The organism is Syntrophobacterales bacterium, assembly GCA_019429105.1.
GTDB lineage: Bacteria > Desulfobacterota > Syntrophia > Syntrophales > UBA5619 > DYTH01.
This window is the reverse complement of record JAHYJE010000012.1, coordinates 1-57,671: the sequence shown is the minus strand read 5'-3', so window position 1 is coordinate 57,671 and position 57,671 is coordinate 1. Positions and strand designations below refer to the sequence as shown.

Sequence of the window (57,671 nt, the reverse complement as noted above, 5' to 3'; positions counted from 1 at the left end):
TCGATTTCCTCTACGCTGAATCCCCCTTCCGGGCCGATTGCAAGCATGATCTTCTTTATGGGGATGCTGGAGTCATTACTGGAGATTAATCGTTGTTTTGTAAAAACATCGCAAAGAGAAACCTCTGTCTCCTCTTCCCAGGGGATTAATCTCAATCCGCCCGGCGGAAGAGTCGCAAGCATGTTGTTAAACGTCATAATATCAGTTATTTCAGGAATGTCGGCCCGACCCGATTGGCGACAGGCCTCGACGGCTATCTTGCGCCACCGCTCCAGCTTATGAACGCTAATCTTCTCATTAGGGTCATTAATTTTTGCCCGTCGTGAAGATTTAGACGAACCAGGGCGCGGTATGGAGCGGGCGGATAGGAAAGGGATAATCCGATTTGCCCCCAATTCCGTTGCATGGCGGATTATTCCCTCGATTTTTTCGGCTTTGGGGATCGCCTGACACAGGGTTACCACGATATCAGAAACGGGAAGCTCCCGCTTTTCCAGTATCTCCAATTCAGCGCCTTCTTCAGTGTAACTTTTGATGACGGTTTCGTACTCGGCGCCAGCTCCATTGAAAACAGTCAAACGACTGCCTTCCTTCATTCTCAAGACAGAGCCGAGATAGTGCGCTTGATCGGCGGCAGTCCGGCAAACGTCTCCCCGCTGGAGCAAGATGGGAAGATAGAGGCGGGTGGCGGTCATGCGTGAGGATTTCCCTTCCTCAGCGCAAAACACAGCCATTCCTTCTCCGTGAGGAGTTGATGAACGGGGAAGGCGGCAGTGGGGAAATGCTCCTCTATGTCCTTTTTGTCCTGTTCGATAATTCCCGAAATAACCAGATATCCATTCTGCTTAAGCAGGCGCTGCAGGTGCGGGCGGAGCTTGATCAGCGTCTTTGCCGTTATGTTGGCGACGATCAGTTCAAATGTTTCGTCAAGGGCAGCGATCTCGCAGTGCCTTACCTCGACATGCCTTTCCATATTATTGATCATTACGTTTTCGATGGCGATTTCTACGGCCTTTTTGTCGGTGTCCACGCACAGAACATTCGCTTCCTTAAGTTTTGCGGCGGCGATGCCGAGGATGCCCGTTCCCGTTCCGACGTCGAGAACCCGCCATTTATCGATCGCTCTTTCGTGCAGCAGGATATTTTCGAGCGCCTCGAGACACATCCGCGTGGAGGGGTGCTGCCCGGTTCCGAAGGCCATTCCCGGGTCTATATCGATGACGACATCCTTGCCCGCCGGCAAATATCTCTCCCATGTCGGTTTGATGACGATAGTTTTGGTTACTCTAAGCGGTTTGAAGTATTTTTTCCATGCTTCGCCCCAATCCGGATCATGGATGGTTGCTGTTTTCATTGTCGGTTTTTCCAGCTCCGGGAAAATCTCGGCCAGACTGTCCATGTAAGTCTGTAAAGACGCAATACGTTGCTTAAGACGAATATCGCAGGGCAAAAACACCTTCAGTATCTCGGGGGTAGCTGATTCAGGCAAGCCGTTTTGGGGTTGCGCCGCGTATTCCTGAAACGCCCCTTCAGCGCCAATTTCCGCAACGAAGTTGTTCAGGGCATCGATCATTTCCAGCGGCGAGTAAATCTCTATTTTCAGCCAGTCCGCCTTGTCAGCCGGCGAGCTTTCATGTTTTTCAGGCATTACGTTTGTACCCCTTTCGTATAACTCAATTTAAAATCAAATCAGCGGCTGTTGACGGTTTTGTAAAATGCTGTCAACGCCGAACCCAGGCGCATCTATAACTTTTTGATAAATATATTTCAAGTTTATTGAATTTTGACAATATTTATGATAGTCCCGCTGCGTACTTGGAGTTGGCTGAAAAAAAGTTTCTTGCCGCAGGAGATGATTCAGAACTTTGTGCGCGAACTATTTGAATCGGTTTTTATATTCAGAAGCTCTGATTAATATCCGTGCCGGACGCGGGAAGGAAAAGGCGGGCTCAAACGCAGACTGAGCGGAGTAGAGATGGAGGTAGAAGATAGATGACAGAAACAGTGCTTTTCAAGGCGGCTCTGGCCGCATATGTGGCCTCTGCCTTCGTTTATGGGGGGTCTCTTCTGAAAAGAAGGGTTCTGACCGCGCGCTTCGGCGCGGGCCTGATGCTTGTCGCCCTGGGCATCCATACCTTTTATTATCTTTTTCGCTGGATTGGGGAGGCAGACATCCCCTCGGTTGATGTTTACGATACCCTCTCCTTTTTTGCCTGGGCAATGGCGGCTTCTTATCTGGCAATGCAGTTGAGAACCAAAACCCGCGTGCTGGGGGCATTTGTCGCGCCGGTCATCTCGGTCCTCATGATCGTTGCTTCCATCGATCTGGGGGGAAGCGTCGTCGGTTCGTCAGCCCTGAAAGGAACGCTGGTGATCATCCATGTGATGCTCTCGGTAGCCGGCGAGGCCCTGTTCGCAGTTGCGACGCTTGCAGGCATTATGTATCTGATCCAGGATCGCCTCCTCAGAAAGAAACGGGACAGAAGCCTGATTCATCTTTTTCCCTCACTCCACGATCTCGATCGGATCAATTATATTTGCCTCTTCTGGGGTTTTTCGCTGCTGACCCTGGGAATTCTGGCCGGTTCCTTCTGGGCGCGCATTGCCTGGGGAAGTCACTGGCAGTGGGACCCCAAACAGGTGTGGACGCTTCTTGCCTGGGGATTTTACGCCTTTTTGCTTCATCAGAGGCTGGCCATCGGCTGGCAGGGACGCAAGGCTGCCCGCTGGTCGCTTATGGCGTTTTTCGCTTTGTTATTAATGTTCGTTCTGGAAAGTTTTCTTTTCCGTTCGGCGCATACCTTTATGTGAACCTATGAAACTTATCCTTGTCGGCATGAATTATAAAACAGCGCCCGTCGAGCTTCGCGAGCGCCTCCAGAACTACTGCTCGGATCAGGACGTCGCCCTCCCTGATTTGATGATGAACCCCGAGATAAAAGAGGCGATCTGCCTTGCAACCTGCAACCGGATTGAGGTGATCGCCCGTCTCGGCGATACGGCGCGGGGCGAGGATTTTCTGAAGAATTTCATGTGCACACAGGGAAATTTCGATATCAATGAAACGGAAAAATATCTTTACATTTACAGGGATATCGATGCAGTGCTGCACCTCTTTAGGGTTGCATCCAGCCTTGATTCAATGGTTATGGGGGAGCCGCAGATCCTTGGGCAGATAAAGGATGCCTATCGGATGGCCGTTGATCGCCATGCCACCGGCGTTCTGCTGAACCGCCTTACCCACCATGCCTTTCAGGTGGCAAAGAGGGTGAGAAGCGAGACGGAAATTGCCGGCAATGCCGTTTCGGTAAGTTATGCCGCCGTGGAACTGGCGAAAAAGATATTCGGCAGCCTCAAGGGAAAGGCGGCGCTCCTGATAGGCGCAGGCGAGATGTCGGAACTTGCCGCCCGCCATCTGATTCGTCAGGGCGCCGGCAACCTCTTCATCGCCAATAGAACTATCGCGAGGGCGCAGCAAATGGCGGAGGAATTTCATGGCGCCGCCGTCTCTTTTGATGAATTTCCCTCGTTTCTGCCGGAGGTTGATATCGTTATCGCTTCAACCGGCGCCCCGGGCTATATCCTCACCGCCCCGATGGTTGCCGCTGCCTTGAAGAAGCATAAACATAAGCAGCATATGCTGTTTTTGATAGATATCGCCGTTCCGAGGGACATAGAGCCCGAAGTAGGAGAACTTGATAACGTTTATTTGTACAATATAGACCATCTTCAGGATGTCGTTGATGCGAACAGGGCAATGCGCCGGGGAGAAGCCCTGCGGGCTGAGGAACTCATTGCCGAAGAGGTGGCGGGATTTGAAAAATGGTTCAATTCGCTGGCCGCCGTGCCGGCGATCGTGAGACTGCGTGAAAAGACGGACAGTATCGTGCAGGGAGAGCTGGCCCGATTTTCTGCGTGGCTGGGAGGACTTAAGGAAGAGGACCGCGCCCATGTCGAATGGCTGGTATCCTCGGTTGTAAACAAGATACTCCACGACCCGATAACCGTCTTGAAGGAGGAAAGCAGCGAGGGGGACGAGCTGCCCGATATGGCGGCTATTCGCCGACTTTTCAAGCTTTGACGCTTGAGCCAATTGCAAAACTATTTGTCATTCCCGAAAGCGGAGCTTAATGTACACAATGCTTCTATCGGGAATACGGTTTTTCAAGCAGTTAGAACCAGATTCCCGCTTAAAATCATTGCGGGAATGACAGAATGTGAGAGTTTTGCAATTTCCTCGCTTGTTTAAATTTATCTAACTTTGCAGCTTAAGGCTCAGGAGGTTGTTATTTTAAATAAATTCATCATTGGAACGAGAGGCAGCGCCTTGGCGCTTACCCAGTCGGGGATGATCGCCGACCTCATCCGGGGGAGGCATCCTGGCCTTGAGGTCGAGCTGCGGATAATTCGAACCAAGGGGGACATCATGCAGAACGTCGCCCTGTCCGTGATTGGCGGCAAGGGGGTCTTTATCAAGGAGATCGAAGAGGCCCTGCTCAGGAACGATGTCGATCTGGCCGTCCACAGTATGAAGGACGTCCCGGCAGAACTCCCGGACAAACTGGAAATTGCCGTAACGCCTCTGAGGGAGGATCCCCGCGACGTTCTGATCTCGAAAGGCGGCCGCAAGCTTGCAGAAATGCCTCCGGGTGCGAAAATAGGGACCGGTTCGCTCAGGCGCGAGCTGCAATTGAAAAACCGTTTCCCCGGTTTTGAGATTGTGCCGATGCGGGGCAACCTCGATACGAGAATAAGGAAGCTGGACACGGAAAATTTGAGCGGCGTTATCCTTGCCGCGGCGGGGATCGCGAGGATGGGATGGAGTTCCCGCGTTTCTCAATTTATTCCTGTGGATATGTTGCTGCCGGCCGTAGGGCAGGGGGTGCTGGGGTTGGAAACGAGACGGGGCGATGACCGCAGCCTGAATATTATTGAATTTTTGAATGATCCCGTCACTTTTGTAGAAGCAGGAGCGGAACGGGCATTTCTGGAGCGACTCGGCGGCGGTTGCCAGCTTCCTATTGCCGGATTCGCGAAAAAAAACGGGGGAAAGATAGTCATTGAGGGCATGGTGGGGAGTCTCGACGGGAAGGTCGTGATCCGCGAGCGCGCCGAGGGGGAAGCCGGCGATTACCGAAAGCTCGGCAGAGGCTTGGCGGAAACCATCCTGCTGCGGGGAGGGGACGTGCTGCTTGCTGAAATTAATCAGGAAAACTTATCTTGAACTGATGCCCGGCTCATTTATCCGGGCAAAATACGGGGAATACGATGAACGGGATTGAGACAAAACCCCTGTCTGGCAGAGGGGTCGTTATCACCAGGCCGGAGAAGCAGTCGGGAGAGCTGACGAGGTTGCTTTCAGCCCGGGGGGCGAGGGTGATAAATTTTCCGGTCATCCAAATAGCGCCGCCCGCAGACTGGTCTATGCTGGATAGGGCGCTCGAGAAGCTGGAATCTTATCGCTGGATTATTTTTACCAGCGCCAACGGGGTGGCTTTTTTCTTTGGGCGTCTGAGAGAGCAGGGGAAAGACATCCGGGCGCTCCAGGGCGTAAAGATTGCCGCTATCGGCCCGGCAACGGCAGCGGCAATCGAGGCATGGGGAATAAAAGTCGATCTGATGCCGGATGAATTCGTTTCGGAGGGGGTGGTTAAGGCCTTTGCCGGGCGTGATTTGCAGGGATGCAGTGTTCTGCTGCCCCGCGCTCAGGAAGCGCGCGATGTTATCCCCGCAGGACTTGCCAGGCTGGGCGCAACCGTCGAGGTGGCAACTGTGTATCGAACGATTGGCACGGACAGGGATCCATCTGAACTGATTCGCCTTTTTGAGGATGGTGAGATTTCCGTCCTTATCTTTACCAGTGGTTCTACCGTCGTCAATTTTATGAAGATCATGGGAGGGAATTTCCATCTTCCGTCCCAGGTCAAGGTGGCGACTATTGGCCCGGTAACGGAGGCGGCGGCGGAAAAGGCGGGGTTACCCGTCCATATCCGTCAAAAGCGCGCCACTATCCCGGAGCTGGTTGACGCACTTACCGCCGCCTTTGCAGGTTGAGAGGCAAAATTATTCGACCATACTGAGCCAATTGCAAAACTATTTGTCATTCCCGAAAGCGGAGCTTAATGTACACAATGCTTCTATCGGGAATACGGTTTTTCAAGCAGTTAGAACCAGATTATGAACATTAAACTTCGTTTTCCCGCTTAAAATCATTGCGGGAATGACAGAATGTGAGAGTTTTGCAATTGCCTCTACTTATTTATTTTAATAGGAGAATATGAATGCAAGAAGCCTTGCCTCAGATAATTTTTATCGCGGCGCTTGTGTTTAATTTCATTACTTCAATGATTGACAGCAACCGCAATTCCCTGGCAAGTTTCATTGCTACGGTTATTTTGCTGGCTCTAACTTATTGGGGAGGATTTTATGCGCCGCTCATTGATTTGCTGACTGCCCATCCTTAGAGCCGCACGCAGATAAATAATTCTTGACAAAAGAAACAGACTGTTGCTATAGGCATGGCAACATTACATGGAGAGTATGATGTTAAACATAACGGCAGCAACCATTATTATCAGCATAATTATTATCGGGGAGGTCCCGGCTGGATAGTGGTTTGTTGTTTTGCATTTAAACCGTTGCCAGCCGAAAAGGTTGGCAACGGTTTTTTTTTGTGCGCCGGGCAGGGCGCGTCAAATTGGGAAAATCCTCAAAAACTGGAGGTCGGAAGTGAAGGTATCAGGAGCGCAAATTCTGTTCAAGGCATTAGAAATGGAGAAGGTTGAAGTAATCTTTGGCTATCCGGGGGGAGCGGTTATCGGCATCTATGACGAATTGTATCGCCAAAAGGTACGGCATATTCTGGTCAGGCACGAACAAGGCGCCATTCACGCCGCCGACGGTTACGCGCGGGCTTCAGGAAAGGTCGGCGTCTGTCTGGTGACTTCCGGTCCCGGCGCCACCAATACGGTTACCGGAATCGCCAACGCGCATAGCGATTCCATCCCTGTCGTTATCCTGACGGGGCAGGTGCCAACTCCCCTGATCGGCAGCGATGCTTTTCAAGAGGTTGATATAATGGGGATTACTCGCCCCTGCACCAAACACAACTTTCTTGTGCGCAATGTCGCCGAACTGGGAAAGGTTGTGCGGGAGGCGTTTCATATTGCCCGTTCGGGCAGACCTGGCCCCGTGCTGGTTGATCTTCCCAAGGATGTCATGCAGGCGGAAATGGAAGAAGCGGATGTCTGTTTTCAGAGCGGCTACCAGTATGCCGAAGAGATGCCCGCCGCCTCTGCAATAGACAAGGCCGCGGCAATGGTCGCCGCCGCTCGGAATCCCCTTGTCTTTGCCGGGGGCGGGGTTTCACTGGGCAAGGCGTCCGGCGAGTTGCGGGAATTGGCAAGAATGATTGGCGCTCCGGTTACTTCGACACTGATGGGGTTGGGCGCGTTTCCCGCATCAGATCCGCTTTGGCTGGGAATGGCGGGAATGCACGGAACCTATGCGGCAAATATGGCTTTTACCAATTGCGATCTTGTGATCGGGGTTGGCGTGCGTTTTGATGACCGGGTAACTTCCAAGGTCGAAGCCTTTGCGCCCCGCGCCCAGATCATTCACATTGATATTGATCCCGTTTCCATCGATAAAATTGTCAGGACGAATCTCTCTATCGTTGCCGACGCAAAACAGGCGCTTTCTGTCCTTGTTGCCAGATTGAAAGAAAGAAATGATCTCCAGCCCGGCGCCATCAAGGATTGGCAGGAACAGGTTATGACCTGGAAAAGAGAACATCCGCTGGGTTACAAGAGCAATGGCGATGTCATCAAACCGCAGTTTGTTGTGGAAAAACTCTACGAGTTATCCCAAGGCAAAGCCGTCATCGCCACGGAAGTGGGGCAGAATCAGATGTGGGCGGCGCAGTTTTTTCAGTACAACGAGCCGAACTGCTTCCTTACCTCGGGGGGATTGGGAACGATGGGCTTCGGCTTCCCTGCCGCCATCGGTGCGCAGGTGGCGTGCCCGGACAAACTGGTGATCGATGTCGCCGGCGACGGCAGTATCCAGATGAATATCCAGGAGCTGGGCACGGCTGTGCAGAATAAACTGCCGGTTAAGATAGCGATTCTTAACAATAGTTTCCTGGGTATGGTTCGTCAGTGGCAGGAGAAGTTCTATCAGAAGCGCTATTCCCAGACTATCCTCGATGACAATCCCGATTTCTTGAAAATTGCCGAGGCCTATGGCGCCAAGGGGCTGCGGGCGCGGACAGTGGCAGAAGTTGAAGAGGTGATCAAGGAGGCCTTTGCCACGGAAGGGGTAGTGGTTATGGATTTTATCGTTGACAGGGAAGAGGGCGTTTATCCGATGGTAAAACCGGGGGCGCCGCTTAACGAAATAGATTTTGGCCCGATGGCGACAAAAGGAGCGGCAGTTGCCGAAAATGGGGATGACCCGTTTACCCGTTCATTTAATTAGAGAAAGGATGTTAAAGCCATGGAAGTGCGAGAAAACGTAATATCTATTCTGGTCAACAACAAACCCGATGTCCTGGCACGGATATCGGGCACGCTCAGCGGCAGAGGGTTCAACATTGAAAGCATCTCCGCCAATGTTACGATGGACCCTGCGAGGACAAGAATCATCATCACCACAATCGGGGACAACGCGACGCTCACAAGGATACTCAAACAGATTGCCCGGCTGGTTGACATCATCGAGGTAGCCGATTTGACGGGACGCAAAGCCGTCCGGCGCGAGCTGTTTCTGGTCAGGCTGAACTGGTCGAAAGAGGGAGAGAGAAAAAAGCTTGAAGCGCTCGCGCAGGAAAAAAACTGGAAAATTCTCAGCGCTGACGAGCAAAGATGCGTACTGGAAATTACCGGGGAAAACGGGGTTCTGCTGAAAGAGATAATGGCGCTCAAACAATTCGGGATGGAAGATTTTTCCCGGACAGGCGTGGTGGCGATTGAAGATGGAGAGTAAGGAATACATTGGGATTGCAATCCGTCTTGATAGCTGATAAGTTCGGTCCGGTTTTAGGGATACGATGCGCTTGGCTTTCTTACCGATGAAAAGATAACGAAGCAGAAGGGGCGATGCAATTCTTTAATGAAGGGAGAATTACGATGCAATTTCCGGAATATCGGCCGCGCCGGCTTAGAAAAAACGACACTCTCCGACGGATGGTGCGCGAGACGCGCCTGTCGGTAGATAATCTCATCTACCCGCTTTTTGTTGTCCCCGGGAAAAGGGTGAAAAAACCGATCCCGTCGATGCCGGGGAATTTCCAGATGTCGGTGGACAACATCGTCAAGGAGGCGACAAGGCTCAAAGAGCTGGGGATTCCCGCGGTGATTCTTTTCGGGATCCCCGATAAAAAAGACGACATTGCCTCGCAGGCGCTGATCGAGGGCGGCGTGGTCCAGATGGCCAGCCGGGAAATCAAGGCAAAGGTGCCGGATATCATTGTTATAACCGACGTCTGCGTTTGCGAATACACGAGCCACGGCCATTGCGGCATCATCGAAAAAGGGGAAGTGCACAACGACATGACGCTGGAAGTGCTCTCCGAAATGGCCGTTTCCCATGCCAAGGCCGGGGCCGACATGGTTGCCCCGTCGGCGATGATGGACGGGCAGGTGGGCGCGATCCGGGAGGGTCTTGATGAAGCAGGTTTTGAGTCCATCCCGATTATGGGTTATTCGGCCAAATTCGCCTCCTGTTTTTACGGTCCGTTTCGGGAGGCGGCAGAAAGCGCCCCCGCCTTCGGGGATCGCCGGGGCTACCAGATGGACCCGGCAAACGGGGACGAGGCGATTCGCGAAATCACCCTCGATGTAGAGGAAGGCGCAGACATAATTATGGTCAAGCCGGCTCTGCCGTATCTCGATCTGATCCGCCGGGCGAAGGAAGAGTTCGACCTTCCCCTTGCCGCCTATAACGTCAGCGGCGAGTTTGCGATGATCAAGGCCGCGGCCAGTATGGGGTGGCTCGATGGCGAGCGGGCGATGATGGAATCCCTGACAGCGATCAAACGGGCCGGGGCGGATATGATAATCACCTATTTTGCCCCCGAGGCGGCTGAATTTTTGCGGAACCGCACGAACGGCATTTGAAGCAAGCGACTGAGCGACCGATTATCTGCCAGGCTGCATGAGCCTTATATTACGGGAAATATTGATGGGAGCATGCCCTGAAAACCGCTTAACAATAGAAGATGTATTGTTTATGATGCTTTCCATTTGCGCTCTTCAAACTGCGCATTATACAACAGTGTCAACCTTTGGAGCACAATGATATGACAACGAAAAATGATTCCTCGCTGATTCTGCCCAATACCTTGAGGATGGTTGCCTGGGAGATCACCCGCAGTTGCAACCTTTCCTGCAAACACTGCCGCGCTTCGGCAATGCAGGGTCCTTACCCCGGAGAACTAAGCACCGAAAAAGCGATGCAGGTGCTTGACGAGATTGCCGCCGTCGGCAAACCGGTCATTATCCTTACCGGCGGAGAGCCGCTTTTGCGCAAAGATGTGTATGAGCTTGCCGCTTATGGAGATTCGCTGGGGTTGCGGATGGTGCTTGCGACCAACGGCACGCTGATGAGCGATGAAATTGTTCACAAATTGATCGCTTCCGGGATAAAACGGGTAAGCGTCAGCATCGATGGCCCCGATCCGGAAAGTCACGACAAATTCCGGGGTGTTCCGGGGGCGTTTGCCGGGACGATGCAGGGCATTGCGGCAATGAAACGGGCCGGACTGGAGTTCCAGATCAATACGACGATTACGAAGGGCAACCTCTCCCAGATTCAAAGCCTGCATGATCTTGCCCATAGCGTCGGCGCAGTGGCCCACCATATCTTTCTGCTTGTGCCGACGGGACGGGGCAAGGAGATGGCCGATCAGGAGATCAAGCCCTTGCAATATGAAGAGACGCTGGACTGGTTTTTCGATACGGGCCTGACCTGCAGCATGCAATTGAAGGCGACCTGCGCCCCGCATTACTACCGGATCTTCCACCAGAGGCAAAAGGAGCTCAAAAACGCCACCGGGGAAATGGCCACGCAGCGCACTAAAGACGTCCGGACGCTGCACTCGATGACCCGCGGCTGCATGGGGGGAAGTTCCTTCTGTTTTATTTCCCATACCGGTCAGGTTCAGCCGTGCGGATACCTCGAGCTGGACTGCGGTCAGTTAAAGGAGAACAGCTTCATCGATATCTGGGGGAAATCACTCATTTTCAATGATTTGCGTGATTTGGGTCGCTACAAAGGCAAATGCGGTCGCTGTGAATTTTTGAAGGTATGTGGCGGTTGTCGGGCGCGCGCCTACGAGGAGACCGGCGATTATCTCGCCGCCGAGCCATATTGCATCTACGAGCCCAAGCGGGGTTGAACGCCGCTGAGTTTTCCGAAGCTTACAGGTTAAAACATTTAATTATGCTATCAACGAAACTATCCGCAACCACGCGGTTTCCGGGGGGTCTTGCTGTTCATAAAATGGTGGAAACAGAAAAACAAAAAACCCGTCCCCGCTTTGTCATCGTGGACGGCAGCAATTACCTTTTTCGCGCCTTCTACGCAATCCGTGAACTCTCCAATTCCAAGGGTTTTCCGACCAACGCAATTTACGGCTTTACCAACATGCTGATGAAGCTGCTCCGGGAGCTCGATCCGGACTACATCGCGATCGCCTTCGACGTCAAGGGGCCGACTTTTCGCCATGAAGTCTATGAAGGGTACAAAGCAACCAGGCGGGCTACTCCGGACGCCCTGATCCCGCAGATTCCCGTTGTCAAGGATGTCATCCGCTCTTTTTCCATCCCGATCATCGAAAAGCAGGGACTGGAGGCCGATGACATAATCGGTACCGTTGCCGTGTTTGCGGCAGGGCAGGGGATGGAGGTGATTATCGCCTCCGGCGACAAGGATATGATGCAGCTTGTTTCACCAGACATTGTCATGTTCGATGCGATGAAGAATAAAACCTACGACATTGCGGCGGTAAAGGAGCGTTTCGGCGTCGAACCTGCGCAGGTTGCAGATGTTCTGGGGGTGATGGGAGATACATCCGACAACATCCCCGGGGTTCCCGGCATCGGGCCGAAGGGCGCAGCGCGGCTGATCGAGCAGTTTGGCAGTGTTGCGGAGATCATTGCCGCCCCGGAACGCATTCATAATGAAAAAACGCGAAAGGCGATGCTGCAATACGCCGCTCAGGCGACTATGAGTCGCGATCTGGCGCTGATCAGGACCGACGCAAAATTCGACTTCGATATCGCCCAGTGCCGCCGCAACGAGCCTGATCGCGACCGGCTGATGAATTACTTCCGGGAGTTCGAGTTCTCATCGCTTTTGAATGAACTTAAACTTCACGAGGGGAAAAAGGTTGTAAAATACATAGTTTGCGATAGTCGTGAGGGTATCTCCGCTCTTACGGAGATGCTGGGCGAGGTTAAAGAATTTTCCGTTGAGCTTTTGCTTTCTTCAGTGGAGGCGATGAGGGCCTCTGTGATGGGGATGGCCGTTTCTTCCGGGAGGGGGGAAGGGTTCTACATTCCTTTAGCCAGCGATGAGGGAGCTCCTTTGCCTTTTGCTGACGATGTTTTTTCCGGACTGGCCCCTTTTTTTGCCGATCCTTCTCTCCTCAAGCATGGCCATGACCTGAAAACGGCGCTTATTGTGCTGGCCCGCTCCGGTGTTTTTATGGAAGGTCTCGGCTGTGACACGATGGTTGCCTCTTATCTGGTGAATCAGGCACGGCACGGATTCGAACTTGCCGACGTAGTCTTTGAAAATCTTGGCAGTCAGGTTCCCTCGCAAAAAGATCTTTTGGGGAGCGGCGCGAAGGCTGCTTCGTTTTCCTCCGTTCCGGTGGAAAAGGCGGCGGCCTATGCGGTAGAACGCGCGGATGTTTTATTGCCGCTTGTTGAAGACCTGTATGTAAAGCTTGACTACATGGGGATGAAGGGGCTCCTGGAGGACGTGGAGATGCCGCTTGTCCGTGTTCTTTCAGCAATGGAGAGCCGCGGGGTTCTTCTTGACTTAAGCCTGTTGCGAGAGATGTCGGGCGAAATAGCGCAACTGCTCCAGCTTTCGGAGGAGAAAATCCATGCCCTGGCCGGGGAGGCTTTCAACATCAACTCTCCCAAGCAGTTGCAGTATATCCTTTTCGACAAACTGGGGCTTCCCCACGGCCGCAAGACCAAGGAGGGGTACTCCACCGATGTCGATGTGCTTAGCTATCTGGCCCTCAGTCACGAGCTGCCCGCGGAGATAATCTCCTACCGCGGGATGATGAAGCTCAAATCAACCTATATCGATGCGCTGCCCGCGCTTGTGAACCCCCGAACGGGGAGGGTGCATACGACCTACAACCAGACGGCGACGGCGACAGGAAGGCTCTCCAGCAGCAACCCCAATCTGCAAAACATTCCAATCCGAACCACGGAAGGGAAAAGAATCAGGCAGGCCTTCATTGCCCCGCCCGGATGGGAGATCGTCTCGGCCGACTACTCGCAGATCGAGTTGCGGGTACTTGCCCATCTCTCCGGCGATGCGACGCTGCAAGACGCCTTTGCCTCCGGCGAGGACATTCACAGCCGCACCGCGGCCGACATTTTCGGGGTCTTTCCGGAAATGGTCAGCCCCGACATGCGCCGGCAGGCGAAGGTGATCAACTTCGGGGTGCTCTACGGGATGAGCGCCTTTGGGCTTGCCAAGGAACTGGGCGTGTCTCAGAAACTGGCCCAGGCCTACATAGACAGCTATTTTCAGAGATACAGCGGGGTTCGCTCGTATCTTGACGGCATCCTGGACGGGGCGATGCGCGATGGCTATGTGACGACGCTTCTTCAGAGAAGGCGCTATCTGCCGGAGATTGCCAGTCCCCATGCCCAGATTCGCCAATTTGCCGAGCGGACGGCGATCAACGCGCCGATTCAGGGAACCGCGGCGGACCTGATCAAGATTGCGATGGTGAAAATCCACCAGCGCCTTCAGGAAGAAAAATTCTCTGCGGTGATGATCATGCAGGTGCACGACGAGCTGGTCTTCGAGGCGCCTGTTGCCGAACGCGAAGCGCTGGCGGAGCTGGTGCGCAAGGAGATGGAAGGCGCGCTGGAACTGTCCGTGCCCTTGAAGGTGGAGATCGCCGCCGGGAAAAACTGGGACGAGGCGCATACCTAATTATTTCAATAATAATCGCCTGGTTTGATGTTATCCCCATATTTCGCCTGGGCTGCCGCGATCTTCTTTTTTGCTTCCTCCCAGTAGGTGAAAATATCCGCCGGCGTGCCGGGGTCGATTTTCTTGAAGAACGCCGCGGTGCGATTCAGTTTCTCGATCCAGCAGGCGCAGCGGAAGGTGAAAAGATAAATGTAGTCATTTTCCGAGAAATCCTCATTCAGGAGGTCCCGGAAGAGCTTCTGCAGATCCTTGTAACGGGGAATTTTTCCGGTCGGGGTATCCCAGGCCTCGTATTCCCCGTGGATTCGCCCCTCGGCCCAGTGGAGCCAAACCTTTTTGGCAAGCTTGCTGGTTACGAATTTTCCGTTCGGGTCTCTCATGAAATAGTTGGTGCTGAAAATTCGCGGTTGCTGTTTGATGCCTTCGATAAAATTGATGTTATTGGTTGTGTATTCGCCGACTGGGTAGGAGACGAAATCCAGATTGGCCATAGGCGATGGGGAACGAACGCCTTCCTTGCCGAGCGTGGCGCTGGTCGTTTCCGACTCCAGAGTGCAGGCCTTCAACAGAATGCCGTCTTTCCAGGAGGGCGATTCTTCAACCGGCACGGTTGTGTCGCTGTCTCTGCCGCCGTAGAGAATGCCCTGCACCCTTACCCCTTCCTTGTTTTCGAACCCCTCCTTATCGAAATTTTGCAGATAGTCGAGGCGGATCGTGTAGCGGCCGTTGGAATGGGCCAGCGGGATCTCGTTGCCCTTGGCATCCTTGTTCCCCTTCTTCCAGGAACCGCTGTGATTGCTGCCGCTGTCCGGAGTTTCCATCCCGCAGCCCAGCCAGTAGGGTTTATTGTCGGGGCCGATCAGGATATTGGAAAAGATGGTTTCCTGGTCTTTCATCAGGTTGGCGAAGATGACCGGGTCGTCGCTGACGTTTACATCCTGGATGATGCCGAAGATCCCCTGTTCCATGTTGACGCCGCGGAATTCGCCATTGATATTGCGGAAATAGGCAATGTCGTCGCCGACGATCTTTTCGCCGGGGATCATCGCGGTCGAGGTCTTGCCGCACGCGGAGGGGTAAGCGCCGGCAAAGTACGTCTTGCGGCCCTTATCGCCATTGAGGACCGACATCAGAAACATGTGTTCGCAGAGCCAGCCTTCTTTCCCGGATTTATTGATCGCCAGTCTCATCGAGTGTTTCTTGAGACCAACCGAATTTCCGGCGTACTGATTGTTCAGGGAATAGACGATATTGTTCTGGGTATCCATGTAGATGCGTCTATTATCGACATTGACCGTGCAGCCCCGCTCGTCGAGCTGCCCCGCGGAGTGGACAAAACCGAAGAAATCGTTCTTATCCGCTTCTTTCATATGGAAAAAATGGTTGTAACCGGGGCGGTAGAGGATGGTTTCGGAATGGGCCACGTAAAAAGAATCGGTTATCTGGATGCAGGGGACGCTGAAGACGCTCTCCGCCGGCCCCTCGCAGAAGAACTGAACAAGCGCGTCCTTGCCAGCCATGATATTTTTCGAGATTTCCATGATCTCTTTGTAGCCTTCGTCGAAGGAAAGCGAGTTTAGAGCCTTCATCCGCTCCATGTTTTCGGGGCGTACAAGGTAGCGGGTGTTTACCTTGTCGCGTCCCTGATCGTTGTAGCCATCCCAATGGATTGTCTGGTTTTTCAGGTAGATGTTTTTTTCTTCTCCCTTCTTTATCGAAGTTTCGCGGATAAAAATCCTGTCTGCCTCGCTGTCGTCGCAGACGTAAAGGGACTTAGGATTGCAGTGTTCCGCAAATTCCCCTATGAAAGCCAATGCTTTGTCGTTGTTTAGGGCTTTTAGCTTTCCGAAGCTTTTTTCGCTCATAATATTTCTCAACAAATCTTCATACTTTGACATGTCCGCTCCTTTTTATTTAATTTATTGCCGTCTTTACTGCTCCAGGAGAGCAAAAATGGGACCGCCTATTTGCCGTCGCCAAACAGTTTTTTTCGTATTGAGGATGGATCACTGGCGGCACTCTAATATTTTTTGACAATCTGTCAAGTTTTTTCAGTGCTGTCGTAATTTAGTTAAAAATAACGAGGCGGTACAAGGCATTCACCCGTCAGGACGCTGTTTTTGCAGTTTTTTTCTTTGGTCAGTAGATAGATCAGACCCGCCAATAACTGACAGAAGAAACAAAAATAGAGGGAAACGCTAAAAGCCTCTTGGCTGAAGGAGGCGTTTGGGTAGATTTTTTGCATAATGAAGCCGATCATTTGGAGGAAAAAGGCGGGACCGGTCATCGTGAAAAAATTTATGCCGGTCAGGGCGGCGCCCGTCATCGTGGCTGGGAAAAGCTCCTTGATCTGGGTGTACATCAGTTGCCCGCTGGCGTTGAAGAAGCCGAAGAAGAAAAAAATAAGTCCGGTCGCAGCCGCAGGGGCGCCAGTGCGCATCTGGCTGAGCAACAGGGTGGTGGCCGCCAGCAGGAAAAGCCCTGAAACAACTAGCCATTTGCGGGTGTGCAACAAGCGGTCGGAAATGATTCCCCAAAAAGGGAGCCCTGCCAGGATGCCGATGTTCATGGCCAGGATGATGTTTCCTGCCTGGAAAGTGCTGTATTTCAAAACTACAAGCAGCAGGGGTCCTGCCCAAAGGGCTTGAAGCGCGGCAAAGGTTCCGTAGCGGATGAAGGAGCCGATCGAGATAAACCAGTAGTCTTTGGAGCGGAGAAGATGTAAAACGCTGGAAAAGGGAGAGGGAGCATCCGGCGAGGAGTTAACCGGGTGGACATTGCTGCCGGCCGGCGGCTTATCCCGAAGAATCACATACAGGGCGATTGTCAACAGGGCGTTGAACGCGGCGATTGCCATAAAGCTTTGTCTCCACCCATAGCTTTCCGCCATCATGGCAAGCGGGGTTGCGGACATCATGTTGCCGAGCGTACCCGTGGCGGTCAGTATCCCCGCAAGCGAGGCAAAAATCAGCGGTGGAAACCAGTCAGAAAGCAGTTTCAGGCTTCCCATAAAGGCGCAGGACATGCCGATGCCGAGCAGAATGCGCCCCGCAAGGGCGGACATAAGACCCTGCGACAGGGAAAAGACAATTGCGCCGATGACGCCGACGACTGAAAAAAACGTCATGAGTTTTCGTGGTCCTGTCTTGTCGAGAAGCATCATGATCGGTATCTGCGTCAGGGCAAAGGCATAGAAAAAAGCCGCCGAGATCAGGCCTATCTCGTTGCTGTCCAGCGATAAATCAGCGATAAGCGAGGGGGCGAGCACGGCGTTGGCTGTCCGGTAAAGTTGTGAAAGGAAAAAGTTCAGCGCTCCGACGGCAAAAACAAACCAGCGGCGGAGTTGCAGAGGCTCACTAAACGAGAGGGATGAATCATTCATGGCGGCGCGCCGTCAAAAGAGGAAAAATTAAGGATTCCATCATAGCGGAGTCGAGATAAGTTAAAGAAGACTGGAAGTCAAGAAAATATAATGATTATGACTAAGAAAGAGGGCAGTTTAAAGGCGATCCTGCTGATTTACCCGCCGCTGGCCAAAGCGTCCGAACCTCCGGGCGGTCCGGCGCGCCTTGTCGGGGCGTTGGGCCGCAGCGGCATATCCTGTCGGGTATGGGATGCAAACATCGAGGGGCAGACCGCCCTGCTGAAGGCTACAGCCAGCGAAGAAAGCATCTCCGATAAGTCATTGATATTGAAGGGGTTGGCTGGTAAGGACGAAAATATCGGTGCAGTCAATTTTTTCCCGGACGCCGGCAAAAAAGGGGATAAAAATAAGGTCTGGCTAAGACGGGCGGCTCGCCATGTAACGGAAAATATCGATTTTCTGCGGTCAGCCGGGGGCTATCTTAATAGTGATCGTTACCGCAGGGCCGTTCTTGATCTTAATTGCCTGCTTGCCGCCGCGGGCAGGCCGTTCGGGGTGCGGATGACCCTTGCCGATTACCAGGACGAGCGGCTTTCGCCGGTCAGGAGCGCCGATCTTCTCCATGCGGCGAAAGAGCCGCAGCGAAACCCCTTTTATGAGTGGTTCAGCAACCGACTGCCGCTGATTCTTGGGGAAAGGGATTTTTCTTATGCGGGTTTTTCACTCAATTATCTCAGTCAGGCGCTGACAACCTTCTCGATGATCGGGTTTTTACGTCGGGAATATCCGCAGATTCGGATAGTTGTCGGCGGCGGCTTGATAACCTCCTGGATGCGGCGCCCCGACTGGAATAACCCTTTTGCCGGGCTGATTGACGAAATGGTTGCCGGACCCGGGGAGGTCCCGCTGCTGTCCATGCTCGGCGGCGCAACTGCAGGCAATTTCTCCCTGCCCGCTTTCGACGATTTTCCCCTGGCCGATTATTTTGCGCCCGGTTTTGTCCTTCCCTACAGCGCCTCCGGCGGCTGCTGGTGGCAGCGCTGTACGTTTTGTCCCGAGGTTGCCGAGGGTAATCCCTATCTGCCGTTTTCTCCACAGAGGGTAGTCGCAGATATTGCCGCCCTTGTTGAAAAGACGAAGCCGCGGCTGATCCATATGCTCGATAATGCGCTTGCCCCCGCTCTGCTCGACGCATTCATTGCCAAAGCGCTTGGAGCTCCATGGTATGGCTTTGCCAGGGTTGACGCCCGTCTCGCTGATGCCGATTTTTGCCGGAGTTTGCGCAATTCCGGGTGCGTCATGCTGAAACTGGGAATAGAGTCGGGGGATCCATTTGTTCTGGAGGCGCTCCGGAAGGGGATCGACCTGCCCACCGTTGCCGCGGCTCTCAGGAATCTGAAAGAGGTCGGGATCGCCGCTTACGTCTATCTTCTTTTTGGGACGCCGGCGGAAAACGTGGCAGCGGCGAGAAGGACGCTTTCCTTTGTCGATGAGCATGCCCACGAGATAGCGTTTCTGAATCTGGCGCTTTTCAATCTCCCCGCTTACTCCCCCGAAGCAGCGCTGTACGCGTCCGGCGAATTCTATGAGGGGGATCTTTCCCTGTACAGGCCTTTTGTCCATCCGGAAGGCTGGAACAGGAGAGAGGTAAGGCGTTTTCTCGAAGGTGAGTTTAAAAGAAGACCTGCCGTTGCGAAGATTCTCCGGCGCGATCCGCCATTTTTCACCTCCAACCACGCCCCTTTTTGCTTAATGCGCGGGAGCAAGGATTTGCCGAAAGATTAGTAGAGTATCTGGCTTAAAAACAGTTTTGTCCGCTCGTGTTGGGGATGGTCGAAAAAATCGTGCGGGGTGTTCTCCTCGACGATTTTTCCGTAATCGACAAACAAAACCCGGTGGGCGACGCTTTTGGCAAAGCCCATCTCGTGCGAAACGACGATCATGGTCATTCCCTCCTCGGCCAAGTTTATCATGACATCAAGCACCTCCTTGACCATCTCCGGATCGAGCGCCGACGTCGGTTCGTCAAAGAGCATGATTTTCGGCTTCATGCAGAGGCTCCGGGCAATCGCTACCCGCTGCTGCTGGCCGCCGGAGAGCTGTCCGGGGTATTTTTTTGCCTGCTCGGCGATATGTACCTTTTCCAGATAGAACATGGCCGTCTCTTCCGCCTCTTTCTGGGGTGTTTTACGGACCCAGATCGGGCCAAGCGTCAGGTTTTCCAGAATCGAAAGGTGGGGAAAGAGGTTGAAATGCTGAAAAACCATTCCGACCTCCGTTCTTATTTTTTCTATATTTTTAATATTATCGGAAAGCTCAATTCCGCCAACGGAGATTGTGCCCTTCTGATGCTTTTCAAGGCGGTTGATGCAGCGGATCAGGGTTGATTTCCCTGAGCCGGAAGGGCCGCAGATGACGATCCTTTCTCCCTTGTAAACATTCAGATTGATATCCTGCAGGACGTGCAGTTCGCCAAACCATTTGTGCAAACCGGTTATGGCGATGATTTTATCTTCCTGGTCTCTGTTTATTGCAGCCGTTGCTTCGTTATTCATTTGCAGTTCCTGTGATTTTTTATGTGGTTTTTATTGTCAGTGCAATTCCCTTTCCAGTCTGCGGCTGTAGCTCGACATCGCATAGCAGGAGATGAAATAGATCGTCGCGACAAACAGATAAACCTCCGGGCTGAATCCCATCCAGTCCGGATTGGAAAGCGTCGATTTGCTGGTCTTCAGCAGATCGTAAAGGGCGATGATTACAACCAGCGACGTATCCTTGAAGGCGGAAATCAGTATGCCCACGGAGGGCGGAATGACGATTTTCAGCGCCTGCGGGAGGATGATGAGCCGCATTTTCTGGGAAAAACTCAAGCCCAGGGAATCGGCGGCTTCATACTGTTCTTTGGTGATGGCCTGCAGGCCGCCGCGGACGACCTCCGCTATGTAGGCCGCGGTGAAAATGATTATCGCCATCTGGGCGCGGATGATCTTGTTGATGGTAAGTCCCTCCGGCAGAAATAATGGAAACAAAATGGAGGACATAAACAACAGGCTGATCAGCGGCACCCCTCTTATCAGCTCGATGTACAAAACCGAGAAAATCTTGATGGCGGACATTGTTGATCTTCTTCCCAGGGCCAGAATGACGCCGAGGGGATAGGCTGCGATCATTCCGAAAAAGGCGAGCATCATGGTCAGGGGCAGCCCCCCCCATTTATCGCTTTCCACCGGGGTCAACCCCAACAGGCCGCCTTTCATCAAGAGACCCATGATGAAAAGGCCCGCCATCCAGAGATAAAAAAGAGACTTGTGCCAGTTATTCCTGTTCTTGCTGTAAAGAAGCAGCCCGACCAGCATGATCATCGCCAGCAAAGGCCGCCAGTGCAGGTCATGGGGATAAAAACCGAAGATTATGAAACGGATGTTGGAGGTGATCACCGACCAGCAGGCGCCGTTTCCCGCCCGGCACGCCGCCGGGGTAGAAGCCCACAGACTGTCAACGAAGGCCCATCTGATGAAGGGCGGTATAATCTTGTAGAGGGCAAAAAGAAGGACAACCGTGACGATGGAATTAAAAACACCGTTGAACAGGTTTTCCCTTAGCCAGAGAATCGTGCGTTTGACAGGCGGATGTTTTGGTTGTTCGTTACGCATAACGTCTTTATCTTTCCACAAGTGCCATTTTCTTGTTGTACCAGTTCATGAAAAGCGAGGTGACCAGGCTGAAAAAAAGATAGACAGTCATGATCATCAAAATTCCCTCGATGGCTTGTCCGGTCTGGTTGATCGTTGTGCTGGCTACGGATACGAAATCCGGAAAGCCGATGGCGACGGCAAGGGAACTGTTTTTGGTCAGGTTGAGCATCTGGCTGGTCAGGGGGGGGATAATCACCCGCAGGGCCTGGGGCAGGATGACCAGCCTCAGCACCAAAGAAGGCTTCAGCCCCAGCGAGATTGCCGCCTCTGTTTGTCCGTGGCCGATTGCCTGAATCCCGGCTCTGACTATTTCCGCGACGAAGGCCGCCGTATAGAGAACGAGCCCCAGCAAGAGAGCGGAGAATTCCGGACTTACCGCAAGACCTCCCTGAAAATTAAAGCCGCTTAAGTGCGGGACGCTCATTTTCAGAGGCGCCCCGGCGAAGAGCCAGACAAAAAGGGGAAAACCGACGATTATCGCTGAGGAAATACTGAGAGTGGGCAATATCTGGCCAGTTTTTTTCTGATGGCTGCGGGCAGCGCGCCGCGCGAAAAAAGCCGTCAGAATGCCGATCGCGAAGGCGACGAGGACATATTGATAGGCTTGATTCCATTCGGGTACAGCCAGCAACATGCCGCGATTGCTGAGAAAGATGCCGGAGCCGAGCGCGATTGCGGCCTTGGGCGAGGGCAGAATCTCGCAGAAAAGGCTGTACCAGAAGAACAACTGCAACAAAATAGGGATATCCTGAAATAGCTCGACATAGGCGCCGGCAAGTCGGGAGACGAGCCAGTTTTTGGAAAGCCTCGCTATCCCGATAAATGTCCCGAGGATTGTGGTCAGAATTATGCCGATAAAGGCGACCTTGACGGTATTTAAGGCGCCGACGAAAAGAGCCCTCAGGTAGGTATCAGCGGGCGAATAGGCAATCACCGCTTCGCCGATCTCAAAGGCAGCCTCTTTTTGAAGAAAACTGAAGCCAGTTGCGATGGCCTGTCTTTTCAGGTTTGCGGAAGTATTGGCAAAAAGGTAATAGCCGACAATGCCAACTGTCAGGAGTGCTAAAAGCTGGTAGGCGATAGACCTGAACTTGGGATCGTTCAGAAGGTTTGCTTTGCTTTCAATGCCGTTTACAGAATTCGCGTCCCTGTTTTTTCTCATCCGCGCACTTTACAAGAAAATAGAAACAACATACAGAGCCATTGGCAGGGACGGGTGATAAACCCGTCCCTGCCGTCCATGATCGTCCCAAACGGAGGGGCAGGGATTTATTTAAAGGGCGGCGTGTACATTATGCCGCCGTTATTCCAGAGGGCGTTCAGGCCGCGTCTAATCTTCAAAGGCGTATTTTCACCGACATTGCGTTCAAACACCTCGCCGTAGTTTCCCACCTGTTTGATGATGTTGTATGCCCATTTTTCATTGACGCCGAGGGCTTTACCATTGCCCGGCGTTACCCCGAGAAATCGCTTTACGTTGGGATTATTGCTCTTGAGCATCTGATCGACGTTTTTGGAGGTGATGCCGAGTTCCTCGGCTTCGATCATGGCCATAACCGCGTAGTTAACAATGTCTCGCCACTGGTCGTCCCCATGCCGTACGGCCGGGGCAAGCGGCTCCTTGGAAATGATGTCGGGAAGGATTACATAATCGCTCGGGTGGGGGGCGACGGCCCTTGTTCCGGCCAACTGCGATGCGTCGGAGGTAAGTACGTCGCATCTGCCGGCGAAGAAGGCCTTGGCAAGCTCCGCGGTGTTTTCGATAACGACCGGTTTCATCTTCATCTTGTTGGTTCGGAAATAATCGGCGACGTTCAACTCGGTGGTGGTGCCCGGCAGAACGCAAACGGTGGCGCCGTCAAGCTCCCTGGCGCTTTTTATATTCAGTTTTTTGGGAACCAGAAAACCCTGGCCATCGTAATAGTTGACATGAACAAAATCGAGGCCGAGCTCCGTGTCGCGCCCGAGCGTCTGGGTCGCGTTGCGGCAGAGGACATCTATTTCGCCAGCCTGCAGGGCGGTGAAACGCTGGACGGCTGTCAAGGGAATGAACTTGATCTTGCTGGCATCCCCAAAGACCGCGACCGCGATCGCATGGCCGGTATCGACATCAAGGCCGCCCCATACCCCTTTTTCGTTCGGTTTTCCGAACCCGAAAAGGTCGCCATTAACGCCGACGGTTACATAACCCTTCGCCTTAACGTTGTCAAAAGTCTGTCCGGCAAAGGCAAGCCCCGTCAGCATGACGACAAAAGCCACAACCAACAAATATAATCTTGCTGTCTTCATTTTTCCCTCCCAAGTTGTTGACAATTATAAACCGGTCTCTCCGGTTTTTTTAAAAGGGTGATAAATTATTGCCTGAAAGTTCCCTTTTCGCCTTGCAGTAATGCTAAATCACCGTAATTTAAAGTACTCCTATCTATATGTAATGATGAAGGCAGATTACTGTTATACTTCTATCTCAATGCATTCAATATTGTCAATAAGTTTTGCTGAGATGTTTGCCGGGATTCGCAAACTGGAAGAATTCTTGACACAGCTTTTCGGAAAGTATAGTTAATGCCTTCGTCAAAAGTAAATTTTGTCCTAAGCCGCGGAGCGTGAAATGTTAATAACTTTTCACAGGAGCGGCAAGTATGGAGAAACGGAAATATGGGGGAGATGCTCATTGCGATTGTCACCGGGGGAAGCCGGGGAATAGGCCGGGCCGTTGCCGTTGATCTGGCCGCGCACGGATATAAGGTCGCAATCACGTACAGGCAAAACGACGAGGCTGCCGGGGAGTCGCTCAGAGTGATCAGGGAGGCGGGCGGGAGCGCGGAGGCGGTAAAGTTTGACATCGCCTGCGCCGATGAGACAGGGCAGGCGATGGATGATCTGCTTAAGCGGCTGGGGCACGTTGATGCATTGATAAATAACGCCGGAATTGCGGAGGACGGGCTTTTCATGACGATGTCCCCTGCCAGTTGGCAGCGGGTGATCGAGACGAACCTAAACGGTTTTTACAATGTGACGAGACCGGTCTTGCGGGGGATGATTCGCCGTAAAAAGGGGACAATTGTCTCTTTGTCCTCTGTTTCGGCTCTGGTCGGAAACCCGGGACAGGCCAATTACGCGGCGGCCAAGGCCGGCATTATTGCCGCCAGCCGCACCATTGCCGCTGAATCTGCAAGATTCGGAGTCCGAATAAATGTAGTTGCCCCCGGGGCGATAGACACTGAAATGACAAAGGGCATCCCCCGGCAAAAAATAAAAGAGCTGATCCCGATGGGACGTCTCGGACGTCCCGAAGAAGTGGCAAGGGTAATTCGTTTTCTCTGTTCAGACGATTCTTCATACATTACCGGCCAGGTAATTTCAGTAAACGGCGGGATGTTTTGAGCTCGTCCTTTAGAGGGGCCCCTTTTTTTCTTTGTGGATGATTAGGGCGTTTTCGATCAGGCGGCTGATGATCATTGAGGGCAGCATCCCGGCGCTTGCGGCCTGCTCAAAGAAAAAAGACGAGGGCGCCATGCCGGACGAGGAGTTCGGGTCGGTAATCAATATCCGGCCGTTTTTCATATAAAATCCGTCTATCCGTCCATAGGAGCGAAATCCGAGGGCGCGAAAGGCGCGGATGGCCTCCTGCTTTATCTTTTCCACATCTTCCGCCGAGATATTTCTGGGCGGGGTAAATTTTCGGCAACGCCCGGGCATGTACTTGTCGTCATAGGTAAAATATTCGCTCTGAGGGTAAATCTCGGTTACTTCCAGGGCCTGATATTCGCCATCTTCCTCCAGTATTATTGTGGAAAACTCCGTTCCGTCGAGAAATTCCTCAACGAGAACGGCTCGGTCCCACTTCATGGCCTCGGTGATGCCGGCGGCAAGAGTTGCTGCGTTACGCACGAGCGTAACGCCGATGCTCGATCCCTCCCGGGGTGGTTTGGCAAAACAGGGAAAACCAATAACATCGGTAATTTCTCCTGTTATTTTCTGTGGGTCTTCCAGCCACTCCCGTTCCGGGACTAAAATACTGCGGGGGACGCCGAGCCCCTCGGCTTGCAGTATTTTCTGCTGAATATGCTTGTCCATGCCGAGCGCGGAGGCCAGCACGCCGGCGCCGGTGTAAGGAATGCCGAGCAACTCCATGAGCCCCTGCAGGCAGCCGTCTTCGCCAAATTTACCGTGCAGCGAAATGAAGGCGAAATCAATTTCGTTTTTTAGACCCTCATAGGAAATGCGCCGCGCTTCCTTTTCAAGACGTTCGGCAATATCTTTCGTTGTGTTCTGCGAGATGAGCTGCCAGGGAATCACCCAGAGACGCCCTGTTGCATCCATAAAAATCGGGACCGGCTCGTATGTGTCCCGATCGAGATTGTCGTAAACATTTCTGCCGCTGTTGAGGGAAACCTCCCTTTCAGACGACATTCCCCCCAAAACTACGCCTATTCTTAATTTATCCACAAAAATGACCCCTTGAAATAGTAATAAATGTACCTGTTGCGCCCGGTTTTAAAGATCCCAGAAAAAGGTAACGCCGCTGGTCGGAAATATCCACGAGTCTTCGGGCAGGCGCAGCGTAACGGATTCGTCCGGTATGCGAAGTATTTCCGGATTGTGGTTTTTCCCGGAGAAAAAGCAGACATCCCGGACATTTTTTATGCCCGTTCCCCGGTAGTCGAACGAGATCTGCACGCCCCTTGTCGGATATACCACGTAGGCGGAAAATAACCGATTCTCCTTATTTTGCTTGGTTTCGATCTCGATCGCGACGCGGGCAAGGGTGTTTATCTTTTTCCGCAGGTCGTCCGTTCCGAACCATGCCTCAAACCCGTTTTCGGATGTGGCGGTTTTGAGCAGGGGAATGCTTTCGTTATCGATAATGACAGTTTTTACCGTGAAATCAACATCTTTTCCCAAATCATCTTCTTTGTTCATCTGCCAGCGGTATTCGCAAAGACCGTTTTCGAAAAGCGCAGCCAACTGTTCATCATTGAAGGCGCAGCCAATCATGAATTGCGAATTTCGCAGCTCTTTTGTGTATTCAATATGGGTTGTTACCTTGAAGGAGCTTTTGCGGGCCGGGTTTTTGTCAATTTCCGCAGCAGAAAATTCGGAAAATGTGACAGCGTAGCAAAAGTTGTTTCTCAAATCGAGGCGCCGATCGTTTTTACCGAACAGAAGTTCAAACATCTCACTGTAAATCGCGTTGCCCAGTTCGTCGTTTTTCGCCCGTGCCTGAAAGCAACTACGGATAATTCCATCAATTCTGGCGATCGACCGCTCCTCGCCGGGGATAAAAATGCGACGGAGGCGCGGTTCTATCCGGTCAGGTCGGCCGTCCCGGCAAAAGACCCGCGGCGCCCGTTTGCCGACGGCGCAGAGGATTTCATAGCTGATGGAGTGCGATTTTGCGGCTATCTCTTCGGCGGTAATCGTTTCGTTTCCCTGCTTTCCCATCAGCAGGACCTCGTCGCCCACTGCGCAATCTCCCAGGCCGCTTATGTCGAGCGTGCACATGTCCATCGAGATTCGTCCGACGATTGGAACCCTTTTGCCCCGGACGAGCGCTTCGCCCTTATTGGAGAGCAGCCAACTGAGGCCGTCGCCGTAGCCTACGGGGATCGTAGCGATGCGTGTCGGTTTTCGCGTTATGAAGGTCCGTCCATAGCCTATCCCGTACCCCTCGGGAAAATTCTTGATCAGGGCCACCCGTGTCTTGAAGCTCATGACCGGGCTGAGCGCGAGCTTTTCCGTTGTCTCCGGAGAAGGATGGATGCCATAGGTTATAAGCCCCGGCCGCACCATGTCGAGGTTGTACTGCGGATAGTTGACGATTGCTCCGCTGTTGGCGATGTGGCGAATCGGGATATTCAAGCCGGTTGCCTCGAGGCGCGTTAACATGTCCTGAAACGCCTTTCCCTGCAAATTGTTGTAGAAAGAGGTGATTTCGCTTTCCGAAAAATGGGTGAAGATCCCTTCTATCTTCAGATTGGGGAAGGCGGCGATTCCCCGGATGGCCTCCAGTGCCTCTTTGCAAAGCATTCCCCCCCGGCCCATGCCGGTATCTACCTCAATGTGCACCGGTACGACAAGTTCCGCCTTGTGAGCTTTTTCATTAAGTTCCCGGGCGAAATCCCAGGCGGAAACCGAGGGTGTCAGCTTGTATTTGATGATCTGCTCAATTTCCGGGGCTGTCGCGGGGGAGAGGATAACGATCGGTGCGGTTATTCCGCTGACGCGCAGCTGAACGCCTTCATCGGCGTTGGCGACGCCGAGAAAAGAGGCGCCGTTTTGCAGGGCCGCATTGGATATTTCAATCGCCCCGTGGCCGTAGCCATCCGCCTTTACAACCTGCATGATCTGAACGCCGGGTGCGAGGAGCCTTTTTATCGCCTTCCAGTTTGCGGCAAAGTGGCCGAGGTCAACCTCTACCCAACTTCGATACGGCTGTGTTTCCTGAAGAGTCATTAAAATATTTCCATCCGCCGGTCAAAGCGCCCCACCGGCAATTATTTTTTTGTCATCGTAAATACGCCGTCCCACTCGCCCTCGGGAGGATTCTCTTTTAACGCCTCACAGCGCTCGAGGTAGAGCTGTGCCGGATAATCACCCGGTTTTGCCCCTAAAACCTTGTTGAATTGGGCTATTGCTTCATCCCATCTGCCCTCCCGGTACGATTGCAGACCAGTTGCGAAGATATCTGCAAATCCTTGCCATTGCGCCTTGTCTTTTTGTTCTCCGAGCAGCTCGAATATCCGTACCGGCAGTTTTTTCCCTTTAACACGAACGGCATCCAATTCCCTGAAGAAAAATTCATCCTTCACGATTTCGTGAGTAAACTCGCTGACGATGATGTTTGTTCCATATTCTTTATTGGTTCCCTCCAGCCGGGAGGAAAGATTCACGCTGTCTCCCATGACTGTGTAGTCAAACCGCATTTCGGAGCCCATGTTTCCTACTACCATATCACCGGTGTTGATCCCGATCCCGATATTTATCGGCGGCCACCCCTCACTGGCCCACTTTATTCGCAGGCGTTTTAATTCCGACATCATCTCCACGGCGGTCAGGCAGGCGCGCCGGGCATGGTCGGGCTGGTCCAGCGGGGCGCCGAAAACAGCCATGATCGCGTCACCGATGTATTTGTCCAGCAGCCCCTCGTGCTTGAAGACGATGTTCGTCATGGCGGTCAGGTACTCGTTTAAAAGCTGTACCAACTGTTCGGGGGCGAGCTGTTCAGAAATGCTGGTGAAGCCTCTGATGTCGGAGAACATCACCGACAGGTTTTTTTTGTCGCCGCCCAGTTTTAATTTGCTGGGGTCCTTCAATATTTCGTTTACGACGGAAGCGGTCAGGTAGTATTGAAAGGCGCCCCGGATCTTCTTCTTTTCCCGTTCTTCCGTTACGTAGCGATAAACCGTTATTCCCAGATAGGAGGCAATCATCGTGAGCAACGGATAAATCATGTTCATCCAGACGTTGTAATGGATAAAGATATTAGTGTTGATGATTATAAAGGCCGCGATGAGCGAACCGCTCAAGGCCATTCCCGCCATTGCCTTCAGGCGGGGGAGCAGAAATCCGATAAGCAGACCGACCATGACAATAATGCAGACATCAATGAATTTTATCCATCCGGAGTGGATAAGAAAATTTTGGCGCAGGATATTGTCGATGACGGTTGCATGAATCTCCACACCCGGATAAAAGGAGCTGAAGGGGGTGGTTCTCATGTCATAGATGCCCGTTGCCGTGGCGCCGACCAGCACGATCTTTCCCTTTATTTTATAGGGGGGGATGCGCCCCTTCAGGATATCCGAAACCGAATAGTGGGGAAATGTTTTGGGCGGCCCAAGGTAGTTGATGAGCAGTCTGCCCTCCTCGTCAGTCGGTATTCGAAGCTTGTCAAGACGGATGCTTTCCACTCCAAAATCGGCTATGTTCAGGGCAAGCATGGGCCATTCCAGATACTGAACGAGCAGCGAAAGCGCCAGGGATGAATAGTAGTTGTCACGGAATTTAATCACGAGCGGCGACCAGCGGATAATTCCGTCCCTATCGGGGAAGGCATTGAAGTATCCGCCATTTTCAGCCGCTTCCGATATGACCGGGAGATTGGGCTGCACCGCATAGGCATGGACTATTGGCCTTTCGTCGGCTTCTTTTGTTCTTTTCACCATCGAAAAACGGCCATTGGCGATCGCCTCCTCCGAAGCTTTGATCTGAGCCTCTTGCAGATGGCCAACCTCTTTTGCGCTGAGATGAAAGAAATAACCGAGGGTTACATTTTGGGCTTTTGCGATGGATTCGGCAAGGAGGGCGTCGGTGTCCGCCTCATTTTTTTTCTTCTCCAGGATATTGGTAAATTTGCCGTCGGCGCCGGTATTTTTAACATCACGCAGGATTTCCTGTACCGTTTTAAGGCTGGAGTTATTGTCCGGCTCTGCAAAAACTATATCAAATCCGACAGCCTTGGCGCCCTGTTCTTTTAATTTTTTGGTAAGCTCGGCAATCGTTGTTCTCGGCCAAGGCCATCTTCCCAATTCGCTCAGACTCTTTTCATCAATGGTTACGATAACGGTCTCTTGCCCCGCGGGGACCGCTCCGCGGGAGACGGTGCGCAAGTCGAAGGCCTTTAATTCCATAAAGCGCAGGAAGCTGGAATCAATAAAAAAGAGGACTATGGCGACCGCTATCACCAAAACAGCGATCTTCAAAGGCGATACGGAAAGCAATTTATTCAGGATTTTTTTCACGGAGCATTTCCTCTTTATCAGTTTGAAGATGTTATCGTTTCTTTGATGACTCTCATAAAATCAGCGGCGATAATAGCAAGGTTATGTTTTAAGTCAAGAAAACTATCGCAAATTGAAATAAACCTTGACAATAGGCGGCTCGTGCGTTATAGGCTCCGAATATTAAATGACGCGGGGTGGAGCAGTCCGGTAGCTCGTTGGGCTCATAACCCAAAGGTCAGAGGTTCGAATCCTCTCCCCGCTACCAAAGAAATCAGGGGGTTAGCCAAAGCGGCTAATCCCTTTTTTGCATTTTTGGGGGATTTTTCTAACAGATTTCTAACGGCGCAAGGATTTTTTCTGAATCCATTCCCGGATTGACTTTTTCGAGAAGCGAACGCTCGGCCTTCCGGAAGGGAAAGTAGGAAAGCCCGTGGCTGGCATCCCCGGTGAAAAGGACCGTTTTCGCGCCGGCGCATGCCGCCGCCCGTTCCACTGCCATTCCTCTTCAGGCATTTTTCAATTTTGGTTCATCCGGTTCTTGCGTAGCTTCCTGAAATCAGCAAAACGTCTGAAAGGCATGTCTGAAGGATTGTCTTGACAGAACCGTCCCCAAAAGGTATGAATCAATGCCAACGGGAGATCTTTTATCAATGAGCAGTATGAATCCACCGAGCTGGTCCTTTTCTTCGCATACCAAGCATGTGATTGTGACCTTCAACTTCTTTATCGGCGTGACGCCACCCTGAACGCAGGCTCGACATCCGTGAGAGAAGCATTCCCTGTCTCGACATCCCCGTTTTAGTACGAAAAAAGCCTCTTAGCCCATTCTTTTCGACTTTAACGCCTCTCTGGACAGGGCGTTCGGGTGCGCATAGACCCGTCCTGCAAGAGACAAATCAGCGGTTCTAACGAAAGAGGTTTGTCGAGGGTAAATGGTTACCCCCCGACAAAGGCCTTTGACGGTCCCAACGGATCCGTCATCTACATAAACATATTAGCTTATTGCCGAAAAAGGCAAATCGGAAGGAGCTCTGACCTACCTGGCCCAAAGCGAATACCGCCTCCCGTTCGTAGTAGAGGAACAATGGCCGGAGATCGGCTTCGTCAAAATCAAGGAGCGTCTGTGAAGGACAAAGGGAACAACCGCCGGCAACGCGCCGGCCTTGTACTGGGGACAGCATCGGAGAAAACCACAATGGACGAAGGAGCGGAAAAGGAGACCCTATGCTGACGGAAAGGTTTCACGGATTATATGCCACCCACCTTTACCTCCCCTTTTCGGCCCTGTCGAAACGGTGGCGGGATCATTGGCGAAGGCGCTTGGGAAAGGCGGACGCTTTCATGCAGGATACGCATCTGCCATCGATTTCCTGGCGTCGGTGCATTACGCCCAAACCCATCCACCTTCTGGAGCATCGGTCGGAAAACGGAAACGTCCGGATCAGCGAGCTGGGTATTCTGGCCCAGATGGCGGCGAACTGCCCGGAGGGATCGACCCTCTTCGAGATCGGCACCTTCGATGGCCGAACCACGCTCAACCTGGCGATCAACGCCCCGCGGACGTGCCGCATCTTCACCCTCGACCTGCGCCCCGATACGGAGCCCAGATATGCCCTGGCCTCGGGAGAGCGCCATTTTGTCGACAAGCCGACGCCCGGCCTGCGGTACAGGAAGCACCGCGAAAACCGGCCCGAAAGCGCCGGCCGGATCACCCAGCTCCTGGGGGACTCCGCCGCTTTCGATTTTTCGGCTTTCCGAAGGCGGTGCAGCCTGGTGTTTGTGGACGGTTCGCACGCCTACGACTACGTATTGTCCGATACGGATCGGGCGCTGGACCTCGTGGCGGTCGGCGGCATCATCGTCTGGCACGACTATGGGGTCTGGGAAGGGGTGACCCGGGCGATCGAGGAGATCGAAGCCCAGCGGAGCCTGGGGTTGAGACACCTCAAGGGGACGAGCCTGGTGTTCTGGAGGAACGACGAAAAAGGAGGAAACACGAGATGATGAACGAACCTGTGGCCTGTTGTCAGCCCTGCATGCTCTGCGAGGCAACGGAGGCCCGCCTGATCTCAATGACCGATCGGGAAAACGGTTTTCTGCGCACCGTGATCCCTTTCCGGCGGCAAGGCGATCAGCGATGCCGTGATTGCCGAAGAGATGTCCCGGCCGGCACCGGCGAACGACGGAACATGGAGACTGAACGCGTGATCTGCCGATTGTGTCAATCCCGAGAGGGCTTGCAGCCCGTCGGCGGATTGGACGAGAGACGCTACTTCCTGTGCGACCGCTGTGGCCTGATCGGCGTAAGCGCGGTGCATTTCCCCGGCCGGCAGGAGGAAAGGTCGCGCTACCTCACCCACCAAAACGGCATCGAGCATCAGGGATACGTGAGCTTTCTCCGCCGCGCCATCGATCCGGCGCTCGCATTCCTGACCGCAGGCATGACGGGCTTGGATTACGGCTGCGGCCCGGTTCCCACCCTCTCGGCGTTGCTGCGCCGCGAGGGGATCGGCTGCGAGGACTACGACCCTTTTTTTGTCGATCATCCCTTGCAGAAAACCTTCGATTTCGTCTTTTCGACTGAGGCGTTTGAACACTTTTTTCACCCGGGCAGGGAAATCCGGAAGATCCGGGCCTTGCTTCGGGAAAAGGGATTGCTGATCGTCATGACCCAGCAGTGGAAGGATCTGGCGCACTTTTCCCAATGGCACTACGCGCGGGATCCGACGCACGTGTCCTTTTATCATGCCCGGACCTTCGATTTTCTGTGCCGCGCCTTCGGATTTAGCAGGATCTTCGATGACGGCGACCGTGTGGTCATTCTGAGAAAGGAGGACAAGCCGTGGATGAACTCACCCCTGAACAGATTCAAGAGCTGACGGGCCTCTTGGAGGGGCTGCGGTCGGAACTCGCCGAGGCCCTCCAGGGTTCGAGGAACAGCGGAAAGCCTGTGGATTTAGGACTTCCTATCGGGAGGATCTCCCGGGTGGACGCCATTCAGCAGCAGCAAATGGCCCAGGCCGGTGCGGCCGCCCAGGAACAGCGCATCCACCAGATCGTCGCGGCCCTGGCCGCGGCGGCCGCAGGCACGTACGGCTGTTGCCGCCGGTGCGACGAGCCGATCGGATACCGGCGGCTCCGGGCAAGGCCCGAGACGCTTTTTTGCCTCCGTTGCCAGACGTTGGCGGAGAAGAGATGAGAATGATCAACCCGTCGGAATCAGCGGAAAAGGCCTATCTTGAATCGGTGAAGCGGAAACTCGCCGACGCGCTGGAGGAGCTCGGCGGACGGGTAAGGCGCTACGCTCAGGAGATTCAGGAACAAAAGGCCTATTTGTGGGAGCACAAGGCGGACATGGATCACGTCGAGAAGGTCTCGGCGCGGCAATCGGCGCACCAGATGGTCCTCAGCGGCGAGATGGCGCAGGCGGCCCGCAACCGCCTGGGCAAGCTCCTCCCGTCGCCCTATTTCGGACGTTTCGATTTCCGGTGCGAAGGGGACCAGACGCCGCCGACGCCGGTTTATGTGGGCCTCCACGCCTTCTCGGATGAAAAGGCGGGGGAGCACCTGATTTTTGACTGGCGCGCGCCCATTGCGACGATGTTCTACGACTATGAAACGGGCGCGGCGCGCTACGAATCGCCGGCGGGCCCCGTCGTCGGGGAGATACTCCTGAAGCGCCAGTTCCGGATCCGCGAGGGCCGGATGTTCTTCATGCTGGAGAGCGGGATCAGCATCCTCGACGACGTTCTCCAGGAAGAGCTCAGCCGGAACTCCGACGAGCGGATGAAGACCATCGTCGCCACGATCCAGCGGGACCAGAACGCCATCATCCGCAACGAGGCGGCCAAGGTCCTCATCATCCAGGGCGTCGCAGGATCGGGCAAGACGTCGATCGCCCTGCACAGGATCGCCTTCTTGCTCTACCGGCATCGGGATCGCCTGACTTCTCAGGACATCCTGATCCTTTCGCCGAACAAGGTTTTTGCCGATTTTATCTCCAATGTCCTTCCGGAACTCGGGGAGGAGCAGATCGGCGAATTGGGGATGGAGGAGCTGGCCAGGGAACTCGTGGAGGGTAAATACCCTTTCCAGACCTTCATCGAACAGTCGGCCCTGCTGCATGAAACCCGGGATCAAGGGATGGGGCGCAGAATCGAGGCGAAGGCCTCCCTGGCCTTTCTCCATCAGGTGGAGGCCTATGGCGCGCAGGTGGAACAGGCGCGTTTTTCCCCTGTCGATGTGGAGATCGGCGGTCGGCTGGTTCCGGCCGGGGTCATCGCCGAGGCCTTCCGGCAGCGGCGCGGCAGGCCCGTGACGGAGCGTTTGCGGTGGGCGGCCGAGATGGTCGAACACCGCCTCTGGGTCGAATATCGCCATGAGGTCAAGGCCAAGGAACGGGACCGAATCAGGGCTTCGGTAAAAAAAATGTACCGGAACGCCGCCCTGCGAACCCTCTACCGGGAATTCTTTACCTGGCTGGGCCGGCCCGAGCTCTTCAAGACCGCCCGAAACGGCGCGCTCGAATACGCCGACGTCTTCCCCCTCATCTATCTCAAGCTGCTCCTGGACGGGGAGCCGGTTCGGCGCCGGCAGGTCAAGCATCTGCTGATCGACGAAATGCAGGACTACACGCCGGTGCAGTACGCCGTGATCGCCCGGCTCTTCCCCTGCGAAAAAACGATCCTCGGGGACGTGAACCAGTCCGTCAACCCCTTCAGCGCCTCGTCGGCCGAGACGATCAGCCAGGTCTTCCGGCAGGCGGAGGTGGTCAAACTCTGCAAGAGCTACCGATCGAGCTACGAAATCACCCAGTTCGCCCAGGGCATCTCGCCCAACGCCGACCTGGTTCCCGTCGAGCGCCACGGGGAGGCGCCCCTGGTTTTGGCTTTTCAAAACCTTCAATCGGAAAGGGATTATATCGGGCAGGCGATCGCCGGATTTGCGGAACGCAGCTACCGCACCCTGGGGATCATCTGCAAGACGGACCGGCAGGCGGAGCAACTGCACCGGGACCTCCAGGCGACGACGCCGGGTGTGCATCGGCTGACCGCCGGCAGCACGACCTTCCGGCAGGGCGCGGTGATTTGCACCGCCCATCTGGCCAAGGGACTGGAATTCGACCAGGTTCTCGTGCCCCAGGCGACGGCGGATCACTACGCAACCGCACTGGACAGAAACCTGCTTTACGTGGCCTGCACGCGCGCCATGCATCGGCTCATCGTCACGCATGCGGACCAAAGGACGCGATTCATTCCCGAACATCTTTTCCGCAGGAAAGACCTTCCGGAAGGGTCGATGGACGCAAAAGGGATCTTGCCTTGCCAAAAATCGACCGAGGCGGCGTAGCGGGGACGCATCGCCCGGGAGGCACCGGGGAAAAGGAGATACCATGGCTTCAAAGAAAACGAGAGACGCATTGAAACACCTGGCACTGGGACTGCCGGCCTCACAGGAGGGGGGCATCTTCGGGGCAACGATCGAGTCCGAGGGCCCGGCAAAGGTCGATTCCAAGGCACTTGCCAAGGTGAACGAGGCAACCCGGGAAGTGATGCAAAGGACCGAAGATCTCGCCAACCGCTGGCTGGAGAAGGGCAAATGCGTCGGCCTGATCGGCGGCGACCATAGCACGCCGCTCGGCCTGCTCAAGGCCCTGGCGCAGCGTTTCGACAAAGCGGGGTTTGGGATTCTGCATATCGATGCGCATCATGACCTGCGGGATGCCTACGAAGAATTCATTCATTCCCACGCATCGATCATGTTCAATGCCCTGCAGGAGATCCCTGTGGTCACCCAGCTTGTCTCCGTCGCCGTTCGCGACTTTTCCCAGGCCGAGCATCGCCTCGCGGCAGCTCACACAGGGATCACGACATTCTACAGCGATGAAATCTTCCGCGCCCTGGCGGAAGGCGGCGCCTATAAGACGATCGTCGACGGGATCATCGCGGCATTGCCGCAGAATGTCTATGTGTCATTCGATATTGATGGTTTGGATCCCACAAACTGTCCCTGCACAGGAACCCCGGTCCCCGGCGGCTTGACCTATCAACAGGGTGTCTATCTGATCGAGCGGTTGGCCGAAAGCGAAAGATGGATTGTGGGGTTCGATCTGTGCGAAGTGGCCCCGGGAAAGCATGGAGAATGGGACGGCAACGTCGGCGCCCGCATCCTCTACAAGCTCTGCGGCGCCCTCATCCGCTCGCGGCAATTGCCCGATCTTGTTTAGTAAGGAGGAATATCATGGGATTTGCTTTATCAAAATTGAAACTGGAAAGCACCGCATTTAAACACCTCGAAAGGATCCCGGCAAAGTACACCGGCGAAGGACGGGACGTATCGCCGCCACTGCAATGGAGGCAAGTTCCGGAAGGAACGCGCTCTTTTGCAGTCACCTGCCATGACCCCGACGCCCCCCTGGTTTCGCCTGAAGGCGCCTATGGTTTTGTCCACTGGGTTCTCTATAACATTCCGGGCTTGGTGACCGGTTTGTCCGAAGGAGTCTCAGAATACACCAGAGGGCTGAACGGCCGCGGCAACACCGGCTACATGGGGCCAATGCCACCCAATGGGCATGGGGTGCACCACTATTTCTTCTGCCTGTTCGCCCTGGATGCGGAACTCAACCTGGACAACGATCTTACCCTTTGGCAACTGCTGGAGCGCATCGAGCCCCATGTGCTCGGCATGAATCGCCTTGTAGGAACCTACGACAGACCATGATCTCCCCGCAGCGGGTCATGGTTTTGCGACGAAAGGACAGACAAATGGCGCACTTTCAATGGTCCGTTGACAAAGGTGACGCTTATCAGAGGGAGGGAGCAGGAGATGATTGGCGCCATCGCGGGAGACATTATCGGGTCGGTTTACGAACATCGACCGATTAAGACCAAGGAGTTTGGCCTCTTTACCGACCTTAGTCGCTTCACCGACGATACGGTCCTGACGGCGGCGATTGGCCGTGCCATTTGTCATGGACGGCCTTACGGAGAAGCCCTCCATGACATGGGTAGGCGCTATGCGCAGGCCGGTTACGGCGGCGAATTCTTCCTTTGGCTTTCCTCCGATACCCCGCGTCCCTACGGCAGCTGGGGAAACGGTGCGGCGATGCGCGTGAGTCCCGTGGGTTTTGCCTTTGCTACGGAAGAGGAAGTCCTACGACAGGCCAAGTTGACTGCCGAAGTGACCCACAACCACCCGGAGGGCATCAAGGGGGCGCAGGCAGCGGCGATCGCGATCTTTCTTGCAAGAACGGGAAAGGACAAAGAACAGATCCGGAACCGCATCGCCGTACAGTTTGGCTATGACCTGAACCGCACCGTGGACGAGATTCGTCCCGGCTACGCCTTTGACGTGTCGTGCCAGGGAACGGTGCCGGAGGCGATCGTTGCGTTTCTGGATTCGACGACCTATGAGGACGCCATTCGTAACGCCGTTTCCTTGGGCGGCGACAGCGACACCCTGGCGTGCATTACAGGAGGAATCGCCGAGGCGTTCTACGGTGGGGTGCCCGAAAGCATCAAAAAACAGGCCCGGGAACGCCTGACGCCAGATCTGATTGAAATCGTTGATGACTTCTATCAGAGATATCTATGAAAGAGAAATATCACTCCATATGCAAGGAGCTGGGTGCACTCCAATAGGAACCCGGAAGATCATAATGACACCAAAGGGTCTTAAATTTGGTGAGGCGTGATTATAAGCGGTAATCCTCACCCAAATTCGTCAATGAGCGTCATTGACTCGTAGGGTATGAAAGCGAGCAGTCAGGGCTGATCTATTTCAGTAAAATCAAAAAGTGCGCATCAACCGTATGAACCTCTATTTTTCTTTGTAAGTACGGCTAAAGGGTGGTATTCCAATCGACAATTTCATTTTGCCGACGGCAATCCGCGTCCTGAACTGAAGCGCACCGAAAGCGACTTTCCAACAGCATACCTCAACTTTCTTTCATGAGTGCATTCTCTTGCGGTCACTCATCGGAACGGTCGTACAGCCTGAATACTTTGCAATCCCGACATTCCCAGTCGAAATTGAGGATCTTCCTGCACTGAGTGTCCGCAACCTCCCAACAGGGTCGTTCCCGGCGTCGATAGGCCGCACACCGGGAATACACCTGCTCCGGACACCCCAGAAAGTCCCAGCAGGGTGTCTTGCCGCTCCAAAAATCCAACATCGCCTCCTCGGGCCTGCCTGCTCGCCGCGATACCCGCCCCTCCGTCTGGACGAGAGGCGCTCCTTAAATTATTCCCCTCTGGCTCAAACTTATTGACCAAAATCGTTCATGAAATCATGTACGGGGTTCAGATCAACTTGAATGAAACTAACATCAGAATGATGCCGATTGTTATCTGAAAACCTTTTCTTCATTCGTTTTTGAAGAACAAATCGGTTATTTCGGAAAAAAAATTGGTCAATGCCCGGAATGCCGATCCATACAGCAAGGAATTTAATAAACTGATATTATCTCCGCTATTTGCAAACAAGGAGTTATGCCAGAGAATGGCAAAAGACGCTGCAAAAAAGCGGTCATTGTGTTTCCCAAATACACCTTCTGCATGTTCAGTTTGCCTACTTTGACGGCAAAAGGGATTTTTAACGCCTTCATGAATTCGGCGTTCAGATAGGGCAGCAAGCCGGCAATATTGTCTTCGAGATGCGCCTTTGCAGTCCATTCTTTCGCTCCCGGGCTGCAGGGCGGTTCAATCAATTCCAGCGTATAGCCGTGAATCAATTTATCCCCTTTCAATACTCGCTCTTTTTCCATTTTTCCCTCCTGAAGCAGGGACACGGTAAAGATCACGCGTGATACTTCTCAATTGCAGTGGTTGCAATGCTCCATCTCCCCTGCCGAGGCGGGCAGGATCTGGAGCGAATGGAGCCAGGCGCTTTTCATATTGATATTCCGCGCCGAAATCTTCTGCAGCAGGAAAGTGGCCGCCCCGTTCCCGACAAAGGCCACGACGGCGACCCAGAGCATCACCTGACCGGGAACTTCCGTCGGCGCTGTGAACCTCTTGAGGGTCTCCCAGAAGACAAAGGCAATCACAACGGACAGACCGATGCTGTTGACGAAGGCGGCGATGAACTCGATTTTCCGATAGCCGTAGGTTTTCCGTTCATTCGCGGGACGGTGGGCAACCTTCTCCGCCCAGTAGCTGAAGAGCATGTGAGCGATGTCGCTCAGGTTGTGGACGGCGTCCGAGATCAGCGCCATGCTCTGAATGATCAGGCCGAGGACCATTTCGAAAGCTACGATCCCCCCATTGATTATGATGGCGAGGATCAGATTCTTCAGCGACTCCGGCTGTTCGTGACTGCGGTTGTGACCGGGGCCGGGGTCGTGGTCATGTTCGTGTCCCATGTCGGTGTTCCTCTTGTTATTTGTTATAAACTTCAATGATTCCCTGTTCTATCGCCTTGGCGATCTTCGCCGCGTCGGTTGCCGAATTCAAGTTGAAATTTTTCGGTATCTCCAAGTCCTTGGAAAGGGTCATGTGTTTATCCACTTCAAAATCGGCCTTTTTTAGTGTTTTCAGGGCGCAATGCATCGGACAACCGTCAATGGCGACAATCCCCCTCGCTAATGACCCCGTCGAGAGATCCGGCGCCATTGCTCTCATCAGAAACTTCTTGCTTCACTTTTCACTCCTCCATAATTTTCAACCGTTTATTGCGAACCGCCGAAACCATCGCGCCAACAAAGCTCAATCCGGCAGCGATATAATACACATATTTGGCGCTTTGAAGAAACGCCGATCCGTCCTGGATGGGACTTGTCCCCAAAAACGCGGTAAAGAGGGAAACCGAAAAAGCAATCCCGATCACCATGCCGATATTTTTTATCAATTGCGTAATCCCGTTGGCCGCCCCGAGCTTATTTTTGGGAACGCTCCCCATGATCCCGCTGTTGTTGGGCGACTGAAACAGCCCCAGCGACAGCCCCATGAGGGCCACATAGATCAAAATCAGCACAATCGGGGTTTGCAGGTTGATATTTGCCAGCAAAATCAACGCAATTCCGTTGATGACCAACCCCGCCGTCGTCAGAATGGCTGAACCGATCTTATCGGATAGGGCGCCGCTGAAGGGCGACACCACCGCCATCGCCACCGGAAACGCCATCATGTACATACCGGCCGTTTGGGGCGAAATTCCCAGAACTTTTTGATAATAAAAAGGGATCAAAACGGCCGGGGCGAACATCGTCACAAAGGAAAGCAATGAGGCAATGACCGAGGTTGAAAAAATCCAATTTTGAAAAAGGTCCAGATGGACCACGGGATGCATCTTTCGCTTTTCAATGACGATAAAAAGAATGAACGACGCCGCGAAGACCAAAACGCTCGTAAAGACCAGCGGGGTTCCGATGCCCATGCCGGCGACATTGGAAAACCCGTAGATGAACGTGACGACCGAGACGACCAGCAACAGAGAGCCGACGAGGTCAAATCGATAGCCGACCTTGCGGGTTTTTCGGTCGCGGGGAATGGAGATATAGGAAACGATGAACCCGACGATGGAGACGAGAAAGGTCAGGTAAAAGACCGACCGCCACCCCCAGAGGCCGATCGCTATCCCGCCTAACGGCGGCCCGGCGATGCTCCCGATGGCCATCATTGTCACCAACAACCCGAGATTTCTGCCTCTTTCGGAAGACGGGTAATTTTCGGTAGCAATCGCCATCCCGTTTGCCATCACCATCGCTCCGCCGACGGCTTGAAGAATCCGCATAACGATCAGCATGGGCAGGTTTGTAGAAAAACCACAGAGCAAAGTGAAGATCGAGATCACGAAAAATCCCGTATTGTAAATCTTGCGGCGGCCGAAGTGGTCGGCCACGGTACCCAGAATCGGCAGCAGCGCCGACATCACCAGCAGATAAATCGAAACGATCCACTGCACGGCGCTGATATCCGTCCGAAACTGCTCGGCAATGACAGGAAGGCCGACGTTGACCACCCCGCTGTCGAACATGGACATGAACGCGCCGATCATGACCGTGAAGAGAATGAGTCTGGATTTTGCATATTGTTTTTCTTCAGTCAGAAATTTCATTCCTTTGCCCGAGCAACAACTTCCTTCATGACATCTCCTTTATATTTCCGTGTAGGAATATAGGCCTCGTCTAAGGCCTTGTCAAGAAATAATTTTAGTTACAAATATAACAAGAATAATCAATAGCTTTCCCAACCTTTGTCTTTGCTTATTTATATTTCAGTATTTGCATATATTAGGGAGAGAACTACCGAATATCCCAGAGAAGGCACCACGAAGGCTGAAAACGCAGTTTAATGTTCATAAAATTTGTCTGGAGGGACGCGCTCCGCCGCGTCCGTGGCGATTTTGAAAAAAATAAACCATTGCATATCAATAATTTATGTACGCATTTTCAAGTTAACGTAAGCCAGTTTTAAATAGTATGAGCTCGGCGTCGCCCAGTTCATTTGCCGGCGCAGACAACCTTTCCTGATCCAGGTACTGCATACGCCCTCCGCAAAATGGTATTATCTCCCCGGAATAATCCCCTGTTGCGGGTTGCTGTCGACTCTACCTTTTATGTACTCCTCGTACTCCTTCAACAGGACATAAATATACTCTTTCCGGGCGAGGTAAGACGAGGGAATATAGTTTTTTCCCTCCAGCCTGTTGATAATCTCTTCGGCGGCCTCCTGGTTGGCCTGTCTGCCATTAGAGTAAAGATCGGCCATTATCTCGACCAACCCATTAACGCGGACCTGTGTACTGTCAGAAAATTTCAGCATGCGCCGACTAACTGTCGGCAGTTCGCAATCGCCTCATTTAGTTCATCCCATTATTTCAAATTGTGACATATTCCACCTCCGCCATTATTTTCTCGGGTTTATTGACGTTTTCATTATCCCCATCCCGGCACAGATTTCAAGCAAGGGTTCTCGCAAGCGCTGAAAAATCCCGCCTTCCTGAAAGACAGGGAAGCACAGGCTTACGGGGATTTCTCCCGCCCAGACCTTTACAGCAAAAGCGAGACAGGTCGGCTCGCCGCATAAGCCGCAGTTCGTCCGGGGCAGCCGTTTGAAAATTTCGAAAGCCGGCGGCTTCCTCCGGCTTTCGAAGGAAGCCGAGATCGAGTTTCGGTCGCTCCATGTCTGCATCGCCAGTTGGCGAATCTCTTCGAGGGTTCGCCAGGCATCCAGAATATCGTCCGCCTTGGCGATGGTGATGCGGTGGCGGTAAAGGGCGATCATCCTGTATCCGTCCATATAGGTAAGCGTTTCTGCCGCGGGGGTGTACGATGCCTGCGGTATCACAGCGTTCAGGTAAGGCAGAACCGGCCCCAAATCGCCCTCTATGTGCGCAATCAGCCTGATTTTCGTTTCGTCGGCAACGCATGGGCCCAGAAACATCACCGCAGCATGCCGAAAACAGTCGTCAGGAGATGGCTCTTGCGGCACCGGGTCGTTGGGCATCTCCACAAGGGACGCACGGTAATCGATCCAGCCGGAAAAAACGACCGTCGGCGCTGCCGCCTCCAGACGACCCCGGACTTCCCGGGTCATGACGAGCGCCGGCGCCGCGACCAGGGACAGCGCCGAACTCGGATCAAGAAGCTCATATTCGGCGTCCAGGGTTTCCAGAGCAGTCAAGGCCCTTTTAAATTCTGCCCTGTCAGGGAATGTTGTCAGCAATAAATCTACAGGCATCGTCAGTCCCTTTTCTCGCTGGTTACCGGCAGAGAAGGTTCCCTTCAGCGGGTTGCTATTGTCTGAGTTTGGGCGATGAAGTAGCGTTGATGGAACCAGAAGGCAACGTTCCCCATGCCGTTTCCGTCGCCGAAAAGGGGGATTAACCCCTTTTTCAGCGAAGCTGGCGGTTCGTGGCTGTGTTCCATTGAATTTACCCGATCAAAAAGGGACTGCCGATGAAATAGACCCCCAAAAGGCCGATGACGACCCCGGCGCCTTTGCGGAACCAGCCCCCCGAACCGATCCAGGTCGCGCTTTCCGTCAGGCGGCGAACCACCGCGGTGGAGCTGCCGGCGACCATGATGGGGAGGCAGTGGCCGAGGGCAAAAAGCAGGATCAGCAGAACGCCGGTCAGTACCTTCTGTTGGACCGTGATGATCGCCAGGATCGGGGCAATGAAGCCGAACGTGCAGGAGCCGGAAAGAACCCCGTAGGCCAGTCCTAGCAGGAAAGCCCCGCGACGGCCCTTGACATTCAGCCGGTGCAACCGGCTGCCGGAGAGGTTGCACTTCTCCACCCCCAGCTCCCCGGGGCGACCCAGATCAGAACGAGACCGACCGCGATCTGCCAGTAACTGCCCACATCCCCGAGCATCCGGCCCAGGAGCGCGCAGATGACGCCGATCGCGGCGATCGTGATGAACAGCCCCACGGTAAAAAGGAGGGCGTAATGGGCGGCTTGCCTCGGTTTCAGAACATTATCCTGCCCGGCCACGTAGGCCACGACCAGCGGGATGGAGGCCAGGTGGCAGGGACTGAAAAGAACGCTGACCATTCCCCACAAAAAACAGCCCAGCCCTGCCAGATAGGTCGCACTGGTGATCCAGTCGTTGATGGTGAGAAAAAATGGCGTCAGCATGGCTGCCCTTTCTATTTTACGCCCATATCCTTGAAGCGGCGGACGATCTCCTCCTCACTCAGAAATCCCACATGCCGGTAAACCTCCTTGCCCTTTTTATCGAAGAAGATCTGCGTGGGAATGGTTCGGATGCCGAAGCGTCTGGCCGGCGCCTGGTCCTTCCAGACATCGAGGAAGATTACAGCCGCCTTCCCGGCATACTGATTTTTCAACTTCGCCAGGATCGGCGCCATCATTTTGCAGGGAATACACTCTCCGGCACCCAGATCGACCAGCGTGACCATCCCTTTGACGGGAACTTCCTCCTCGGCGGCGAAGAGAGCCGGCGGCAGTGCAAACAGGAGCAGAAGGCAGAAGATGCCGGCCATAACTGCGGAACTATTCATTTTCATCATAAAACTCCTCCAGATTTTCCCCTCGGATCGGTCTCGCTCGGCAAACGACCGTTCTTTAGAGATCATTTCCCCGAGGCCGTTAAGCCCCCCCTTGACCCAGCCAGGCCAGAATCTCCTCCTTCTTCGGGATCTTCCCCACGGACTTGACCTGGCCGTCCACGACCACCGCCGGCGTGCCGAAGACGCCGTATTGGACAATCTTCATGGTGTCGTTAACCTTCTCGATATCCGCCACAATACCGGCCTCGGCAACCGTCTCCCTGACGAGTGTTTCCACCTTCTGACAATTGACGCACCCGGGTCCCAATATCTTGATTTCCATTTTTTATCTCCTTTCAACAGAGGCTTTTCATAGTTTTTTGACGTCGTGCGAATCTGCACAAACGGCCTCGATGGCCATCTTACCATATAGCGATGCGGAAATATGAAGAATATTGCACGGGTCCGGCAGAGATCCTCCCACTGAACGCCTCAGCTCCTCTTAAGCAGCTCCCGAATCTCCGGGGCGTCCGCAAACCGGTGCATCATATTTACCGGCAGGTTCGTTGCATCGGTGCTGCTGCCGCCATCGGTCAGGGAATAGTTCGCGGAGAGTCCCCCACCAGGCCAACGCCTTCCCGGCGCGGCATGAACCTCGCAGATGCAACGGGTCCTTTTTTGAAGCATCTTTTCGAGCTTCACGCGCTGGGGATCGGAAAGCGTCTTCATGGCTGCCCCATATATTACTTGCTGGCTATATAGTACTGAAACTGAATATTGTCAAGAAAACTTTTTAAAATCGCTTGATCGGGGGTGCCACAGCGTTCCCGGATCAACATCCCGGCGGGAGGAATCGATCTTGCCCTGTTCCTGTTGGAAACGCGTTACCGGTATCCAATAGTTCTTGAGTACCAAGATGTTAGGGCACTCAACATCCCTGTTTCCATGATCCCGAAGGATACTTCCCGTATTTATGGGTCGCATCCACCCAGGCTTTGAAATGTAAACCTGGTGTCGCCGGAAGAAGTTGGCAGCTCGGAGCCATGAGGACGCCTCCACCAGGCCCGCCAAGCTCGGTTCCAAAAGAGTCGTTTAGTGTAAGATGGGTATTGGCCCCGGCCTCGTATTGCGCGCGGATCCAGTCCATGCTGAAATCGGTGGCGACTTGGCACATTTCATCGACCCAGTCCGGATCTTCATAACAGTCAACCGTTAGGTCGCTCACTTTTCGGAAAAGATGTTGAACAAACCCAATGCCCACATAAGACATCGGAGAAATAGGATGAGTTGCACCGAGCTCTTTGCAGACCGCCTTGAGCGCCTTAAGCGCCTGGGGCATTCGGTCATGTTTCAATGGGTCGAGAGGAAATTTCTTTTTGATCCTGTTCCAATCTTCCTTTTTACTGACGGGGTGTTCCTTGACCGAAACACTGACCCCAAATTTTTCAGGGATATCAAGGACGCCTCCGAGGGATGGAACTCCATAACCGTGATCGATGTAGGTCCCAAAGCATAAATCGTAATCGTATTTCTTGATGTTGGTAAAGAAAGCCTCGGCGACTTTGTCGGAATCCAGCTCTGTCTGGGTGGTTATCTCCCTTATGCGCCATCCCATATCAAAGATGGCTTGGGCCATCACAGGTTGTCAATTTTCGGTTGACATTCCCACCTGATAGTCAGCCGGGCCGATCTTTCGTCGCCCGCCACCCCCAGCGCCTAATCGCTTCATTAATTCCATCTATCTTTTATCTATCGAGAGCCGGTTTTACTGAGAATACACGATTATCTGAAAGTTTTGCTTTTTGTGCCGAGACAAAACGGGGGCATAAACTGAAATAGTTTTTGATGGAACCGGGTAAATGGTTATTCCCGGATTTATCCTCTTATCCTGAGTCTTCCCCCTTGAAATACGCAGAAATGAGATTCAACTCTATCGTGATATTCAGTGTCATCGAGGATTTCATCAATGATTTTAAGCGGGAAAACGAAGTTTAATGTTCATAATCTGGTTCCAACTGCTTGAAAAACCGTATTCCCGATAGAAGCATTGTGTACATTAAGCTCCGCTTTCGGGAATGACAAATAGTTTTGCAATTGGCTCAATAGAGAGTGCATGTTCAACGGCAGGTGGATAGTCTGAAACACTGCACTAACCTGAGCCACAACCAGCGGGGGAGGTGCAATATGGAGCGATTGATATTAAACAATTTATTGAAAGGGAAAGATTCTAAGTATCGCAAGCCATTGATTCTCAAAGGCGTCCGTCAGGTCGGCAAGGTCGATTTTCTGGATGTCAGGCCCATTCCCGACGCATTCTTCAACAGTTGCCGATGCCTCCTGCCCGGCAATCCTTTTTCTCTTGAGAAAAGCCGAATAGTCTGTTAGGTTCCGCCGCATGAAACACATCGTAATGGGGACAGCCGGCCATGTCGATCATGGCAAGACGGCGCTGATCAAGAGACTCACCGGCGTTGACACCGATCGTCTGAAAGAGGAAAAGGAACGCGGGATTACCATTGAAATGGGTTTTGCCTCGCTGGCGCTTCCCGGCGGACAAACGGTCGGAATTGTTGATGTCCCCGGCCATGAAAGATTCGTCAAAAACATGGTTGCGGGTGCGGCCGGCATCGATCTTGTGGCGATGGTCATTGCCGCCGACGAGGGCGTTATGCCGCAGACCCGCGAGCACATGCAGATCTGCTCCCTGCTCGGCATCCGCAAGGGGGTTGTCGTTGTTACCAAGATCGACATGGTGGATCGGGATTGGCTGGAGTTGGTGCAGGAGGATATCCGCTCCTTCCTGACGGGCACGTTCCTTGAGGGGATGCCGGTCGTTCCGGTTTCCTCGTTTACCGGGGAGGGAATCCCGGCGTTGCTGGACGTAATCGAAAAGAGCGTCGAAGAGATACAGGAGACGCAGGATATCGGCATATTGCGCCTGCCTGTGGACAGGGTTTTTTCGATGAAGGGGTTCGGCACCGTCATCACCGGGACGCTGATCTCCGGCCGTGTGACGGTGGGCGAGGATGTGGAATTTTTCCCGGCCGGTTTTCGGGCGAAGGTGCGCGGCATTCAGGTGCATAACGAACCGGTGAAAACGGCTGAGGCGGGGCAGAGAACGGCTGTCAATCTGCAGGGAACAGACCGGGAGGAAATCGAACGGGGCTCCATTCTGGCCAATGTCGGTTCATTGCAGGCATCCCGGCGGCTTGATTGTGCATACAATCACTTAAAGAGCGCCGGGAAGAAAATAATGAACAGGACGATTGTCCGTCTGCATGTGGGAACAAGCGAGATCATGGCAAGGTTTGTTCTCTACGATCGCGATTTTCTGGAACCGGGGGAGGAGGGCTGTGTTCAGCTTGTTCTGGAGGAACCCTTGGCCGCGGTTGCCGGAGACAGATTTGTCGTGCGCAGCTATTCCCCGGTAACGACGATCGGCGGCGGGGTGATTGTCGATCCGCTTCCGGCGAAGCATAAAAAAACAGAGGCGGGAATAATCAGTGATTTCGAGATACTGGCCGGTGATGACGAGATCAGAAAAATAGAAGTGATCGTCAGAAGGGCCGGGATCGAGGGGATTGCCAGCGGGGCGCTTGTTGTGCGCGCCGGCATTCCCGCCAAACGGCTCGCTAAAATTCTGGGAGGGATGTTTGCGGACAGGAAGGTTATTTTAGTTGATCGCGAGGAACTGCGCGTTTTATCTGCCGTTGTTTATGAGGAGCTCAAAGAGTGGATAGTCGGCAGAATCGCCGATTACCACAGGCAGTATCCCCTTCGGGAAGCGCTTGCCCGGGAAGAGCTCCGCTCAACGCCGGGGATCGGCGCCGCTGCCGGGCCGAAGATTTTTTTAATTGCCCTGCATGATCTGGAGAAAAAAGGGAAAATTGTTGTCGAAAGGGAGATGATCCGCCTCAAGGAGCATGAGGTGCGGCTCGATGTGGATCTGGGATCGCTCCGGGAGAGTCTTTCCAGCGCCTATAGGAAAGGCGGCCTGACTCCGCCGACGGCGCGGGAGATAGCGGCGATGTTTCCCGACCGGAAAAAAGAGGTGGCAAGTCTGGAGCAACTGATGCTCCGGGAAGGGGAAATTGTCAGAATCAGCGAGGATCTGAATTTTCATCGGGACGTTTTGGTGAAGCTCCGCGAGGAATATAAACGGATGCTAATTAAAGACGGCGAGGCTACGCCGGCGAGCGTGCGAGAGCTGACCGGCCTTTCGCGTAAATTCATTATCCCGCTTATGGAATACTTCGATTCAACAAAACTCACCATGCGCGCCGGGGACAAACGAATTTTAAGAGAAAGAACGGAAACATAAAGAAGTCATAAAGGAAGGAACAGGTGTAAATTTGGCGGCAAAGGCAATATATGTCAAGGATATCAATACAGGCGACCGGATTGACGATCTTTTTATCGCGGCGGAAAAAACGCTCGCATATTCCCAGAAGGGCTCTCCCTATATTAATTTGCGTCTTCAGGATCGAACCGGCGAAGTGGACGCAAAAATCTGGGACAATGCCCTTGCCTGGGACAAGGTTTTCAAGAAGGGCGATGTTCTGCGCGTCCAGGGGCGGGCGCTTAGTTTCAAGAACGCGGTGCAGGTATCGGTAACCGGATTACAGAAGGTAAACGACAGCGAAGTGGATATTGCCCTGTTCCTGCCGGCCGCCAAACGGGACCGCGCCGAGATGTTCAAGGAATTGCTGGGCTACTGCGAGCAGGTAAAAACCCCCTGTCTAAAGGCGCTGCTTAATTCTTTTTTCCAAGACGAGAAGATTGCGGCGCTTTTCCAGAAGGCGCCGGCTGCCAAGGGTTTTCATCATATCTACATCGGCGGCCTGATCGAGCATACGCTTTCGGTGGTAGGCCTGCTGAAAATGGCGGGGGAGCATTACGAGAATCTCGACAAAGACCTGCTGATCACCGGTGGAATATTGCATGATATTGGGAAGATATATGAACTATCCTACGAGCGGGTCGTTGAGTACAGCGATCCCGGCCGCCTGATCGGTCATATCGTCATGGGGCTGGAGATGATTGACGAGCGGATCGCCGCGATCCCGGACTTTCCGAAGCAGACGGCGCTGGAGCTTCGCCATATTATCCTCAGCCATCACGGCGAACTGGAATATGGCTCTCCCAAGCGCCCGAAAACGCTGGAGGCCCTGATTGTTCATTTCATGGATGACATGGACGCGAAAGTGAATGCCTTTCAGGAGTATATCCGGCAGCCCGGCACTCAGGAGTCCACTTGGACGTCCTATCACCGTCTGCTGGAGCGGTATCTTTACAAGGGCGCCAAAGTTGCCGATGATGCGGGCGATGCGCCGGCGGATTTACTCTGATCTGAAAAAACAGTAACTACTCAGGTGGATCGTTTGTCTAAACAACCTAATTAGTTACAGTTACTTCGCGCCTGGACGGGGGAGGGAAGATGGTGTCTTGTGGCAAACAGGGTTAAGATTGCCGGGGTAATCGATAAAGAAATGTTTTCCGCGGCCGAATGGAATGATTGGCGGTGGCAGTTCCGCAACCGGGTGCGTTCGTTAAGCGAGCTGGGTGTCTTGCTGAAGACGCCGGTTGCGGCTCTTTCTTTCTGGCGCAAGGTTCTTAAAGAATATCCAGTGGCGATTACCCCCTATTTTATCTCGCTTTTTGATCCTGCCGACGAAAATGACCCCCTGCGGAGGCAGTGCTTTCCCGACCCCCGGGAAATAAACTTTTCGCTGGGCGGGGTGGAAGATCCGCTGAACGAGGCAAGAGACATGCCCGTTCCGGGGTTGGTTCACCGCTATCCCGATCGTTGCCTGGCGATTGTCACCAACACCTGCGCTGTTTACTGTCGGCATTGCAACCGAAAACGGCTCTGGGAAAAGGAAAGCTCTACCACAAGGGACAGGCTCCAGGCGATGATCTCTTGTGTGGCGCGCACCCCGGAAGTGCGGGAGGTAATTGTTTCGGGCGGGGATCCCTTGATGATGCCCGAGGCGACTCTCGACTGGTTTCTGGGTTCGCTTAAAGCCCTGCCCAATGTGCAGTCGCTGCGGATCGGCAGCCGGGCGCCGGCTGTCTTGCCGATGCGGATCACAAAAGAGCTGTGCGCAATGCTGCGGCGCCATCGGCCCCTGTGGTTCAATACGCAGTTCAACCACCGCCGCGAAATCACCCCGGAAGCGGCCAGGGCCTGTGAGATGCTGCTTGAAGCGGGCATTCCCGTCAGCAACCAGTCTGTACTGCTCAAAGGCGTAAACGACGACTACGAGACGATGAAGGAACTGCTGTACTCGCTGGAGCGGATATCCGTACGTCCCTACTATCTGTTTCAATGCGACCCCGTTCGCGGAACCGATCATTTCCGGACGGATATCTGCGTCGGCATGGAGATTATGGAGAAACTCTGGCGCAACATCTCCGGACTCTGCCTGCCGCGGTTTGTGATTGACAGCCCGGGGGGACGCGGAAAAATACCGCTTCAGCCCTTTTCCCTTCTTCCCGAAAAGAATCAGAAATAAAACATTATTTTGACAATCCCGGGGAAATGTACTATGAAAACAGAGTTTTTTAGCTATTGGGCTATGTAGCTGAAACAAAAAATATTTGATGCGGCGGCAGACCGCAGACATAATCCAAAGGAGAAGAGAAATTCATGTACGCAGCCAGTGATCTAAGAAAAGGATTGAGGATCAAGATAGAGAATGATCCGTACATCGTGACGGAGTTCAATTTTGTAAAGCCGGGGAAGGGGCAGGCGCTCTACCGGTGCAAGCTGAAAAACATGGTCAATGGAAACCAGTTTGAACGTACCTTTCGTTCGGTTGATATGTTTGAGACGGCTGATCTGCAGGAAAAAAAGATGCAGTACCTCTATCACGAGGGCGACAAGTACTGTTTTATGGATAACGAAAGCTACGAACAGGTTTTTCTGACCGAGGCTCAGGTAGGCGAGGCCAGCAATTTCCTGCTTGATAACATCGAGGTCGAGGTCCTGCTCTTTGAAAACAAGCCATTGGGGATCACCGTTCCCAATTTCATAGATGTTGTCGTGACCAGCGCCGAACCCTGGGCCAGGGGCGATTCCGTTTCGGGCAACACCAAGCCGGTTACCGTCCAGACCGGTTACCAGCTTCAGGTTCCCCCCTTCATCGAAGAAGGCGAAAAGATCCGGATCGACACCCGCAGCGGCGAATATCTCACCCGGGTCAAGGGATGACAGACAATCATTCCTGGAAGCTGGCCGCCAAATTTGACGACCTGCGTGTACGCGCCAGGATGATCCAGGCTGTCCGCCGTTTTTTCCGGGAGCGGGATTTTCTGGAAGTTGAGACGCCGCTTCTTATTCCGGCGCCGGCCCCGGAGGTTCATATAGACGCAGTTGCCGCCGGCAAGTGGTTTCTGCAGACCTCTCCGGAGTTGTGCATGAAGAGGCTTCTGGCGGCAGGCTATGAAAGAATCTATCAGCTTTGTAAATGTTTTCGGGACAAAGAGCGCGGAGAACGTCATTTGCCGGAATTTACCATTCTCGAGTGGTACAGGGCAAACGCCGATTACCGGGCGCTCATGGACGACTGCGAGGAGCTGCTTTCGGGAATCGCAGGCGAGCTCGGCGTCTCCAGTTTTATCTCTCGCCGGGGCGGACTGGTGATTCTGGATAAGCCGTGGGAGCGAATAACCGTCGGGGAGGCATTTCTCCGCTATGCAAGGATGGATGTTTCCGAGGCGCTGGCTAAGGATTGCTTCGAAGAGCGGCTGACTGAGAGGGTAGAGCCGAACTTAGGCGTTGATGCGCCTGTTTTTCTTTATGATTATCCGCAGGAGCAAAGCGCGCTGGCGCGTCTAAAGGAAGATGACCCAAGCAAAGCTGAGCGCTTTGAGCTGTATATCGACGGAATTGAAATAGCCAATGCCTTTTCGGAGCTTACCGATGCCGAGGAACAGAGGCGCCGGTTCGAGGAGGCCTCGCGGGAGCGTGAGAAAAACGGTTCCTCCGTGTATCCAATACCGGAGTTTTTTCTCGATTCCCTCCCGCAAATGCCGCCCTCTGCGGGGATTGCCCTGGGAGTGGATCGGCTCGCCATGCTTTTTGCCGGCAGAAAAAGGATAGACGAGGTCGTCGCCTTTACCCCGGAATTGCTGTAGAAAATATCATTTTCAATAAAGGAGATCTTCAGTGAAAGAGACATCAATCGCCACGATGAATCTTGGCGGCAATTTTCATGGCAGTCTTTTTGACATGGTGCTGAATGCCGGGTTTATAGTTCAACTGGTTCTGCTGCTGCTTTTTGTTTTTTCCGTTGTTTCCTGGGCCATTATCCTGATGAAATATTTCAGCATGAGAAAAATAACCAAGGAAAATGAGTTATTTTTGAATATCTACATGAAGGGTACAAAACTGTCGGAAATATATCCCGAATCAAAAAGGATGCGAAATTCGACCCTGGCCGGGGTATTCAACAGCGGTTACAACGAGCTTGTCAAGATTGCCCGGGCGGCCCGCGGAAACGTCGTCGGCCGGGATGCCGCGGATAACCTGGCGGCGAATCTGGAAATAGGCGCAATCGACAATGTAGAGCGGTCCCTGAACAGGGCCTGCGACATGGAGACGACAAAGCTGGAAGCGGCGCTCGGATTTCTGGCGACGACGGGCAGCGCCAGCCCCTTTATCGGCCTGTTCGGGACGGTCTGGGGCATCATGGATACCTTCAAGGGCATCGGCGCCCGCGGTTCGGCGACGCTCGCGGTTGTCGCGCCGGGGATCTCGGAGGCCCTGATTGCCACGGCGGCCGGTCTGGCGGCGGCCATCCCCGCGGTCATTTTCTACAACTATTATCTGAACAAGGTGAAGGGCATGACCGCGGAGATGGATGGCTTTTCATCAGAACTTGTCAATATAATAGAACGTTTTTATGTAAAAAAGTGAGATGACATGAGATATTCGAGACGCAGAAATAACAACGGTTACGACCGCCCCATGGCCGAAATAAACGTTACCCCCCTTGTGGATGTGATGCTGGTGCTTTTGGTAATCTTTATGGTTACCGCGCCGATGCTGCAGACGGGGATCGATGTAAATTTGCCGCGGGTGAAGGCCAAAAGCGTGGATGTTGCAGAGGAAAAGATTGTTTTGACGATAAACGAGGCCCGGGAGATATTTATCAACAGAAGTCCGCTTAAACTCTCCGATCTCGGCGTCAAGCTGGAAAGCATCTTTAAGCAGAGAATAGACCGGGAAGTTTATCTCCGGGCCGACCGGAATGTTCCTTACGGGTTTGTGGTCGAGGTGATGGCGGCGGTGAGAAAGGCTGGTGTGGACAAGCTCGGCATGATAACCGAGCCGCCCGAGGAGCGGCGCTGATGGTCGAAGGGTTCGACAGAGGTTGCGCGATAGGCGGTTTGAAGGGCACGTTGGTTTTGTCATTGCTGCTGCACGCGGCGCTTTTCGCCCTCCTTGTTTTGTCCCCTTCGTTTCCTTCTCCGAAGCTCACCTTTGGTCCCGTCTATAATGTTTCTCTTGTTGAGGCCCCCGGGGGGTTTACGGCAAGTGGCAATGCCTCCTCAAGCGGCGGCGATGCCCGCGCTGTTGAAAAAGAGTTCAAGGGGGTAAAGCGGGTTGAGACGACAGTAAAAAGGAGTTCGGCCGCCTTGCCTGCCGTTCCGATCAGCAGAATAGAGAACCGTGGCCGGGATGAGCGCGCCGTGGAGAAGGCGATAGAGAATATCAGAAAAAAAACCGCTGCCAGCGGGGAGCCGCAAAGGTCGCCGGAGCAGGCCGGCGCCTCGAATAGAACGGCAAGTGCCGGAACCTCTGGTTTGGCCGAAAAGGCGAAAGGCGCAGTCGAGGCAGGCAGCGGCGTGGCAGCTTCTTCCGGCGGGGCGGCCGGCGGGGATGCCGGTGGAGATGCAAGAGTCAACGCTTATTACCGGGTAATATGGCTCCGAATTAAAGGGCAGTGGGCGCTGCCGGTCGGGATGATCCCCAAAACAGCGCTGGAGTCAGTCATTTCGATAACGATTCTTCGCACCGGCGCGGTTACGGAGGTTCGATTTGAAAAACCATCAGGGAACCGGTATTTTGACGAATCAGCCATGAAGGCAATTCAAAAAGCGAGCCCGTTGCCGCCCTTGCCCGATTGGCTCACCGGCAACAACTTGAATATCGGCATCCGCTTTCACTCCTCTGAATTAATGAATTAGGAAATTTATCTTCAGGAAAGTCAAAATGCGCAACCAATTAAAGATGATTTTTATCCTGTTCGCTCTCTTTTTCACTGCTTCCGGAGATGTCTGGGGGAAGGTTTACCTGGATATAGATTCCCCTTCTTTCCATAAATTTCCGCTTGCCGTTGCCGAATTTAAACCCCTGGCGCCGGTGGCCAAGGCAGATAACCTCAATACCTGGTTCGCCGACGAACTTTCCCGCTGCCTGGAAATTACCGGCTATTTTCATATACTTGACCGAAAGTCATTTCTGGAAGATCAGCAAAAAGCCGGAATTACCGCGGAGGGCATCCACTTTGACGATTGGACGACAATCGGCGCCGAATACCTTGTCAAGGGCGGTTTTCAGACTAACACTCAAGGGTTGACGGCGGAGTTTCGCCTGTTTGACGTGGTGAAGGGGGAACTCGTTCTCGGCAAACGTTATCTCGGCAAACCGGAAGATAAAAAAAAGATGGTGCTGCGGTTTGTGGACGAGCTGCTGTCTGTCCTGACCGGTGAGAGCGGAAATTTCAACACGCGCATTGCCTTTGTCAAAAAAAACGGAACAGCAAAAGAGATCTACACGATAAACTTTGACGGGTCCGACCTGCGCCGCATTACCAATTACAATTCTCTGACTCTTGCGCCCCGCTGGTCGGCTGATGGAAGGTTCCTGGCTTTCACCTCTTACAAGGACGGCAATCCGGATATCTATATGCGGAATTTGGAGAGCGGAACAACGAAAAAACTCGCTTCCTACCGAGGGGTAAATCTTCCCGGATCATGGTCGAAAAACGGGGAGATGCTGCTTGTCACCCTCAGTCGTGAAGGCAATGCCGATATCTACGATATGAATGTTAAAAACTCCCTGCTGCAGCGTCTTACCCGCGATTTTTCGATAGACGTCTCGCCGGTGCGCTCGCCGGATGAAAAAAGCGTTGCCTTCGTTTCCAATCGCAACGGCGCTCCGCAAGTGTATATAATGGAGGCCGATGGGGGCAATGTGCGATTGCTGACCCGTCAGGGCAACTACAATACCACGCCTGCCTGGTCGCCCCGGGGCGGCAAGATTGCGTACGAAGGTTCCGTAAATGGCCGTTTTCAGCTTTTTTTAATAGATATTGCCGGCGGCGAGCCCCAGCAGTTGACTTTCGATCCCTGGGATCATGAAAGTCCGTCATGGTCGCCAGACGGCAGATATCTGGCCTACAGCGTCAGCGGTTACGGTCGCAGTCGGATAGAAATCATGAACGCCGACGGCAAGAACGTGAGAGTACTTTATGAAGACAAGGATGGCTGTCAAAGCGCCGCTTGGTCGCCGCGCTTGAAATAGACCAATTTTTATCTTGCTTTTTAATCTTCATGTATCTATAAGCTGCATTTAGTTTGATAACGAAAGTTCATACTAAAAAAACTAATGCATAAGAAAGGAGATTTACAATGAGACGAGGTTTTAATTTGTTCGGTCTGATGTTGTTGGTTCTTTTTGTTTCTATTTCGTTGACAACCGGTTGCGCCAAAAAAGCGGCCATCAAGGATGGCGCCGGTGTTTCGCAAGTGCAGCAAGCAGTTGTTCCCCAGACCGCGGTGAAGGACGTGGCTCCGAAGGCGACTACCGATGATGCAGCCGCCAGGGAGCGCGCCCTGCGCGAGCAGGCCTTGCGGGAGGCTGCGGAAAAGGCGGCAAGGGAAGCTGCGGCAAAGGAAGCTGCGGCTAAGGCGGCAATGCTTAAGGAACTGCAGATTGCCGATATTAACTTCGATTATGACAAGTATAATCTCAAACCGGAAGCCCAGGATATTTTAAAGAAGGCCGCGCCGGCTTACCTGAAATACGGAAGTGCCAAGCTTGTTGTCGAGGGACATTGCGATGAGCGGGGCACCGTTGAATACAACCTTGCCTTGGGAGAAAAGCGGGCCAATGAAGCCGCCAAGTTTCTTGTTGATTTGGGTATAGCCAAGGATCGAATCAAGACGATAAGCTACGGCGAGGAAAATCCTTTGGACAAGGGCAGTAATGAAGTGGCATGGGCCAAAAACAGAAGGGCGCATTTTGTAGTTAATCCTTAAAATTAAGCTTAAATTCAACCGGGGTTTGTGCTTTTCGCTTGCTTATTGAGGTTTGGAGCAGCTCCTCATGCGGATAAGTCCTGCAATCTGCTTTTCTTGGATTGCAGGATTTGTCTTTTTACATGACGGTGTGGGCCTCAGAATGAGCAGTTACGATAATGTAAGGGAGGTTAAGATCAGTGAGAGCGAAATTCTTGGTTCTTTTCTCTTTATTTGTCCTGTTGGCGGTCGGATGTGCCACGACCGATGATCTCAATCGGCTGCGCGGTGAATTTAGTTATCAGATACAGGCGGAGAATGAAAAGATTGCTTCCATAGAACGCCAATATCCGCCTCTTAAAGAAGAGATTCTCCGTCTTCAAGACAAAATTGAAAAAACAAATGCTGATTTTCCCCCTATCCGGGCGGCTCAGGCCGAGTTGCGTACAGAAATAACCGATATCAGGGGAAAGCTTCAGCAACTTAGAGGCCTGATTGACAGTTTAAAAGAGGAGATTCGCAAGGAAAATGCCTCATTAGTCTCAAAAACCGTAAAAAGCCAGGAAGCAGACAAGTTCATCCGGGAAAAGATAGATGCATTGACCTTCAAGATAAACTTTATTGAAAATTATCTGGGGATCGATAAGAAAGAGGAACATCGTAATTCCAGCGCTGCTGCCGACAAACCTCCCCTGCCAGCGCAACCGGTTGTCAAGGATGGCGCCACCATTGAACCGGTCAAGACGGACAAGGCATCCCGGTATGCGGCGGCATTTGCCCTTTTCAAAGAGGGAAAGTACGAAAAAGCGCGGGAGGCTTTCGGAAGCTTCCTGAAACAGTATCCCGCCTCGGAATTCTCGGACAACGTCCAATTCTGGATCGGCGAGTGCTATTATTTCGAGAAAAAATATGAAAAGGCAATAGTCGCGTATGATAAGGTAATAAAGGATTTTCCTGGAGGCAACAAGACCTCCTATGCCCTTCTCAAGCAGGGGCTTTCGTTTTTGAAACTGGGAGACAAGGATAGCGCCAGGCTGCTTTTACAGCAGGTTACCAAGGATTTCCCCAATACCAGTCAGGCAAGAATAGCGCGGGCCAAACTGCTCGAAATCAAGTGAACCAGTTGCCGGGAAATTGAACTTGCCGCTTGGAAGTTTGGTTTGCTCGCAATGACAAATGGGGGTAAAACAATCAATCGCCGCAGAACTGTTGGTTAATCGAGCCAATTGCAAAACCTGCCAGCGGCGACCTGGAATTGTATTAAAGCTGGCGGGACGAACATGGTGTGTGACGTAACTGAGTCTTCTTCCTTGGAAATAAATTTATAAATATTCTTCTTCCATTTTCTTCGTTTTGTTCCCCTCAATTTCTTTATCATAATTCACAAAGCTTCCATTTTCTTCTACCATTGACCCCAAGGAGATTCAAGGTCAATGGAGCCAATAAAAGAGAAAATATGCCGTAACTGCAATGAGTTATTCCCGCCGAATCCT

56 protein-coding genes and 1 tRNA gene (1 of these 57 running past the window's edge) are annotated in these 57,671 nt (G+C 53.3%); 31 read left to right on the top strand and 26 right to left on the bottom strand.

Annotated elements, in window-relative coordinates; translation table 11 throughout:
• Positions 1-695 carry the 5' portion of a 16S rRNA (uracil(1498)-N(3))-methyltransferase gene (locus K0B01_05895; protein MBW6485669.1) on the bottom strand. Its footprint begins 115 nt before the window's first position, so the window shows 695 of its 810 coding nt (coding positions 1-695); the start codon lies at positions 693-695; its stop codon lies off the left edge, out of view.
• Positions 692-1,648: a 50S ribosomal protein L11 methyltransferase gene (gene prmA, locus K0B01_05890; GenBank protein ID MBW6485668.1), complete on the bottom strand. Its 957-nt coding sequence runs from the start codon at positions 1,646-1,648 to the stop codon at positions 692-694. The genes K0B01_05895 and prmA overlap by 4 nt, the downstream gene beginning before the upstream one ends.
• Before the next feature lie 344 nt (positions 1,649-1,992).
• On the opposite strand from prmA, the gene ccsA reads away from it, so the two are divergent.
• The 10 genes from ccsA to polA all read left to right on the top strand — a co-directional run bounded on the left by ccsA (position 1,993) and on the right by polA (position 14,190).
• Complete coding sequence (ccsA, locus tag K0B01_05885) at positions 1,993-2,811, top strand: cytochrome c biogenesis protein CcsA (GenBank protein ID MBW6485667.1); 819 nt, start codon at positions 1,993-1,995, stop codon at positions 2,809-2,811.
• A gap of 4 nt (positions 2,812-2,815) precedes the next feature.
• Complete coding sequence (gene hemA / locus K0B01_05880) at positions 2,816-4,081, top strand: glutamyl-tRNA reductase (protein MBW6485666.1); 1,266 nt, start codon at positions 2,816-2,818, stop codon at positions 4,079-4,081.
• A gap of 267 nt (positions 4,082-4,348) precedes the next feature.
• Complete coding sequence (gene hemC, locus K0B01_05875) at positions 4,349-5,224, top strand: hydroxymethylbilane synthase (GenBank protein MBW6485665.1); 876 nt, start codon at positions 4,349-4,351, stop codon at positions 5,222-5,224.
• A gap of 44 nt (positions 5,225-5,268) precedes the next feature.
• Complete coding sequence (locus K0B01_05870) at positions 5,269-6,054, top strand: uroporphyrinogen-III synthase (protein MBW6485664.1); 786 nt, start codon at positions 5,269-5,271, stop codon at positions 6,052-6,054.
• A 227-nt stretch (positions 6,055-6,281) separates the two neighbouring features.
• Positions 6,282-6,464 (top strand): hypothetical protein, encoded by a 183-nt coding sequence (locus K0B01_05865; GenBank protein MBW6485663.1) that lies wholly within the window; start codon positions 6,282-6,284, stop codon positions 6,462-6,464.
• A 265-nt stretch (positions 6,465-6,729) separates the two neighbouring features.
• Positions 6,730-8,478 (top strand): biosynthetic-type acetolactate synthase large subunit, encoded by a 1,749-nt coding sequence (gene ilvB, locus K0B01_05860; GenBank protein MBW6485662.1) that lies wholly within the window; start codon positions 6,730-6,732, stop codon positions 8,476-8,478.
• A gap of 18 nt (positions 8,479-8,496) precedes the next feature.
• Complete coding sequence (gene ilvN / locus K0B01_05855) at positions 8,497-8,985, top strand: acetolactate synthase small subunit (protein MBW6485661.1); 489 nt, start codon at positions 8,497-8,499, stop codon at positions 8,983-8,985.
• A 143-nt stretch (positions 8,986-9,128) separates the two neighbouring features.
• Complete coding sequence (gene hemB, locus K0B01_05850) at positions 9,129-10,118, top strand: porphobilinogen synthase (GenBank protein MBW6485660.1); 990 nt, start codon at positions 9,129-9,131, stop codon at positions 10,116-10,118.
• 182 nt (positions 10,119-10,300) lie between these two features.
• The gene (ahbD, locus tag K0B01_05845) at positions 10,301-11,398 is read left to right on the top strand and encodes a heme b synthase (GenBank protein MBW6485659.1); all 1,098 of its coding nucleotides are present in this window, start codon (positions 10,301-10,303) and stop codon (positions 11,396-11,398) included.
• 104 nt (positions 11,399-11,502) lie between these two features.
• Complete coding sequence (gene polA / locus K0B01_05840) at positions 11,503-14,190, top strand: DNA polymerase I (GenBank protein ID MBW6485658.1); 2,688 nt, start codon at positions 11,503-11,505, stop codon at positions 14,188-14,190.
• A gap of 5 nt (positions 14,191-14,195) precedes the next feature.
• Here polA and K0B01_05835 read toward each other — a convergent pair whose 3' ends face one another.
• The gene (locus tag K0B01_05835) at positions 14,196-16,055 is read right to left on the bottom strand and encodes a phosphoenolpyruvate carboxykinase (GTP) (protein ID MBW6485657.1); all 1,860 of its coding nucleotides are present in this window, start codon (positions 16,053-16,055) and stop codon (positions 14,196-14,198) included.
• Between the two features lie 206 nt (positions 16,056-16,261).
• The gene (locus K0B01_05830) at positions 16,262-17,572 is read right to left on the bottom strand and encodes an MFS transporter (protein MBW6485656.1); all 1,311 of its coding nucleotides are present in this window, start codon (positions 17,570-17,572) and stop codon (positions 16,262-16,264) included.
• 96 nt (positions 17,573-17,668) lie between these two features.
• Between K0B01_05830 and K0B01_05825 the strand changes: the two genes are divergently transcribed.
• Entirely contained in the window at positions 17,669-19,339 is a 1,671-nt protein-coding gene (locus K0B01_05825) for a radical SAM protein (GenBank protein MBW6485655.1), read from the top strand.
• On the opposite strand, the gene K0B01_05820 is transcribed toward K0B01_05825, so the two are convergent.
• From K0B01_05820 to K0B01_05805, 4 genes are all read right to left on the bottom strand, one after another.
• Positions 19,336-20,109 (bottom strand): amino acid ABC transporter ATP-binding protein, encoded by a 774-nt coding sequence (locus tag K0B01_05820; protein MBW6485654.1) that lies wholly within the window; start codon positions 20,107-20,109, stop codon positions 19,336-19,338. The two genes, K0B01_05825 and K0B01_05820, sit on opposite strands and share 4 nt — an antisense overlap.
• Before the next feature lie 36 nt (positions 20,110-20,145).
• A complete protein-coding gene (locus K0B01_05815) occupies positions 20,146-21,207 on the bottom strand; it encodes an amino acid ABC transporter permease (protein ID MBW6485653.1) in 1,062 nt (353 codons plus the stop codon).
• Between the two features lie 7 nt (positions 21,208-21,214).
• Positions 21,215-22,411, bottom strand: a complete 1,197-nt coding sequence (locus tag K0B01_05810; protein ID MBW6485652.1) for an amino acid ABC transporter permease — start codon at positions 22,409-22,411, stop codon at positions 21,215-21,217.
• 107 nt (positions 22,412-22,518) lie between these two features.
• Positions 22,519-23,538: an amino acid ABC transporter substrate-binding protein gene (locus K0B01_05805; protein ID MBW6485651.1), complete on the bottom strand. Its 1,020-nt coding sequence runs from the start codon at positions 23,536-23,538 to the stop codon at positions 22,519-22,521.
• A 366-nt stretch (positions 23,539-23,904) separates the two neighbouring features.
• Here K0B01_05805 and fabG point away from each other — a divergent pair, with 366 nt between their 5' ends.
• Entirely contained in the window at positions 23,905-24,633 is a 729-nt protein-coding gene (gene fabG, locus K0B01_05800) for a 3-oxoacyl-ACP reductase FabG (GenBank protein MBW6485650.1), read from the top strand.
• 9 nt (positions 24,634-24,642) lie between these two features.
• On the opposite strand, the gene K0B01_05795 is transcribed toward fabG, so the two are convergent.
• Genes K0B01_05795 through K0B01_05785 form a run of 3 tightly spaced genes read right to left on the bottom strand, consistent with a single transcriptional unit; the run spans position 24,643 to position 29,993 of the window.
• Positions 24,643-25,698, bottom strand: coding sequence for a D-alanine--D-alanine ligase (locus tag K0B01_05795; GenBank protein ID MBW6485649.1), 1,056 nt, complete (start codon positions 25,696-25,698; stop codon positions 24,643-24,645).
• A 48-nt stretch (positions 25,699-25,746) separates the two neighbouring features.
• Positions 25,747-27,705 (bottom strand): alanine racemase, encoded by a 1,959-nt coding sequence (gene alr / locus K0B01_05790; protein ID MBW6485648.1) that lies wholly within the window; start codon positions 27,703-27,705, stop codon positions 25,747-25,749.
• A 41-nt stretch (positions 27,706-27,746) separates the two neighbouring features.
• A complete protein-coding gene (locus K0B01_05785; protein MBW6485647.1) occupies positions 27,747-29,993 on the bottom strand; it encodes an adenylate/guanylate cyclase domain-containing protein in 2,247 nt (748 codons plus the stop codon).
• A gap of 170 nt (positions 29,994-30,163) precedes the next feature.
• Here K0B01_05785 and K0B01_05780 point away from each other — a divergent pair.
• Positions 30,164-30,240 (top strand) — tRNA-Met (locus K0B01_05780).
• Positions 30,241-30,300: 60 nt separating this feature from the next.
• Here the strand turns inward: K0B01_05780 and K0B01_05775 are convergent.
• Positions 30,301-30,474, bottom strand: a complete 174-nt coding sequence (locus tag K0B01_05775) for a hypothetical protein (protein ID MBW6485646.1) — start codon at positions 30,472-30,474, stop codon at positions 30,301-30,303.
• 725 nt (positions 30,475-31,199) lie between these two features.
• Here K0B01_05775 and K0B01_05770 point away from each other — a divergent pair.
• The 7 genes from K0B01_05770 (at position 31,200) to K0B01_05740 (ending at position 37,568) form a co-directional block, all read left to right on the top strand.
• Complete coding sequence (locus K0B01_05770; protein ID MBW6485645.1) at positions 31,200-31,979, top strand: class I SAM-dependent methyltransferase; 780 nt, start codon at positions 31,200-31,202, stop codon at positions 31,977-31,979.
• Positions 31,976-32,854: a class I SAM-dependent methyltransferase gene (locus tag K0B01_05765; GenBank protein MBW6485644.1), complete on the top strand. Its 879-nt coding sequence runs from the start codon at positions 31,976-31,978 to the stop codon at positions 32,852-32,854. Before K0B01_05770 ends, K0B01_05765 begins: the two co-directional genes overlap by 4 nt.
• Complete coding sequence (locus K0B01_05760; protein ID MBW6485643.1) at positions 32,818-33,174, top strand: TraR/DksA C4-type zinc finger protein; 357 nt, start codon at positions 32,818-32,820, stop codon at positions 33,172-33,174. Before K0B01_05765 ends, K0B01_05760 begins: the two co-directional genes overlap by 37 nt.
• Positions 33,171-35,324: an AAA family ATPase gene (locus K0B01_05755; protein ID MBW6485642.1), complete on the top strand. Its 2,154-nt coding sequence runs from the start codon at positions 33,171-33,173 to the stop codon at positions 35,322-35,324. The genes K0B01_05760 and K0B01_05755 overlap by 4 nt, the downstream gene beginning before the upstream one ends.
• Positions 35,325-35,367: 43 nt before the next feature.
• Positions 35,368-36,201 carry an arginase family protein gene (locus tag K0B01_05750; protein ID MBW6485641.1) on the top strand — a complete coding sequence of 278 codons (834 nt, stop codon included), beginning with the start codon at positions 35,368-35,370 and terminating at the stop codon, positions 36,199-36,201.
• Positions 36,202-36,215: 14 nt separating this feature from the next.
• Positions 36,216-36,695: a YbhB/YbcL family Raf kinase inhibitor-like protein gene (locus K0B01_05745; protein MBW6485640.1), complete on the top strand. Its 480-nt coding sequence runs from the start codon at positions 36,216-36,218 to the stop codon at positions 36,693-36,695.
• Positions 36,696-36,800: 105 nt separating this feature from the next.
• A complete protein-coding gene (locus K0B01_05740) occupies positions 36,801-37,568 on the top strand; it encodes an ADP-ribosylglycohydrolase family protein (GenBank protein MBW6485639.1) in 768 nt (255 codons plus the stop codon).
• Positions 37,569-38,421: 853 nt separating this feature from the next.
• Here K0B01_05740 and K0B01_05735 read toward each other — a convergent pair.
• The 14 genes from K0B01_05735 to K0B01_05670 form a co-directional block, all read right to left on the bottom strand.
• Complete coding sequence (locus tag K0B01_05735) at positions 38,422-38,739, bottom strand: hypothetical protein (protein MBW6485638.1); 318 nt, start codon at positions 38,737-38,739, stop codon at positions 38,422-38,424.
• Between the two features lie 48 nt (positions 38,740-38,787).
• Positions 38,788-39,336, bottom strand: coding sequence for a cation diffusion facilitator family transporter (locus K0B01_05730; protein ID MBW6485637.1), 549 nt, complete (start codon positions 39,334-39,336; stop codon positions 38,788-38,790).
• A 16-nt stretch (positions 39,337-39,352) separates the two neighbouring features.
• Positions 39,353-39,595 (bottom strand): putative zinc-binding protein, encoded by a 243-nt coding sequence (locus K0B01_05725; protein ID MBW6485636.1) that lies wholly within the window; start codon positions 39,593-39,595, stop codon positions 39,353-39,355.
• Between the two features lie 22 nt (positions 39,596-39,617).
• Positions 39,618-41,030, bottom strand: a complete 1,413-nt coding sequence (locus K0B01_05720) for an MFS transporter (protein MBW6485635.1) — start codon at positions 41,028-41,030, stop codon at positions 39,618-39,620.
• Positions 41,031-41,479: 449 nt separating this feature from the next.
• Positions 41,480-41,737, bottom strand: coding sequence for a hypothetical protein (locus K0B01_05715; protein MBW6485634.1), 258 nt, complete (start codon positions 41,735-41,737; stop codon positions 41,480-41,482).
• A gap of 84 nt (positions 41,738-41,821) precedes the next feature.
• Positions 41,822-42,106 carry a hypothetical protein gene (locus tag K0B01_05710; GenBank protein MBW6485633.1) on the bottom strand — a complete coding sequence of 95 codons (285 nt, stop codon included), beginning with the start codon at positions 42,104-42,106 and terminating at the stop codon, positions 41,822-41,824.
• A 593-nt stretch (positions 42,107-42,699) separates the two neighbouring features.
• Positions 42,700-42,843, bottom strand: coding sequence for a hypothetical protein (locus K0B01_05705; protein ID MBW6485632.1), 144 nt, complete (start codon positions 42,841-42,843; stop codon positions 42,700-42,702).
• 5 nt (positions 42,844-42,848) lie between these two features.
• Positions 42,849-43,214, bottom strand: a complete 366-nt coding sequence (locus K0B01_05700; GenBank protein ID MBW6485631.1) for a sulfite exporter TauE/SafE family protein — start codon at positions 43,212-43,214, stop codon at positions 42,849-42,851.
• A complete protein-coding gene (locus K0B01_05695) occupies positions 43,172-43,555 on the bottom strand; it encodes a cytochrome c biogenesis protein CcdA (GenBank protein ID MBW6485630.1) in 384 nt (127 codons plus the stop codon). Before K0B01_05695 ends, K0B01_05700 begins: the two co-directional genes overlap by 43 nt.
• A gap of 11 nt (positions 43,556-43,566) precedes the next feature.
• Positions 43,567-43,923, bottom strand: a complete 357-nt coding sequence (locus K0B01_05690) for a thioredoxin family protein (protein ID MBW6485629.1) — start codon at positions 43,921-43,923, stop codon at positions 43,567-43,569.
• Between the two features lie 106 nt (positions 43,924-44,029).
• A complete protein-coding gene (locus K0B01_05685) occupies positions 44,030-44,272 on the bottom strand; it encodes a TM0996/MTH895 family glutaredoxin-like protein (GenBank protein MBW6485628.1) in 243 nt (80 codons plus the stop codon).
• Positions 44,273-44,421: 149 nt separating this feature from the next.
• Complete coding sequence (locus K0B01_05680) at positions 44,422-44,658, bottom strand: hypothetical protein (GenBank protein ID MBW6485627.1); 237 nt, start codon at positions 44,656-44,658, stop codon at positions 44,422-44,424.
• A gap of 199 nt (positions 44,659-44,857) precedes the next feature.
• The gene (locus K0B01_05675; protein ID MBW6485626.1) at positions 44,858-45,565 is read right to left on the bottom strand and encodes a uroporphyrinogen decarboxylase family protein; all 708 of its coding nucleotides are present in this window, start codon (positions 45,563-45,565) and stop codon (positions 44,858-44,860) included.
• A 572-nt stretch (positions 45,566-46,137) separates the two neighbouring features.
• Positions 46,138-46,326, bottom strand: coding sequence for a hypothetical protein (locus K0B01_05670; protein MBW6485625.1), 189 nt, complete (start codon positions 46,324-46,326; stop codon positions 46,138-46,140).
• On the opposite strand from K0B01_05670, the gene selB reads away from it, so the two are divergent.
• The 11 genes from selB (at position 46,325) to ybgF (ending at position 57,296) form a co-directional block, all read left to right on the top strand.
• A complete protein-coding gene (gene selB / locus K0B01_05665) occupies positions 46,325-48,250 on the top strand; it encodes a selenocysteine-specific translation elongation factor (GenBank protein MBW6485624.1) in 1,926 nt (641 codons plus the stop codon). The two genes, K0B01_05670 and selB, sit on opposite strands and share 2 nt — an antisense overlap.
• A gap of 31 nt (positions 48,251-48,281) precedes the next feature.
• Positions 48,282-49,277, top strand: a complete 996-nt coding sequence (locus tag K0B01_05660; GenBank protein ID MBW6485623.1) for an HD domain-containing protein — start codon at positions 48,282-48,284, stop codon at positions 49,275-49,277.
• A 141-nt stretch (positions 49,278-49,418) separates the two neighbouring features.
• On the top strand, positions 49,419-50,444 hold the full coding sequence (locus tag K0B01_05655) for a KamA family radical SAM protein (protein ID MBW6485622.1): 1,026 nt from the start codon (positions 49,419-49,421) through the stop codon (positions 50,442-50,444).
• 134 nt (positions 50,445-50,578) lie between these two features.
• Positions 50,579-51,142, top strand: a complete 564-nt coding sequence (efp, locus tag K0B01_05650) for an elongation factor P (GenBank protein MBW6485621.1) — start codon at positions 50,579-50,581, stop codon at positions 51,140-51,142.
• Entirely contained in the window at positions 51,139-52,068 is a 930-nt protein-coding gene (gene genX, locus K0B01_05645) for an EF-P lysine aminoacylase GenX (GenBank protein MBW6485620.1), read from the top strand. Before efp ends, genX begins: the two co-directional genes overlap by 4 nt.
• 31 nt (positions 52,069-52,099) lie before the next feature.
• Positions 52,100-52,849 carry a protein TolQ gene (gene tolQ / locus K0B01_05640; protein MBW6485619.1) on the top strand — a complete coding sequence of 250 codons (750 nt, stop codon included), beginning with the start codon at positions 52,100-52,102 and terminating at the stop codon, positions 52,847-52,849.
• A 6-nt stretch (positions 52,850-52,855) separates the two neighbouring features.
• On the top strand, positions 52,856-53,284 hold the full coding sequence (tolR, locus tag K0B01_05635) for a protein TolR (protein MBW6485618.1): 429 nt from the start codon (positions 52,856-52,858) through the stop codon (positions 53,282-53,284).
• Entirely contained in the window at positions 53,284-54,123 is an 840-nt protein-coding gene (locus K0B01_05630) for a cell envelope integrity protein TolA (GenBank protein ID MBW6485617.1), read from the top strand. Before tolR ends, K0B01_05630 begins: the two co-directional genes overlap by 1 nt.
• 25 nt (positions 54,124-54,148) lie before the next feature.
• Positions 54,149-55,462 carry a Tol-Pal system beta propeller repeat protein TolB gene (tolB, locus tag K0B01_05625; GenBank protein MBW6485616.1) on the top strand — a complete coding sequence of 438 codons (1,314 nt, stop codon included), beginning with the start codon at positions 54,149-54,151 and terminating at the stop codon, positions 55,460-55,462.
• Positions 55,463-55,569: 107 nt separating this feature from the next.
• Positions 55,570-56,199: an OmpA family protein gene (locus K0B01_05620; protein ID MBW6485615.1), complete on the top strand. Its 630-nt coding sequence runs from the start codon at positions 55,570-55,572 to the stop codon at positions 56,197-56,199.
• 179 nt (positions 56,200-56,378) lie between these two features.
• A complete protein-coding gene (ybgF, locus tag K0B01_05615; GenBank protein MBW6485614.1) occupies positions 56,379-57,296 on the top strand; it encodes a tol-pal system protein YbgF in 918 nt (305 codons plus the stop codon).
• Positions 57,297-57,671 lie beyond the last annotated feature (375 nt).

Bases quoted from the DNA above. Each gene is read 5' to 3' on its own strand.
- prmA (MBW6485668.1), bottom strand. From the start codon at position 1,648: ATGCCTGAAAAACATGAAAGCTCGCCGGCTGACAAGGCGGACTGGCTG.
- ccsA (MBW6485667.1), top strand. From the start codon at position 1,993: ATGACAGAAACAGTGCTTTTCAAGGCGGCTCTGGCCGCATATGTGGCC.
- hemA (MBW6485666.1), top strand. From the start codon at position 2,816: ATGAAACTTATCCTTGTCGGCATGAATTATAAAACAGCGCCCGTCGAG.
- hemC (MBW6485665.1), top strand. From the start codon at position 4,349: ATGATCGCCGACCTCATCCGGGGGAGGCATCCTGGCCTTGAGGTCGAG.
- K0B01_05870 (MBW6485664.1), top strand. From the start codon at position 5,269: ATGAACGGGATTGAGACAAAACCCCTGTCTGGCAGAGGGGTCGTTATC.
- K0B01_05865 (MBW6485663.1), top strand. From the start codon at position 6,282: ATGCAAGAAGCCTTGCCTCAGATAATTTTTATCGCGGCGCTTGTGTTT.
- ilvN (MBW6485661.1), top strand. From the start codon at position 8,497: ATGGAAGTGCGAGAAAACGTAATATCTATTCTGGTCAACAACAAACCC.
- hemB (MBW6485660.1), top strand. From the start codon at position 9,129: ATGCAATTTCCGGAATATCGGCCGCGCCGGCTTAGAAAAAACGACACT.
- ahbD (MBW6485659.1), top strand. From the start codon at position 10,301: ATGACAACGAAAAATGATTCCTCGCTGATTCTGCCCAATACCTTGAGG.
- polA (MBW6485658.1), top strand. From the start codon at position 11,503: ATGGTGGAAACAGAAAAACAAAAAACCCGTCCCCGCTTTGTCATCGTG.
- K0B01_05835 (MBW6485657.1), bottom strand. From the start codon at position 16,055: ATGAGCGAAAAAAGCTTCGGAAAGCTAAAAGCCCTAAACAACGACAAA.
- K0B01_05830 (MBW6485656.1), bottom strand. From the start codon at position 17,572: ATGAATGATTCATCCCTCTCGTTTAGTGAGCCTCTGCAACTCCGCCGC.
- K0B01_05825 (MBW6485655.1), top strand. From the start codon at position 17,669: ATGACTAAGAAAGAGGGCAGTTTAAAGGCGATCCTGCTGATTTACCCG.
- K0B01_05820 (MBW6485654.1), bottom strand. From the start codon at position 20,109: ATGAATAACGAAGCAACGGCTGCAATAAACAGAGACCAGGAAGATAAA.
- K0B01_05815 (MBW6485653.1), bottom strand. From the start codon at position 21,207: ATGCGTAACGAACAACCAAAACATCCGCCTGTCAAACGCACGATTCTC.
- K0B01_05810 (MBW6485652.1), bottom strand. From the start codon at position 22,411: ATGAGAAAAAACAGGGACGCGAATTCTGTAAACGGCATTGAAAGCAAA.
- K0B01_05805 (MBW6485651.1), bottom strand. From the start codon at position 23,538: ATGAAGACAGCAAGATTATATTTGTTGGTTGTGGCTTTTGTCGTCATG.
- fabG (MBW6485650.1), top strand. From the start codon at position 23,905: ATGGGGGAGATGCTCATTGCGATTGTCACCGGGGGAAGCCGGGGAATA.
- alr (MBW6485648.1), bottom strand. From the start codon at position 27,705: ATGACTCTTCAGGAAACACAGCCGTATCGAAGTTGGGTAGAGGTTGAC.
- K0B01_05775 (MBW6485646.1), bottom strand. From the start codon at position 30,474: ATGGCAGTGGAACGGGCGGCGGCATGCGCCGGCGCGAAAACGGTCCTT.
- K0B01_05770 (MBW6485645.1), top strand. From the start codon at position 31,200: ATGCTGACGGAAAGGTTTCACGGATTATATGCCACCCACCTTTACCTC.
- K0B01_05765 (MBW6485644.1), top strand. From the start codon at position 31,976: ATGATGAACGAACCTGTGGCCTGTTGTCAGCCCTGCATGCTCTGCGAG.
- K0B01_05755 (MBW6485642.1), top strand. From the start codon at position 33,171: ATGAGAATGATCAACCCGTCGGAATCAGCGGAAAAGGCCTATCTTGAA.
- K0B01_05750 (MBW6485641.1), top strand. From the start codon at position 35,368: ATGGCTTCAAAGAAAACGAGAGACGCATTGAAACACCTGGCACTGGGA.
- K0B01_05745 (MBW6485640.1), top strand. From the start codon at position 36,216: ATGGGATTTGCTTTATCAAAATTGAAACTGGAAAGCACCGCATTTAAA.
- K0B01_05740 (MBW6485639.1), top strand. From the start codon at position 36,801: ATGATTGGCGCCATCGCGGGAGACATTATCGGGTCGGTTTACGAACAT.
- K0B01_05735 (MBW6485638.1), bottom strand. From the start codon at position 38,739: ATGGAAAAAGAGCGAGTATTGAAAGGGGATAAATTGATTCACGGCTAT.
- K0B01_05730 (MBW6485637.1), bottom strand. From the start codon at position 39,336: ATGGGACACGAACATGACCACGACCCCGGCCCCGGTCACAACCGCAGT.
- K0B01_05725 (MBW6485636.1), bottom strand. From the start codon at position 39,595: ATGAGAGCAATGGCGCCGGATCTCTCGACGGGGTCATTAGCGAGGGGG.
- K0B01_05720 (MBW6485635.1), bottom strand. From the start codon at position 41,030: ATGAAATTTCTGACTGAAGAAAAACAATATGCAAAATCCAGACTCATT.
- K0B01_05715 (MBW6485634.1), bottom strand. From the start codon at position 41,737: ATGCTGAAATTTTCTGACAGTACACAGGTCCGCGTTAATGGGTTGGTC.
- K0B01_05710 (MBW6485633.1), bottom strand. From the start codon at position 42,106: ATGCAGACATGGAGCGACCGAAACTCGATCTCGGCTTCCTTCGAAAGC.
- K0B01_05705 (MBW6485632.1), bottom strand. From the start codon at position 42,843: ATGGAACACAGCCACGAACCGCCAGCTTCGCTGAAAAAGGGGTTAATC.
- K0B01_05695 (MBW6485630.1), bottom strand. From the start codon at position 43,555: ATGCTGACGCCATTTTTTCTCACCATCAACGACTGGATCACCAGTGCG.
- K0B01_05690 (MBW6485629.1), bottom strand. From the start codon at position 43,923: ATGGCCGGCATCTTCTGCCTTCTGCTCCTGTTTGCACTGCCGCCGGCT.
- K0B01_05685 (MBW6485628.1), bottom strand. From the start codon at position 44,272: ATGGAAATCAAGATATTGGGACCCGGGTGCGTCAATTGTCAGAAGGTG.
- K0B01_05680 (MBW6485627.1), bottom strand. From the start codon at position 44,658: ATGAAGACGCTTTCCGATCCCCAGCGCGTGAAGCTCGAAAAGATGCTT.
- K0B01_05675 (MBW6485626.1), bottom strand. From the start codon at position 45,565: ATGGCCCAAGCCATCTTTGATATGGGATGGCGCATAAGGGAGATAACC.
- selB (MBW6485624.1), top strand. From the start codon at position 46,325: ATGAAACACATCGTAATGGGGACAGCCGGCCATGTCGATCATGGCAAG.
- K0B01_05670 (MBW6485625.1), bottom strand. From the start codon at position 46,326: ATGCGGCGGAACCTAACAGACTATTCGGCTTTTCTCAAGAGAAAAAGG.
- K0B01_05655 (MBW6485622.1), top strand. From the start codon at position 49,419: ATGTTTTCCGCGGCCGAATGGAATGATTGGCGGTGGCAGTTCCGCAAC.
- efp (MBW6485621.1), top strand. From the start codon at position 50,579: ATGTACGCAGCCAGTGATCTAAGAAAAGGATTGAGGATCAAGATAGAG.
- genX (MBW6485620.1), top strand. From the start codon at position 51,139: ATGACAGACAATCATTCCTGGAAGCTGGCCGCCAAATTTGACGACCTG.
- tolR (MBW6485618.1), top strand. From the start codon at position 52,856: ATGAGATATTCGAGACGCAGAAATAACAACGGTTACGACCGCCCCATG.
- K0B01_05630 (MBW6485617.1), top strand. From the start codon at position 53,284: ATGGTCGAAGGGTTCGACAGAGGTTGCGCGATAGGCGGTTTGAAGGGC.
- tolB (MBW6485616.1), top strand. From the start codon at position 54,149: ATGCGCAACCAATTAAAGATGATTTTTATCCTGTTCGCTCTCTTTTTC.
- K0B01_05620 (MBW6485615.1), top strand. From the start codon at position 55,570: ATGAGACGAGGTTTTAATTTGTTCGGTCTGATGTTGTTGGTTCTTTTT.